At 39.2% G+C, this 48003-nt stretch carries 35 protein-coding genes and 2 pseudogenes (1 of these 37 cut by a window edge); 30 read left to right on the top strand and 7 right to left on the bottom strand.

Going from position 1 to position 48003, the window contains the following annotated elements; translation table 11 throughout:
- Together H8S63_RS13085 and H8S63_RS13080 are read left to right on the top strand one after the other, a co-directional pair.
- A partial coding sequence (locus tag H8S63_RS13085; RefSeq protein ID WP_186927025.1) for an ISAs1 family transposase occupies positions 1-504 on the top strand: 504 nt, incomplete at its 5' end.
- Positions 505-857: 353 nt separating this feature from the next.
- On the top strand, positions 858-3320 hold the full coding sequence (locus H8S63_RS13080; protein WP_186927024.1) for a glycoside hydrolase N-terminal domain-containing protein: 2463 nt from the start codon (positions 858-860) through the stop codon (positions 3318-3320).
- An 87-nt stretch (positions 3321-3407) separates the two neighbouring features.
- Here H8S63_RS13080 and H8S63_RS13075 read toward each other — a convergent pair.
- Positions 3408-4313: pseudogene (locus H8S63_RS13075) on the bottom strand (IS982 family transposase).
- A 339-nt stretch (positions 4314-4652) separates the two neighbouring features.
- Here H8S63_RS13075 and H8S63_RS13070 point away from each other — a divergent pair.
- Positions 4653-4892 carry a hypothetical protein gene (locus H8S63_RS13070; protein ID WP_229102233.1) on the top strand — a complete coding sequence of 80 codons (240 nt, stop codon included), beginning with the start codon at positions 4653-4655 and terminating at the stop codon, positions 4890-4892.
- A gap of 13 nt (positions 4893-4905) precedes the next feature.
- A complete protein-coding gene (locus tag H8S63_RS13065) occupies positions 4906-5316 on the top strand; it encodes a hypothetical protein (protein ID WP_186927023.1) in 411 nt (136 codons plus the stop codon).
- A gap of 254 nt (positions 5317-5570) precedes the next feature.
- On the opposite strand, the gene H8S63_RS20155 is transcribed toward H8S63_RS13065, so the two are convergent.
- Positions 5571-5849: a hypothetical protein gene (locus H8S63_RS20155; RefSeq protein ID WP_255467658.1), complete on the bottom strand. Its 279-nt coding sequence runs from the start codon at positions 5847-5849 to the stop codon at positions 5571-5573.
- 58 nt (positions 5850-5907) lie between these two features.
- The gene (locus H8S63_RS20150; RefSeq protein WP_229102231.1) at positions 5908-6273 is read right to left on the bottom strand and encodes a hypothetical protein; all 366 of its coding nucleotides are present in this window, start codon (positions 6271-6273) and stop codon (positions 5908-5910) included.
- 366 nt (positions 6274-6639) lie between these two features.
- Between H8S63_RS20150 and H8S63_RS13055 the strand changes: the two genes are divergently transcribed.
- From H8S63_RS13055 to H8S63_RS12990, 14 genes and pseudogenes are all read left to right on the top strand, one after another.
- Complete coding sequence (locus tag H8S63_RS13055) at positions 6640-7278, top strand: porin family protein (RefSeq protein ID WP_186927022.1); 639 nt, start codon at positions 6640-6642, stop codon at positions 7276-7278.
- Positions 7279-7389: 111 nt separating this feature from the next.
- Positions 7390-7911, top strand: coding sequence for an outer membrane beta-barrel protein (locus tag H8S63_RS13050; RefSeq protein ID WP_186927021.1), 522 nt, complete (start codon positions 7390-7392; stop codon positions 7909-7911).
- A 478-nt stretch (positions 7912-8389) separates the two neighbouring features.
- Positions 8390-11470: a TonB-dependent receptor gene (locus H8S63_RS13045; protein WP_186927020.1), complete on the top strand. Its 3081-nt coding sequence runs from the start codon at positions 8390-8392 to the stop codon at positions 11468-11470.
- Between the two features lie 7 nt (positions 11471-11477).
- A complete protein-coding gene (locus tag H8S63_RS13040; RefSeq protein ID WP_186927019.1) occupies positions 11478-13091 on the top strand; it encodes a SusD/RagB family nutrient-binding outer membrane lipoprotein in 1614 nt (537 codons plus the stop codon).
- Positions 13092-13111: 20 nt separating this feature from the next.
- Entirely contained in the window at positions 13112-14254 is a 1143-nt protein-coding gene (locus H8S63_RS13035; RefSeq protein WP_186927018.1) for a glycoside hydrolase family 18, read from the top strand.
- Positions 14255-14287: 33 nt separating this feature from the next.
- Positions 14288-15430: a DUF1735 and LamG domain-containing protein gene (locus H8S63_RS13030; RefSeq protein ID WP_186927017.1), complete on the top strand. Its 1143-nt coding sequence runs from the start codon at positions 14288-14290 to the stop codon at positions 15428-15430.
- A 127-nt stretch (positions 15431-15557) separates the two neighbouring features.
- Positions 15558-16091, top strand: coding sequence for an RNA polymerase sigma-70 factor (locus tag H8S63_RS13025; protein WP_186927016.1), 534 nt, complete (start codon positions 15558-15560; stop codon positions 16089-16091).
- A gap of 636 nt (positions 16092-16727) precedes the next feature.
- A pseudogene (locus H8S63_RS13020) lies at positions 16728-17009 on the top strand (sialidase); the annotation flags it as partial.
- 279 nt (positions 17010-17288) lie between these two features.
- On the top strand, positions 17289-17618 hold the full coding sequence (locus tag H8S63_RS13015; protein WP_186927015.1) for a hypothetical protein: 330 nt from the start codon (positions 17289-17291) through the stop codon (positions 17616-17618).
- Positions 17619-17741: 123 nt separating this feature from the next.
- Positions 17742-17912: a hypothetical protein gene (locus H8S63_RS13010; protein WP_186927014.1), complete on the top strand. Its 171-nt coding sequence runs from the start codon at positions 17742-17744 to the stop codon at positions 17910-17912.
- Positions 17913-18083: 171 nt separating this feature from the next.
- Complete coding sequence (locus tag H8S63_RS13005) at positions 18084-18293, top strand: G/U mismatch DNA glycosylase (RefSeq protein ID WP_022274772.1); 210 nt, start codon at positions 18084-18086, stop codon at positions 18291-18293.
- 651 nt (positions 18294-18944) lie between these two features.
- The gene (gene leuS / locus H8S63_RS13000) at positions 18945-21779 is read left to right on the top strand and encodes a leucine--tRNA ligase (RefSeq protein ID WP_186927013.1); all 2835 of its coding nucleotides are present in this window, start codon (positions 18945-18947) and stop codon (positions 21777-21779) included.
- A gap of 103 nt (positions 21780-21882) precedes the next feature.
- Positions 21883-22794: a YitT family protein gene (locus H8S63_RS12995; protein WP_007756864.1), complete on the top strand. Its 912-nt coding sequence runs from the start codon at positions 21883-21885 to the stop codon at positions 22792-22794.
- A 45-nt stretch (positions 22795-22839) separates the two neighbouring features.
- Positions 22840-23421 (top strand): non-canonical purine NTP diphosphatase, encoded by a 582-nt coding sequence (locus H8S63_RS12990; RefSeq protein ID WP_186927029.1) that lies wholly within the window; start codon positions 22840-22842, stop codon positions 23419-23421.
- 176 nt (positions 23422-23597) lie between these two features.
- On the opposite strand, the gene H8S63_RS12985 is transcribed toward H8S63_RS12990, so the two are convergent.
- Positions 23598-25754, bottom strand: coding sequence for an alpha-galactosidase (locus H8S63_RS12985; protein WP_186927012.1), 2157 nt, complete (start codon positions 25752-25754; stop codon positions 23598-23600).
- Positions 25755-25775: 21 nt separating this feature from the next.
- Positions 25776-26714 (bottom strand): quinolinate synthase NadA, encoded by a 939-nt coding sequence (gene nadA / locus H8S63_RS12980; RefSeq protein WP_186927011.1) that lies wholly within the window; start codon positions 26712-26714, stop codon positions 25776-25778.
- Positions 26715-27237: 523 nt separating this feature from the next.
- Between nadA and H8S63_RS12975 the strand changes: the two genes are divergently transcribed.
- On the top strand, positions 27238-27765 hold the full coding sequence (locus H8S63_RS12975; protein WP_007762613.1) for an RNA methyltransferase: 528 nt from the start codon (positions 27238-27240) through the stop codon (positions 27763-27765).
- Between the two features lie 222 nt (positions 27766-27987).
- Here the strand turns inward: H8S63_RS12975 and H8S63_RS12970 are convergent, their stop codons facing one another.
- Entirely contained in the window at positions 27988-28566 is a 579-nt protein-coding gene (locus H8S63_RS12970; protein ID WP_186927010.1) for a DUF4294 domain-containing protein, read from the bottom strand.
- A 145-nt stretch (positions 28567-28711) separates the two neighbouring features.
- Here H8S63_RS12970 and H8S63_RS12965 point away from each other — a divergent pair, with 145 nt between their 5' ends.
- From H8S63_RS12965 to H8S63_RS12920, 10 genes are all read left to right on the top strand, one after another.
- A complete protein-coding gene (locus tag H8S63_RS12965) occupies positions 28712-30760 on the top strand; it encodes a helix-hairpin-helix domain-containing protein (protein WP_186927009.1) in 2049 nt (682 codons plus the stop codon).
- Positions 30761-30803: 43 nt separating this feature from the next.
- On the top strand, positions 30804-31313 hold the full coding sequence (locus H8S63_RS12960) for a sigma-70 family RNA polymerase sigma factor (protein ID WP_004298736.1): 510 nt from the start codon (positions 30804-30806) through the stop codon (positions 31311-31313).
- A 31-nt stretch (positions 31314-31344) separates the two neighbouring features.
- Positions 31345-32523, top strand: coding sequence for a FecR family protein (locus H8S63_RS12955; RefSeq protein ID WP_186927008.1), 1179 nt, complete (start codon positions 31345-31347; stop codon positions 32521-32523).
- A 132-nt stretch (positions 32524-32655) separates the two neighbouring features.
- Positions 32656-36009, top strand: coding sequence for a SusC/RagA family TonB-linked outer membrane protein (locus tag H8S63_RS12950; protein ID WP_186927007.1), 3354 nt, complete (start codon positions 32656-32658; stop codon positions 36007-36009).
- Positions 36010-36025: 16 nt separating this feature from the next.
- The gene (locus H8S63_RS12945) at positions 36026-37552 is read left to right on the top strand and encodes a RagB/SusD family nutrient uptake outer membrane protein (RefSeq protein ID WP_149958842.1); all 1527 of its coding nucleotides are present in this window, start codon (positions 36026-36028) and stop codon (positions 37550-37552) included.
- Positions 37553-37561: 9 nt separating this feature from the next.
- Positions 37562-38245 carry a DUF4843 domain-containing protein gene (locus H8S63_RS12940; protein ID WP_004316104.1) on the top strand — a complete coding sequence of 228 codons (684 nt, stop codon included), beginning with the start codon at positions 37562-37564 and terminating at the stop codon, positions 38243-38245.
- 17 nt (positions 38246-38262) lie between these two features.
- Positions 38263-39936 carry a PKD-like family lipoprotein gene (locus H8S63_RS12935; RefSeq protein WP_004316105.1) on the top strand — a complete coding sequence of 558 codons (1674 nt, stop codon included), beginning with the start codon at positions 38263-38265 and terminating at the stop codon, positions 39934-39936.
- A 15-nt stretch (positions 39937-39951) separates the two neighbouring features.
- Entirely contained in the window at positions 39952-42300 is a 2349-nt protein-coding gene (locus tag H8S63_RS12930; RefSeq protein WP_149958843.1) for a zinc-dependent metalloprotease, read from the top strand.
- Between the two features lie 25 nt (positions 42301-42325).
- A complete protein-coding gene (locus H8S63_RS12925; RefSeq protein ID WP_186927006.1) occupies positions 42326-44437 on the top strand; it encodes a DUF5117 domain-containing protein in 2112 nt (703 codons plus the stop codon).
- 115 nt (positions 44438-44552) lie between these two features.
- Complete coding sequence (locus H8S63_RS12920; RefSeq protein ID WP_186927005.1) at positions 44553-45326, top strand: radical SAM protein; 774 nt, start codon at positions 44553-44555, stop codon at positions 45324-45326.
- A 158-nt stretch (positions 45327-45484) separates the two neighbouring features.
- Here H8S63_RS12920 and H8S63_RS12915 read toward each other — a convergent pair whose 3' ends face one another.
- Complete coding sequence (locus tag H8S63_RS12915) at positions 45485-46990, bottom strand: hypothetical protein (RefSeq protein WP_186927004.1); 1506 nt, start codon at positions 46988-46990, stop codon at positions 45485-45487.
- A 277-nt stretch (positions 46991-47267) separates the two neighbouring features.
- On the opposite strand from H8S63_RS12915, the gene H8S63_RS12910 reads away from it, so the two are divergent.
- Positions 47268-48003, top strand: the start of a protein-coding gene (locus tag H8S63_RS12910; RefSeq protein WP_186927003.1) for a glycoside hydrolase N-terminal domain-containing protein. Its footprint extends 1850 nt past the window's final position; the window shows 736 of its 2586 coding nt (coding positions 1-736); it begins with the start codon at positions 47268-47270; the stop codon falls past the right edge of the window.

Genomic DNA, 48003 nt, shown 5'->3' with positions numbered 1-48003 from the left:
TATCAGGATAAAGATGAAATAATCAATAGAGTCACCAGGCATGTGTCGGAAAACACCGGACATGGAAGGATTGAGACAAGAACATGCACTGTAGTCAGTTATGGATCTATTATGGAGAAAATGTTTAAGAAGAAACTTGTGGGGTTGAAGTCTATTGTAGGGATAAAGTCGGAGAGGACAATAGTAGCAACAGGAGAATATACTCAAGAGGTCAGATACTATGTAACTTCACTTGATAATACCAAACCGGAGGAGATTGCATCTGCCATCAGGCAGCATTGGTCTATTGAGAATAATCTTCATTGGCAACTGGATGTTACCTTTCGGGAAGACTACAGTAAAAAGGTGAAAAATGCAGCCAGAAACTTTTCGGTGGCAACAAAGATGGCGCTTACCATACTAAAGAATGAGAAAACAACAAAAGGAAGCATGAATCTGAAAAGACTAAAAGCCGGATGGGATGAAAAATATTTATCACAACTTTTACAGGAAAATAATTTTTAATGCGTCTGCCCTGTTATTCAATCATACGGATATACACTTGAATTACAATATGTTATACATCAATTTACATATAAACAACTGTTCATTATCGGACAAAAACGTCAATTCATTGTTTCGACAGGGTTTCCTGTCATATTCCATCCATAAGAATATTCTTTTTACGATCCTATCATACACAAATCATATTTGGGCTTTCTTTCTTGCAGAATCAATACTTTTGTTATATATTGCTGCCCTGTTTCCATCAAATCTGTCTGATACATCTTTATTACAAGCTTGACCATTTCAAATAAAGCTGCCATAATTGGACAAAGACAGAAATTTTATCAAGTTTTCATTTAAAACAGGCTCTTATGAAAAAATGCTATTTTATTATTCTTTTTATATTTCTCTCAGTTTCCGTATCATCATCCCAAACGATTGATTATACACAGGGACTTTCCATATGGTTTGATACTCCTAATGGCTTGGACAATCGGGCCATTTGGCTACGCGCTTCCGGATTGGGGAATAATCCTGACAAAGCATGGGAGAACAGTTCCCTACCAATTGGCAACGGTAGTCTGGGAGCAAATATACTGGGATCTATATCCGCAGAACGAATTACACTGAATGAGAAAACACTCTGGAAAGGAGGACCGAATACCGCCAAAGGAGCAGGATATTACTGGAACGTAAACAAACAGTCGGCAAATATATTAAAGGATATCCGACAAGCCTTTTTAGATGGAGACAAAGAAAAGGCGGCCCGCCTTACTCAGGAAAATTTCAACGGCCTGGCCGAATATGAAGAAAGGGATGAGACTCCGTTCCGCTTCGGTTCCTTTACCACGATGGGAGAACTTTACATAGAAACAGGACTTAGCGAGATTAATATGAAGAACTACCGCCGTATTCTTTCATTGGATTCAGCTATGGCTGTGGTACAGTTCGACAAAGACGGAACAGAATATCAACGGAAATATTTTATTTCATACCCTGACAGTGTCATGGTCATGAAATTCACTGCCAATAAAAAAGGAAAACAAAATCTAGTACTCAGTTATTGTCCCAACAGTGAAGCAGAAAGTTATCTTTCAGCAGATGGAAACAACGGCTTGGTCTATACCGGAGTGCTCGATAACAACAAAATGAAATTCGCTTTCCGAATCAAAGCTCTTCATAAGGGAGGAATATTGAAAACCGAAAACGACCGGATTATTGTGAAAGATGCGGATGAGGTGGTATTTCTGCTTACAGCAGATACGGATTATAAGATGAACTCTAATCCGGATTTCAATGACCCGCAGACTTATGTCGGCAAGGACCCGGAGCAAACAACCCTAGCTATAATGAACAATGCTCTGGAAAAAGGATACGACGAACTTCTAAGGAACCACAAAACGGATTATACAGCTTTATTTAACCGGGTACAGTTACAAATCAATCCGGAGGCTGGTACTCCCGATTTGCCGACCTACAAGCGTCTGGATAATTATAGAAAAGGCGTGCCGGATTATCAACTGGAACAGTTGTACTATCAATTCGGACGTTATCTGCTCATCGCCAGTTCACGTCCAGGCAATATGCCTGCCAACCTGCAAGGATTGTGGCACAACAATCTGGATGGTCCGTGGCGGGTGGACTATCACAACAATATCAACATTCAAATGAATTATTGGCCTGCGTGTTCCACCAACCTTTCAGAATGCACATGGCCGTTAATAGATTTTATACGCAGCCTGGTAAAACCGGGTGAGAAGACGGCACAAGCCTATTTCAATGCCCGTGGATGGACAGCGTCCATTTCAGCCAATATTTTCGGATTCACCGCACCTCTATCCAGTAAATCCATGGAGTGGAACCTCAATCCTATCGCCGGTCCATGGCTCGCCACACATATTTGGGAATATTACGATTATACTCGTGACAAGAAATTTCTGAAAGAAATCGGTTATGAGCTGATCAAAAGCAGTGCACAATTTACTGTAGACCATTTGTGGCATAAACCCGACGGTACTTATACCGCCGCTCCCTCTACCTCCCCCGAACACGGACCGGTGGATGAAGGAGTCACTTTCGCACATGCCGTAGTACGCGAAATCTTATTAGATGCCATAGAAGCAAGCAAAGTGCTCGGAGTAGACAGGAAAGAACGCAGACAATGGAAAAATATACTGGCAAAACTGGTTCCGTACCGTATAGGAAGATACGGTCAATTATTGGAATGGTCGACAGACATAGACGATCCGAAAGATGAACACCGCCATGTCAACCATTTATTCGGTTTACATCCGGGACATACTATTTCTCCACTGACCACCCCCGAACTTGCAAAAGCTGCCAAAGTAGTACTGGAACATCGCGGAGACGGTGGTACAGGCTGGAGCATGGGTTGGAAACTTAATCAATGGGCACGGCTGCAAGACGGAAATCATGCATATAAACTTTACAACAATTTATTAAGCAACAGTACACTAGACAACCTATGGGATAGCCATGCGCCTTTCCAAATTGACGGAAATTTCGGCGGCACGGCAGGTATTACCGAAATGCTGTTACAAAGCCATACCGGAACCATCCAATTGCTCCCTGCTTTACCGGATGCATGGACAAATGGTTCGATAAGCGGAATATGTGCCAAAGGAAACTACGAGATTTCAATTTCATGGAAAAAGGGAAGACTGGAAAAAGCTTGCATTCTTTCTAAGTCCGGAGGACCTTGTACTTTAAGGTATAAAGACAGTACGCTCACACTCAAAACTGTAAAAGGAAGAAAATATGAGATTGCACTAGATGGAAATCAACTCACGTTGATTAGTACATTAATCATATAAAATAAACCCTAAAAGTTAGACAAGAAACTTTTAGGGTTTACTTCATCGTATTCTGACTTACTTATTTAATGTGGGTTCGAAATAAAATCAAAAAATAGCAAGTTGTCCGTCATTGACAAAATTTACGTCAATGGCGGGCTTCTTTTCAAAAAAAACAGTATGCCGCGATAGCCGACAAGGAGTTGGCTATAAAGTTATTGAATGAACGATGTCTGGAGTGTTCTATCTGCGCAATGTTCTTCAATTCGTCATTGACTGTTTCAATCAGGGCTCTTTTTCTGAGCAAAATCTTGTCGGCAATACTCATCAGTGAATTCTTCATATTGTTTTTAACTTTAGTGACAAGCTGTATGCCATTAAGAAAAAGGTTCTCAAACAGAGCCTGACCAATATATTCTTTGTCTGCGCATAGTTTTCCTTTGATGTTTTCCAGAAACTTACCTTGCTTCAACGGTTCCCGGTCATCCACGTTTCCAGGCGTGAACATGAAATTGAGAATCTCACCCTTGTCATTGATTATCAGATGCAACTTGAATCCGAAGAACCATCCCATTGCACACTTCCACGCTCGGCAAGTCCCTCAAATGTCTTATGAATAAGGATTCTTTGGTTACGGCAAACACGTAAGGGAGCGGAGTCGACAAAACTGATGCCGGTACAGGTTCCCAGCAGGACTTTTTTGATGAAGATGGTCATGGGAAGCAATACTTCCTTCTCCAGTTCCACAAAACGGTTATGAGAAACCTGACGCGGAAAAAGGTGTTTCAGATGTTTACAGACATATTCCTTATAGTAATGCTTGAAACAGCGGAAACCACCGGAGTGAAATAGGATTAGAATAACCATAATCTCAGCATCACTCATACGGTTGGGGGTGTTACGATGATTGGTCTTCTTATACTCAATCACATATTTTTCCTGTTGAAATGTAAATTCCTTGCAAAAATCATCGGCCATACAATAAATCTCTGTAACTTTAGACTCTGGAAACATAATGGTAATCGTTTAAATGTTATAATTGGACACTATAAATTTAATGATTTTATCGCTATGTTTCTAATTGTCAGAAAAATATATTTATTCTTATTTCGAATTCACGTTATTTATTCAATAAGTTTCCTATTTTTATAAGTAATCCCTCATAATGAGCTTTGTCATCCCTGTGTGCCGAACCGATACGGTTTTTCATCAGAGACTGTGCTTTTTTCAAAAAGTACGACTGATAATTAGCAACCTCACTAATATCAGAAACAGCAATTATCCCCTGATAAGGATAAGCATCTTCACCAAATAAAGAAACAGTGTTATATTGATGGCTGCAATTATATTGAGATGTCTTTGGATTTGAATCCACAGGCTTATAAGAATGCAGGATGGGCGTTTCTGGTAACATGTGAACTGGATGATGACATAGAGAAGAAGGATGTCAGTGTGTTATTCTGCGGTGTCGGTTATCATATAGCCCCCTGTTTCGAATGGTTGACAAACAATGATATGAACTGGAATTTTGAGGTAATCAGTCTAAATGAGGATGTTCCATATATTGCGGATCTCAAATTCTTACGCAGATGAACAGGTTGTGCATATGTCTGGTTCTCTCTACAGTTTTTTTCTGACCGGGTGTGTTGAAAAGAACGGATATTATACGGAAGGGGAGAATAACGTCATCTCTTTGGTTTGTGACGTGACATGGTCCACTGAAAATACCATTCATGATGCAGGAGAAACATCCCGGGAAATCTATCAGTTCAAAAGGGACGGCACTTGTACACGTACCATCATTTGGACCAACAAGAATGAGGAGGAATCCAGAACAGAAATTTATTACCGGTGGGCTTTTTATAATCAGGGTTCCAATACGATTTATTTCGGTGAGAGCCATTATTGGGATATTGAAGAACTTACTTCCACGAAGTTCGCAGTTTATAACAGGTTTGGAGAGTATGGAAGTCTGGATATGTCCCGGGAATACATGGAACTGTCCCCTTTGAAATGACATATATTATGTTGAAGGTCATTTGAAAAGATTCACGGTGTCTTGGAACGTGTTCGGTGTCCTTTCTTCAGCGTTTTTCTTTCTATATGAAAAACATGACTTTTCCCTCTTCATATATTTATTTCTCCTTGTTCATCAAAAAACAGACTTTTCGCTGCCATCTATATACGGCAAATCTTTCGTCATCAGAGTTGTCAGTTTTTTCCACGAATGTCTTTATACTTGGAGCGGAAGTATATTTGGTCTGAATAATATCATCTACCAGGCAGCTGTACAATCCCCTGATTTCTTTGAAAAGAAAACTTAGGAACATAAGGTTGATGGTTGTATATATGTGTTTTATATGCCAGATATGATTTTGACTTCATATAGTCTGAAGCTCCGCTGCTGAAATTGGGCTTGCGAAGTTCTTCCTGCAATGCCTTTTCCAACTGTTTATATTCAGTGGAATCCGTTATGCTGTACCAATAGTGCTCCTCGGACTTAGTAGCCAGGTCTATCCATGCAGTGACTTCCCAATAATCGGTCGCCATTCTTTCTTATGGAGTCTCTGCATTCCGGGGACATGGTACAGTAAAGGGAATCCTTTTCCTAGTCCTTGAAAAGAACTTCAATGGAATCAATTTTTTCCTGTTTCAGTTCTTTGTATATGTCCGGCAATTTTTTATCAGAAATGGAGGTAATTTGGAAAACTCCATTTTCAATTCTGCAATTAACCCGTGGCCTGGCTATGATAGAGTCATTGAATACAAAAGCAATTTGCCTGCCTGTTGCTCTTTCTGTTTCTTTCACCCATTTATTCATTTTGTATTTACTGATTTGCCCGTTAATTGTATATTTCCCCGAATAGTCTGTCTCCAGTCTAAGGAAAATGAAATCTTTAGTTGTCACGATAGGTTTTCTGGAGATACTGTCTGTTTGTCCGGATAAATGTGGTACCAACCGTTTTCCCGACATCTATTCCGGCTGGTTAGGGAGTATGGCAAGAAAGAAAAACAGACCAGTATTCCCAAATATTTTTTTGCTTTATTCATAGTAACAACTTTGTAGAATCCGACTTATCACATTTTTATTCTTTTAGAAAAGGTATAAAATGAATACAAATATAAATCTTTCCTTTCTACCCCAAAAAGTATATTTGCTGTTTATTATTTCTGTAAAAGAGATCATAAATTCCTTTTATCCGTTTTTGAGGTATGAAAAGTTGCCGTTTTATAGAAGATGATATATACTTTTGCGGAAATTTCATGATAAATAAAGTAACAGTGTTTTTATGTACTGTTTGCAGGACATTAATCAAATATTTTAAAATTTACAAATGTGATGAAAAAAGTTTTTTTTACTGTTTTTTTAGCGTTGTGTTGCACGATGGGCTTTGCACAACTGTCTTTTAATGTAAAGGCCGGTCTTAATCTTAGCAGTTACATTGGCGACAATTCTGACCATTCCAAATTCAAACCGGGGGCACGTGTCGGAGTGGGAATGGAATATCAGTTTACCGATCTGGTTTCCTTGCAGCCTTCGCTGTTCTTTTCGCAAAAAGGTGCGAAATATTCAGAAGGATATGACGGAAGCATCATAGATGCCGATGCTGATGTAAAAATCAACCAGCTCTACCTGGAATTGCCCATCAATGTACAGTTCCGTTTTAATATTGCGGATAACACTAATCTTGTCATAGCGACAGGTCCGTATCTGGCTTGCGGAGTGGGTGGAAAAACTAAGGTTGATGGCGGGGCGTCCGTTGGCAGTATCAATATCACCGGTGATGATAAGATTGACACATTCGGTAATGACGGATTGGACTATAATCGGTTTGATGCAGGATGGAATATCGGACTTGGTGTGGAATTCGGACGCATTCTGGTAGGTCTTGATACCCAACTTGGTTTTTGCAAGGTGATGGACGGAAATGCTCCCCATAATGCTAATATTGGTATTACTTTAGGATATAAATTCTAGTCTGTTCAAATCGGGCAGTTGATAGCCAGCATGTTTCTTTCTGTTTTTTCTATCTTGGAATTGGAACATTGATTTATATTCTATATTATAACTTCCAAATAATCATTTAGTATGAAAAAAATATTCGTTTTATTTATCGTTTTCTTTCTGACGTTAAGCTGCTCATATGCCCAGAAAGGGAAGCAGGCTATAGGTTTCGGACTCAGCTATGGGACAGAGATTGAAAGTATAGGATTGGGGATCAAATATCAGTATAATATAACTAATCCTATTCGTATAGAACCATCTTTGAACTATTTCTTTGAGAATGACAACGTAAGCATGTTGGATGTGAATGTGAATTTTCATTATCTGTTTGCGGTGTCCGGGAGCGTTAAACTTTATCCTTTATTTGGTTTGACTTTATCTAACTGGATGTTTGATGGGTATGATTTGGACCTTGATTGGGATGGCGACCATCTTCATTTTGATGATGGAGGGAACCATAATGAGTGTCGGTTTGGTGTAAATTTGGGTGCAGGAGCTGAACTTACTTTACCTCGTAACTGGGCCATGAATTTTGAATTTAGATATCAGCTGGTAAGTGATTTTGATCAAGGGGTCATAAACATTGGAGCAGCATACAGATTTTAAGGAACAGTTCGAAAATTGGACTCATTATTGACGAAAGAGGGGGTAAGCATGATGATTTATGTCTGCCCGCTCTTTTTTTATGCATTTATGATAACCGTATATCAAAAAGAGTAATCAATTTCTATTCTTGACTATCCTTAGGGCAGTTATAATCATATTTCACTTATTTATAAATAGTTTAAATCTACTGTATTTATATATTAATATAATATGTAAATTAATAATTGCATGTTTCCGAAAATATTAGCGAACCTAAAATTTAACATATATTGTATTGTTTGTTTTTATATAATATGTATATTTGTGCCGTTAAACCTAAAAATTAATACATAACATGAAAAAACGAGTATCTAATAGCCCAGCTGTTAATATGTTGAAAATCTGCAAACTTCCTTTTGGAACCTCTTTGTAATAACGTCTGTAAATATAACTATCCGTTATTTGTCTAAAACTTTTTTAATTTTAAATTTATTATTTAATGAAAACAAATCTGAATCGCAAGGGCTTCTGCCTGCTTTTTAGCTTGTTCTTGTTGGCTGGTGGTGGGGGCTTGTATGCATCTGACTATCATTCTATGAGCCAAGTGCAAGACAATGTAATCAGTGTTTCCGGTATCGTAAAGGATACCAAAGGAGAACCGCTGATTGGTGTAAGTGTGTTGGTAAAGGGTACTACCAACGGTACTGTGACTGACCTGGATGGGAAATTCACATTAAAAGTTTCCGCTGGGGATATTCTTGAGTTTTCTTATATCGGCTATGCTTCACAGTCGGTGACGGTAACTAATGCTAATTCCCTGAATATCACATTGAGTGAAGATACTCAGGCTTTGGATGAGGTGGTTGTCACTGCATTGGGTATTAAAAGAGCAGAAAAGGCTTTAAGTTACAACGTGCAGCAGGTAAAATCAGAAGAACTGGTACGTACTAAAGATGCCAACTTTGTCAATTCTCTTAATGGTAAGATTGCCGGTGTTACTATTAATAAAAGTGCCGGTGGTGCCGGCGGTTCTACGCGTGTAGTAATGCGTGGCGCCAAATCGATCGAAGGTGATAACAGTGCATTGTATGTAGTAGACGGTATACCTTTGTTCAATACGACTTTGGGTACTGGCAATGATGTATTGGGTGAGGGTAGAGCTACTACCGAAGGCATCGCTGACTTTAACCCGGAAGATATAGAGAGTATTTCTGTACTGAGTGGTCCATCAGCTGCTGCATTGTATGGTAGTAGTGCAGCGAATGGAGTTATCCTGATTACTACCAAAAAAGGTAAAGAAGGAAAACTTTCAATCTCTTTCTCCTCTTCTTCCGAGTTCAGCAAAGCTTATATGACCCCCGAGTTCCAGACAACTTATCGGAACAAGAGCGGAATATATGAAAGTTGGGGTGATCTGATGACTACACCTACTTCGTATGATCCTAAGGATGATTTCTTCAATACTGGTACCAATTTTATAAATTCATTGACTTTGACTACCGGTAACAAGAACAATCAGACTTTTGCTTCTATTTCTTCTACGAATTCAAAAGGCATTGTGCCAAACAATGAATATGACAGATTAAACTTCACTATTCGCAATACATCTACATTCCTCAATGATAAATTACAGTTGGATTTAGGTGCATCTTACGTGAAGCAGACAGACCAAAATATGGTTTCACAAGGACAATATTGGAATCCTGTTATGGCAGCCTATTTGTTCCCGCGTGGGGAAAGTTGGGATGCTATCAGAATTTTTGAACGTGAAAATTCGGCACGTAACATTTCAGAGCAATATTGGCCTATAAGTGAAGGTACTTATGCTTCGCAGAATCCATATTGGACAGCCTACCGTAATGTTGCTCCCAGCGAAAAAAGCCGTTATATGTTCAATGTAGGTCTGACTTATAAAATTTTCGATTGGTTGAATGTTGCTGCCCGTTATCGTATGGATGATTCATACATTGATTTTGAGCGGAAAATATATGCCTCTTCTTATGATGTATTCACTGAAGGTTCCAAAAAAGGCCTTTATGAATACAACCATTATAAAGACCGCCAGGAATATGCGGATTTCATGGTGAATATCAACAAACAAATCAAAGATTTCAGCCTTTCTGCCAATTTAGGTTACAGTTATTCCAATTACTGGGCAGAATTGAGCGGTTATAGAGGTCCGTTGGCATTGATCCCCAACAAATTTACAGCAGGAAACATCAATGCCAGCAAAGCGCGTGTCATTGAAGGTGAAGGTGACAGCCGTGTCCGCAATAATGCGCTTTTCGCCAACTTGGAACTTGGTTACAAGAGTATGTTGTATTTGACTTTGACTGGACGTAATGACTGGAATTCCCGTTTGGTGAATACAGATGAAGAATCATTCTTCTATCCTTCAGTCGGCCTTTCTGCCATTGTTACCGAAATGTTTGATTTACCCGATTTCATTTCATATTTGAAAGTTCGCGGTTCTTATACAGAGGTAGGTTCACCGGTCTCCAGATCAGGTCTGACTCCGGGTACTGTAACCGTGCCCATTGAAGGAGGAGCGCTTAAAGAAGATATGATTTATCCTTTTACAGATTTCAAGGCAGAACGTACCCGTTCTTACGAATTTGGTTTAAGTCTTCGTTTATGGAATAAGTTGAGTGCGGAAGTTACTTATTATAAGTCTAACACTTACAATCAGACTTTCTTGGGTGATCTGCCCGAGTCTACCGGTTACAAACAGATTTATCTGCAAGCAGGTAATGTTCAGAACCGTGGTTGGGAAGCCTCTTTGGGGTATAATGACAAATTCGGTGATTTCAGTCTTTCTTCCAGTCTGACTTTCTCGCGTAATATTAATGAAATCAAAGAAATGGTCGAAAACTTCCATACAGACATTACTTCAGAGCCAATCAACATACCGGAAGTAAGAAAAGATAATGGACGTACTTTATTAAAAGTAGGTGGCAGTATACACGACATTTATGCAGATCGATTCTTTAAGAAAGACAGTCAGGGGTTTGTTGAAATCAAGGAAGACGGTTCTTATGGAATGGAAAATACGGACCCTGTTTATTTAGGTCAGGTTGCACCCAAATTCAATATGGGATGGAACAACTCATTTTCTTACAAAGGTTTCGGATTGAGTTTTCTGATCAACGGACGTTTCGGAGGTGTAGTAACTTCTTCTACAGAGGCTATTCTTGACCGCTTCGGTGTTTCTAAAGCTTCTGGTGAAGCTCGTGATTTAGGTGGTGCTTTATTGCCTGGACAAGGACGTGTAGATGCAGAGAAGTATTACAAAATGATTGGAACCGGAGATTATCATACTTCAGGTTATTATGTGTACAGTGCAACCAATATTCGTCTGCAGGAACTGACGTTGAGCTATACATTCCCCAACTCATGGTTTAAGAATGTGTTGAAAGATGTAACAGTTTCATTCACTGCAAACAATCCGTGGATGCTTTATTGCGAAGCTCCTTTCGATCCGGAGTTGACTCCGTCTATAGGAACTTATGGTCAAGGTAACGATTACTTTATGCAACCAAGTGTCAGAAGTTTCGGCTTTGGTATTAAATTAAAATTATAATGCAACAATGAAAAAGATAAATCAATATAAGCTTTTGGTAGCTTTTTGCATATTGCCTTGTTGGGCATCTTGCGATTATGAGGAGGTTAACACCAATCCCTATGAAGTGACTGATGAGGAGGCGAACCGGGATGGTGTGGCTGTAGGTGGTTCTATTATGAGCCTTGCCAGACAAGTTTTTCCGGTGGGTACCCCTGCAAATAAAACAGATATCATTAATGAATATCAGACATCATTTAATCTTTCCGCAGATGTCTGGAGCGGATATTTTGGTCAAAATAACAATTGGTTTAGCGGAAGTAACCATCTGACCTATTATTTGCAGGATGCTTGGACATCGTCTACCTATACCAGTACTTATACCAAGGCATATGCTTCCTGGAAAAAAATAAAAGAAAATGCAGAAGAAACGGGAAATATGGCAAATTATGCTTTAGCACAGATTTTGAAAATTTCCTGCTGGCACAAGGCGCTTGAGACATTCGGTCCGATCCCTTATACACATGCAGGCGAAGGCTTGCTTGTTGTGCCGTATGACACTGAACAGGAAGTGTATACCGCCATGTTCAATGATTTGAAAAGCGCTATAACAGAGTTGACTTCACTGGCAAATTCAGGTGCCAAAGTGATGGAAGATTTTGACCTGGTGTACGCAGGAGATCCGGTTAAGTGGGTAAAGTATGCCAATTCACTGATGTTGCGTCTGGCTATGCGTTTGAAATATTGTGCTCCCGATATGGCTAAACAATGGGCGCATGAAGCCTTGAATCATAGCGTAGGAGTGATGACCGCGAAAGATGATGAGGCCAAGATCAGTCCGAATGCCAATTATGCGTTTGACAATAACATTGCTTATTTGGCAAGCAACTATCAGGAGTGCCGTATGGGTACAAGTATGTATGCTTATCTGCAAGGCTATAAAGATCCGCGCATGAGCAAATATTTTACAAGTATCAAACAGGAGAATTCACTGCTGGGATTTGATGGCAATTGGTATGCCCCTGTGCCTCCCGGACATACTATGGGTAAGGGAGAATACACCGATTGCTCTCAGCCTAATATGACGGGAAGTACACCGACTTATTGGATGCGTGCATCGGAAATGTATTTCTTACGCGCTGAAGCCGCTTTGGAATGGCCGGAGTTTGGTGATGCCGAAGCACTGTATAAACAAGGCATTCAGATGTCGTTTGACGAAAACGGAGTCTCTACAAGTGTAGATTCTTATATAACAGGAGCAGGCGCACCTGTATTTGTACGGGTTCAATCTCCTAAGAATAGTTATTGGGCTTCAGAACCTACTACAGCCACTCCAGCTTTTGAAGGAAGCCAGGAAGAAAAACTGGAAAAGATCATGATTCAAAAATGGATTGCACTTTATCCCAACGGGCAGGAAGCATGGACTGAGTGGAGAAGGACAGGATATCCTAAGTTGCATCAAGTGCAGGAGAACAGAGGTTCTGCAAATGGTATAACCAAAGATAAAGGCATTCGCCGTATGGTTTATCCGATAAGTTTCTCCCAATCTGCAGAAGATAGAGCCAACTATGAAGATGCTATAAGTAAATTGAAAGATAAAACAGATAAGGCAACCTCCAGATTGTGGTGGGATTGCAGATAAATAATTTAAAAATGTGTATTATGAAAGTACTGAAAAAACTATTATATGCGATTCCCATAGCGGGAATAATATTTGCATCTTGTACGGATGTAGAGAAAATGGAAATTGAACATATTGGCGGTTTCAATACAATGGACAATGAAGAGAGTGAAGCTTATTATGCCGAACTCCGGGCGTATAAGGAAACAGCCAGAAACTATGGCCGTCCTGTGGCTTTCGGATGGTTTTCCAACTGGGCACCATCCGGTGTGATAAGGAAGGGGTATCTGACTTCTGTTCCCGACAGTATGGATATCATATCCATGTGGAGTGGTGCTCCGGGAAGATATGAAATTACGGAAGCACAGAAAAAGGATAAAGAGTTTGTTCAGAAAGTAAAAGGCATTAAATTGCTGGAAGTAAGTCTGCTTTCTCATCTGGGTAAAGGAAGGACTCCCGACTGGGTCTATGAAGAAGTGGAGAAGCAGGCCGAAGAAGAAGGGTGGAATGACAGTAAACTGAACGAAGAAAGAAAAAAAGCACGTTGGAAGTTTTGGGGGTATACCTCCGGAAATCCTGAAGGTGCCGACATGAAAGAGGCATTGGCCAAATACGCTAAAGCGCTTTGTGATTCTTTGTTTGTAAGTGAATGGGACGGTTTTGATATTGATTGGGAACCGACCGGCGGATTTAATGATGCAGATAATACATTGACGTATAGAGGTTATAATGGGTATTCTAACATGGAGTTTCTAATAAAAGAAATGGGTAATTACATCGGTCCGAAAAGCGACCCGGAGGGAAAGGGACATAAATTATTGGTTATTGATGGATATATCAATCATTTTGGTCCTGAGCTTGATGAATATATAGATTATTGGATTACACAGTCATATGGAAATTCCAGCCCAAATTATAGGCCACAGAGTGGTAATTTGAAAAAGTTGATTATTACAGAAAACTTTGAGTCTAGCGCAACAAGTGGTGGGCAGTTGTTGAACCAAGCCCGGTGGATGCCTGAAAACGGCACCACTTACAAAGGTGGGGTAGGAGCCTATCGTTTTGACAATGATTATGGTAATACTCCGGATTATAAGTGGATGCGTCAGGCAATACAAATTAACCAGCAGGTATTCAATGAGTGGAAAGCCGCTCAGAACGGGGAAAATACAGAAGGAGAATAACCACTGAAGTAAAAAATTAGATTAAAGATTATCATGAATAAGATTCGATTAAAATACATAGCAGGTTTTGCCATTGGAGCATTGCTTTTCGGTTGCAATGACAGTGAAAGTGACTTGCTGGAAACCAAAGTATACTTTGAAGAAAACAGTGTTACTATTAAAGCCTCGGGTGATGATGTCATTACCCATGATCTGCAGGCGAGACTTTCTTTCAAAAGTTCCTCGCCGACAGAGGTAACTTATGAAATAGGAGGAGCAAGTGCGGTAGAAGCTTTCAATGCCGCACATGGTACAACTTATGAACTGCTCGACCCTTCTCAGGCAAGTCTGGAAGTTACATCGACCACTATTGAAGCCGGAAAGATATACGCTCCGCAAACCACTGTAAAACTCAGTGGTATGGCAGATATTGCTGAAGGAAAAACTTATCTGTTGCCTGTATGTGTGCGGTCATCTTCTTTGCCTGTCATCGAAGGTTCGGATTTCACTTATCTCGTCATCAGCAAACCGGTAGAAATACGGACTGTAGGTCAGTTCTCCAGCAATTATATCAAGATACCGGTAAGTCCGCTTAGTCCGTTCACATCGGTTACTTATGAAGCTTTGATCTATTTAAATCGTTTTAATTCTAATAACACGATTATGGGAACGGAAGGTATTCTGATCCTCCGTATAGGTGACGAAGCTTTGCCAGGCGGACACAATGACTGGATGCAGATTGCCGGAAATAAGCAATTCCATTCTGAACAGGAATTTAAAACCGGTCAATGGTATCATGTTGCATTTACTTATGATCAGCCTTCGGGAAAGGCTATACTCTATATTAATGGAGAAAAAGCCTCTGAAAGCAGTTGGGATACTCCAAGTTTCGATTTGTCAAACGGTGGATGTTTTGTCGGAAAAGTAAAAGACTTTATGTGGGGAGAACGTCCTTTCAATGGATATATGAGTGAAGTCAGATTATGGAGTGTGGCTCGTACGGAAAATCAGATTAAACAAAATATGCTTTCTGTAGATCCCGCATCAGACGGTTTATTCGCTTATTACAAACTGAATGGAAGAGATTTGACCCAAGAAGATGGTGTTCCTTACATTAAAGATGCTTCCGGCAATGGAAAGAATGGAGAAACTAATGTCCGTTTCAAAGAATTGGATGAACCGGTTGCTATTAATTGACATCGTAATTCTCTTTGAATATTTTAAGTAATAACACTGTACATTGAGTGTAACTAAGAAAATACGGGATTCAAAAGGAGAGTTCCGTATTTTTTTAATATTTTTATTTCTTAAATTTTGTATTGTAATGATAGCTGACAATGAAGAAGTGGAGACTGTTGATCATTTTTCCAGGTTATTCAAAAACAATTATTCCAGAGTAAAATATTTTGCTTATGTCTTGCTGAAATCCGAACCTGATGCAGAGGATGTCGCCCAGGAGGTTTTTGCCAGACTTTGGGAAAGACAGAATATTTGGTTGGACAATGAAAGGGAGTTTGACTCATATCTTTTGATTATGACAAGGAATATCGCGTTGAACATATACAAGCATGAGCAGGTCAGACAGGAATACATGGAATATCATATGGTGAAATCAGTTTCCTCACAAATAGACTATGATTTTTTCGAAAGATTTCATTATCGGGAGATGCTTGGGATTATCTATTCTGCATTAGCTGCAATTCCCGATCGCAGAAGAAGAGTATTTGAACTCAGTCGTTTTCATGGAAAAAGCCATAAGGAGATAGCTGTCATAATGGGAATCTCTGTTCATACCGTAGAGAGACAAATATATTTAACGCTAACCGAATTAAGAAAGACTATAACGGCATTTGCTTGATTGGAAACAACTATAATATAATACGTATATGATTGCATTGAATCTGAACTGCAATCAGCGATCTATAACATACTTCAGTTAAGGCATTCGGCATACATGTTAAAGCCTTAAAAACTAATTGGGCGTCATCTCGTTTTAGTTGTTTGGAAGTAATTGTAAAAACAGTCCTGTATTCTCCAACTCCATTTTCCACCCACTGAATCTTTTATTTGTTGATATCATAAAAAGGATCGGAAAGTTGTTTATGGTTGATAAGACCCTGATGAATTGTACTCTTGAAACCTAATGCTAGTAACCACAACTCCGTTCCTGTCTGAAAATTTCCAACCTATATTTTTGTGCATGTTATTTGAGCATTTTTTTCGATTAAATTAATTATCATAGTGGAGGACATCAGGTATTAACGGTTTCAAAGATCTTACTTTTAACAATCTCTTACCATCTCTGCTGCTTGTTGCAATGTTTAGTTTTCTTGTTTTCAATCATATATTTTTCCTGTTGCAATATAAATTCCTTGTGTTATACAATAAATTTTTGTAACTTTAGTTTCTGAGAATATAGTGGAAATCGCTTAAATGTTATAATTACCTACTATAAATTTAATATTTTTATTGCTATGTTTCTATTTACCAATAGAACATACTAAATAAAGATCTCTTGCTGTTTTCAAATCCAGATACGACTAAAGGACGTAACCATATAACAATAAAAGCAAGTCTGGATAAAGATCTTACCTGGTTGCCCGAACATCAAATCATACTCAACGAAGCAGAAGGATGGGGATATAGTTGTCTGACAATGATTGATAAAGAAACAATCGGGATTCTATATGAGAGTAGTGTGGCACACATGACTTTTCAGGCGGTGAAATTAACGGATCTGTTAGAAGTAAAACTATCTGATATAATAAAAGATTGAAGCTATAGATGTGTCGTAGTGTGCAGAACGATATGCTTTGTTGATTTGTAATTTATTTTTTTTAATATAAAATCTTATCCCACCTTTTTATCATTCCTTCATCGGGAATATAAGGAACTTACTCCTTTGAAATAGTAAAAAAAATAAAGGAAGGTGGCTTTTTACACTATCTTTTTTTTAATATCATAATGCCCCATTTAGAATACGGTTTGTATACATTTATTTTATTATTAACACAATTGTTTTTATATTACGGTCCTGTTATAAAAAAGAAGTGATATGGATAAAATTGATATCTTTATAGAAGAACTAGCTCAGGCTGAGTCAAACTCTACTTTAACTAATATATATGCAGGTTCTTCATTACAAAATGAAATATGTAGGTATAATTTGTCACTATATTTTCATTATATGTTAAAAAATAATAGTCACGTCATTTTAGTGAGAGAGGCTCCTAGTTATAGAGGGTGTAGATTATTCGGTATTCCATTTACTTGTGAAGATATATTTACCCAAGAGTGGCTTCCTGACTTGATGGGAATAAATTTAGGTTATAGAATATTTTCAAAAGATAAGCCTGAGCGTGAATTGTCTGCTCTAACGGTGTGACCTAAGCTAAAAGAATGGTATAATCAATATGGAACAGTACCGTTATTATGGAATATTTGTCCTTTTCATCCTCATAAAGAAAATAATGATAAAAGTAACAGAACACCTTATGTACAGGAAATAATGGCGGGTAAAGAATTTCTAATAAAATTACTGGATTTATTTGAAATTAAACATATTGGTTCAATTGGGAGAAAAGCAGAAAAAGCAATAAAAGGAATGAAGCATGAGACTTTTTATTTGAGGCATCCGGCTCATAACGGCAGTAATGTTTTTGGAAAGAACATAAAATAGTTTATGTATCTTGTGAATGATAAATAGAACAACTATATTGATAAACTATGGAAAAATATATTCTATGCCAGCTATAGAAAATAGCGAAAGTGAGATTTTAATTTTAGGCACCATACCTGGAGGTGAGTCTTTAAAATATCAGCAATATTATCAGAATAAAGATAATTTATCATGTTTAGAATTTGTAATCCTAATTGGCCTTTTTTTGAAGAAGTTTATGCTATTCCTTATGAAAAGAGAAAACAGTTATTGTTAGATAATAAAATCTCTTTATGGGATATTCTTGAATCTTGTGAACGTGATGGAAATAGTGATAGGACTATTAAGAATGAGCAATTGAATGATTTAGAAACATATCTGAAGTTACCACCCCAAGATTAGAAAAATTTGCTTTAATGGGCAAAAGGCATATAGCCATTATAAGAAAATGGTATATAATTTACCACAGAAAATCCATCCAATAGAATTGTATTCTATTAGCCCAAGTAGTTCTGTTAATTCTTTTTCTATATTAAAACAATGGAGAAATGCAATAAAAGAGATATAGTGAGAAAAGAGAATAAAGGAAGGTAGCTTTTGAAATCGCTTGTAACATGAAATCCGCCAATATCCCCATCGAGTCCATCATGCAGTTTACCAAACTCTCCAGAGAGGAATTTGAAAAATTGTAATGCCTGGATAGACTTTTACTCCAGTCGACAATTTAGCTTGCTTCTGATTTATGCGTACTATCAAATAAATGTTAATTGGCCTCTTACTTTTAGGTTGGCATAGATTAAAACTAGCTTTTACAATTTCATTAATGAATACCTGTCCTGCCATAGCCTTGTTCTTTGAATCGGTTCTTTAATTTGGTTCTTAAATTCCGTTCTTTGAGGACTGAATATGAGACAATATGTACTCTACAAACAAACTGACAAGCCTCTTAGGAATACCCAAACAAATATTAGGTAGTTTGGGACAAATCACGTAAATTTGTGCCTCGAATTAGAAATAACAGTATAAATCACTATAAATAAAAACTTTATCACTATGGAGTACAATTTCAGAGAAATTGAAAAGAAGTGGCAGAAAAGGTGGGTGGAAGAGAAAACCTACCAAGTTACGGAAGATGATTCGAAACAAAAATTTTATGTACTAAATATGTTTCCTTATCCATCAGGAGCCGGACTACACGTAGGACATCCGTTGGGATACATTGCTTCGGATATTTATGCCCGTTACAAACGACTGCAAGGCTTCAATGTACTCAACCCGATGGGATATGACGCATACGGTCTACCCGCAGAACAATATGCCATCCAGACCGGACAACACCCCGCTATCACTACTGTCAACAATATCAATCGCTACCGCGAACAGTTGGACAAGATCGGTTTCTCTTTTGACTGGAGCCGTGAAATCCGTACCTGCGATCCGGAATATTATCATTGGACACAATGGGCTTTCCAAAAAATGTTTAATAGCTACTATTGCAACGATGAACAAAAAGCACGTCCAATCGAAGAACTGGAGAAAGCTTTTGCAAGTCAAGGAACTGCAGGATTGAACGCTGCTTGCAGCGAAGAACTTAGCTTTACCGCTGAAGAATGGAATGCCAAGAGTGAAAAGGAACAGCAGGAAATCCTGATGAACTATCGCATTGCTTATTTGGGTGAAACGATGGTAAACTGGTGTGCCGAGCTAGGAACCGTATTGGCTAACGATGAAGTAGTGGACGGGGTCAGCGAACGTGGCGGTTATCCTGTCATTCAGAAAAAGATGCGCCAATGGTGTCTGCGTGTATCCGCATACGCACAACGCCTGCTGGACGGGTTGGACACTATCGACTGGACTGATTCACTGAAAGAAACTCAAAAGAACTGGATAGGCCGTTCGGAAGGCGCTGAAATACAATTCAAAGTAAAAGACAGCGATCTTGAATTTACTATCTTTACTACCCGTGCAGATACGATGTTCGGCGTTACCTTTATGGTATTGGCTCCGGAAAGCGAACTGGTAGCACAAGTCACTACTCCCGAACAGAAAGCGGAAGTAGATGCCTACCTCGACCGCACCAAGAAACGTACGGAGCGCGAACGTATCGCCGACCGTAGCGTTACCGGTGTATTCAGTGGAGCATATGCCATCAATCCGTTTACCGGTGAAGCAGTACCTATTTGGATCAGTGATTACGTATTGGCAGGATATGGAACAGGAGCCATCATGGCTGTACCTGCTCACGATAGCCGCGACTATGCTTTTGCCAAACATTTCGGATTGGAAATCCGTCCGTTGGTAGAAGGTTGTGACGTTAGCGAAGAAAGTTTCGATGCAAAAGAAGGTATCGTTTGCAACTCTCCGCGTCCGGACGTAACCCCTTACTGTGACCTTTCTTTGAACGGATTGACTATCAAGGAAGCCATTGCAACAACCAAGAAATATGTGAAAGACCATAACTTGGGACGTGTGAAAGTGAACTATCGTTTGCGTGACGCTATCTTCTCACGCCAGCGTTATTGGGGAGAACCGTTCCCTGTCTATTATAAAGACGGAATGCCCTATATGATTGACGAAAGCTGTCTGCCATTGGAGCTTCCGGAAGTAGCTAAATTCCTGCCTACCGAAACAGGCGAACCTCCATTGGGGCACGCTACCAAATGGGCGTGGGATACTGTAAACAAATGTATCACAGAAAATGAGAAGATCGACAATGTTACCATTTTTCCGTTAGAATTGAATACAATGCCCGGATTTGCAGGTTCTTCCGCTTACTATCTCCGCTATATGGATCCACGTAACCACAAAGCATTGGTTGACCCGAAAATAGACCAGTACTGGAAGAACGTAGACCTTTACGTAGGTGGTACCGAACATGCTACCGGACACTTGATTTACTCTCGTTTCTGGAATAAATTCCTGCATGATATAAACATTTCCGCTGTAGAAGAACCGTTCCTGAAATTAGTAAATCAAGGCATGATTCAAGGACGAAGCAACTTTGTATACCGTATCAAAGACACCAATACATTTGTTTCTCTGAATCTGAAAGATCAATATGACGTCACTCCGATCCATGTCGATGTAAATATCGTATCCAACGACATTCTCGATCTGGATGCATTCAAGGCATGGCGTCCTGAATATGCAACGGCAGAGTTTATTTTGGAAGACGGAAAATACATTTGCGGATGGGCAGTTGAAAAGATGAGCAAATCCATGTTCAACGTAGTGAATCCGGATATGATTGTAGACAAATACGGTGCGGATACACTTCGTATGTATGAAATGTTCTTAGGTCCGGTGGAACAATCCAAACCTTGGGATACCAACGGAATAGACGGGGTACATCGCTTTATCCGTAAATTCTGGTCATTGTTCTACAGTCGTACAGACGAATATCTGGTAAAGGATGAACCTGCAACGAAAGAGGAACTGAAGAGTTTGCACAAACTGATTAAGAAAGTAACGGGAGACATTGAACAGTTCTCTTACAATACTTCTATCAGTGCATTCATGATTTGTGTAAATGAACTTTTCAATCTGAAATGCAGCAAGAAAGAAATATTAGAACAGCTTGTTGTCGTTCTTGCTCCTTTTGCTCCCCACGTTTGCGAGGAATTGTGGGATGTACTCGGACACAAAACTTCCGTATGTGATGCCGAATGGCCTACATACAACGAAGAATATCTGAAAGAGGACACAATCAACTATACCATCTCTTTCAACGGAAAGGCACGTTTCAATATGGAATTTGCAGCAGATGAAACATCGGACGCTATTCAGGCGGCTGTATTGGCTGACGAACGTTCGCAAAAATGGATCGAAGGCAAGACACCGAAAAAGATTATCGTTGTTCCGAAGAAGATTGTAAACGTCGTACTTTAATTTGTCTCACCACAGATTACACAAATTTACACAGATGAATTACGAATAAATCTGTGATAATCTGCGGTAATCTGTGGTGAAACTATCATATAAATCTACTTTTATGTATAAACTGGAAAAGGCGGAATTAATGAGGGAAGTGAAAGATTATATCTACATTACTCTCGGATTGATAAGTTATTCTTTGGGATGGGCGGCATTCTTACTACCCTACCAGATAACGACCGGTGGAACTACCGGTATCGGAGCTATTATTTATTATGCGACCGGATTTCCGATCCAATGGTCATATTTTATTATCAATGCAGTTTTGATGACATTTGCCATCCGTATGCTAGGTCCCCGATTCAGTATAAAAACTACGTACGCCATCTTTATGCTGACATTCCTGCTTTGGCTTTTCCAATTAATAGTCAACAATTATATAGTGGCACCGGATATGACACCGGACGGCAAACCGTTATTGCTTGGACCCGGACAAGATTTCATGGCTTGTATTATCGGAGCAGCCATGTGCGGTGTGGGCTTGGGCATCACTTTCAATTATAACGGAAGTACCGGTGGAACGGATATCATTGCAGCCATCGTCAACAAATACAAAGATGTATCACTCGGAAGAATGATCATGATCTGTGACGTAGTTATCATCAGTTCCTGCTACTTTATATTCCATGACTGGCGTCGTGTTATCTTTGGTTTTGTCACACTGTTCATTATTGGTGTCGTATTAGACTGGATTATCAACAGTGCCCGTCAATCGGTTCAATTTCTTATCTTCTCAAAGAAATACGATGAAATAGCCGACCATATCATAAAAGATACCAATCGTGGAGTAACAGTGCTCGACGGTACCGGATGGTATAGCAAAGGCAATGTAAAAGTATTGGTGGTACTCGCCAAAAAACGCCAGTCATTAGACATCTTCCGCATGGTGAAACGTATCGACCCGAATGCATTTATCTCACAAAGTTCCGTTATCGGAGTATACGGAGAAGGATTCGACAAGTTGAAATAATCAGTTGATTGTTATTGAATTACTCTATTGAAATAAAAAAGAATGATGAAACGCAAACTTGTATTTGCCACTAACAATGCCCATAAACTGGAAGAAGTAGCCGCTATTTTGGGAGACCAAATAGAATTGTTAAGCCTGAATGATATCGATTGCCACACAGATATTTCCGAAACAGCCGATACATTGGAAGGAAATGCGTTGCTGAAATCTTCCTTTATCTACAACAACTACGGTTTGAACTGCTTTGCGGACGACACCGGTCTGGAAGTGGAAGCATTGGATGGAGCTCCCGGAGTCTATTCCGCACGTTATGCAGGCGGAAAAGGACATGACGCGCAAGCCAATATGCTTAAACTGCTCCACGAGTTAGAAGGAAAGGAAAATCGCAAAGCACAGTTCCGTACTGCTATCTCGTTGATATTGGACGGTAAGAATTATCTTTTCGAAGGAATAATAAAAGGCAAGATAATCAAAGAGAAACGGGGTGAATCAGGCTTTGGCTATGATCCTGTCTTTCAACCGGAAGGTTATGACAAGACTTTTGCCGAACTAGGAAATGATATAAAAAACAAAATCAGTCACCGTGCATTAGCCATACAAAAGCTCTGTGAGTTCTTACAACGCTAATAATCCATATTCCAACAGTATATAAAGCACAATAATTCACTCTGCTTGCTCATTAGTTATATACTTCATACATCACGAAAAAGAAGTTTATAAATGCGGAATTGGTAGTACAGCCAGTAAAGATAAAATAACCTGCAAAGACTATTTTATCTTTACTTTAAATATTCTCCTATATTTTATTCTGCTTTAATTTCAATAACACGGCTATTCAACTGTCGTGTAGTGAAAACGTTCAAACCGACATTCATCAGATATTCACCGGAGAAAAGCTGACCATTATCTTTCAAAGAAGAACTACTACCGGACATCATGTTAATTTCCTTCACACGATACATCTGATCTGAATTCAATCCTTGTAAACGGACAGGTAATGTTTTTTCTCCATAACGAGGATGAATATCAAAAGCAAAAACCACGGCTGTTTTCCTATCTTTCCCCACATACATGGAAGAAGTATGGTTGCTGCCATAAGGAGAAACAAGACGATACAAATCACCATCAAGAATAACAGGCTTCAAGCGATTATAGTTCTTGACTGCCTGAACACAATACAAGTGATCGCTCTGACTCATATCATCCAACTTAATATCAAATCCCAATTTACACATCATAGCAACATCCGTACGGAACTTAATGCTGGTTCCACGATTCCAAGTGGTAACATGAGCACACAGTGTTTTACTGGGAAATACCTGCGAAAATCCCCATTGGATAAAAAGACGTTCGATAGGATCAGTATTGTCGCTTGGCCAAAACTCTGTAAAATATTTCAAGGCTTCATAATCAGAACGTCCGCCACCACCGGAACACAACATCATAGGAAGATCAGGGTACTTCGCCTTGATTCTGTCCAACACTTTATAGAGTCCACGCACATAATCAATATACAAATGAGACTGTTTTTCTTTCAGATACATTGAGTAAATGTTTGTAATAGGGCTATTGCAGTCCCATTTGAAGAAAGCAATACTCGGATACTTGGTCATCAACTTATCTACCACGCCGAATACATGATCCTGCACTTTCGGATTACTAAGATCAAGCACCATTTGGTTGCGGAAATAATATTCATCGCGGTTAGGCAGATGAATCACCCAATCTTTATGGTTTTCATAAAGCTCGCTCTTGGGATTCACCATCTCCGGCTCTATCCACAAACCGAATTTAATGCCTTTCTTTTGTGATTCTTCGACAAGACGTCCGATTCCGTTCGGAAGTTTGTCTGCCGTTTCTTCCCAGTCACCCAATCCCTGACGGTCACTGCTACGAGGATACTTATTAGCAAACCAGCCGTCATCCAACAGAAACATATCCACTCCCAATTTGGTAGCCTCATCTATCAGACCGATCAGTTTATTTTCATCGAAAGTAAAATAAGTTGCTTCCCAATTATTTAATAAAGTCATGCGTGTTTCACCACCCTTCTTTACCTGATGATTGCGTGCCCAATCATGAAAACTACGGCTGGCCTCACCCTTACCCTGACAACTATAAGTGAAATAGAAATCCGGAGTACGGAAAACTTCGTTGGCGGGAAGTTTATATTCAGAAGCATACGGGTTAATACCACTGATGATGCGCAACTCGTTCTTATTGTCCACCTCGAAAATAAAACGGAAATTGCCTGTCCATCCCAAAGTACCTACAAGCACTTCACCTGCATTCTCCTGTGAAGGATTACCTAAAGACAGTTGGAAAAAAGGAGAAACAAACAAATTGGCACGTGTACCCAATTTTGTATCCACCACTTTCTTACCAAAATCCAGTTCCCTTTCGGTTATATTGGCTTCATGTGCCCAGTCGCCGGAAAATTCAGTCAGAAAATATCTGCTACTATTCAGGTGCAGCATGGAAGAAGCGTATTTACTAAGGGTAACAGGTTTCTTCTCCTGATGGCTGATTTCACTGAAAGTACGGATGATATTCTCTTTGCCGTAAGCTATATAATGAAGCTTCACCGTAACGGGGTATTTATCATCTTTGAGTGTAATCACCGTCTCGTTGACTCCGTCACCTTTCGGTTCGTTCGAATGCTCCACATACTTAAGCAGCAATGAAGAGTTGTTATCATTATGCCGCATGTGGATAGCCGGTTCAAAGTAATCTTCCATACCATGAGTCAGATAAGCTTCGGTTCCCTGCGGAAGAAATTGTATATCAGAGTCATGGTTCAGTCTTTTACCAAGATACTTCTGATACAAACGCCCGTTATCCCCCACCTGATAGATCAGGCTGGTCCGTTCTGTTTCTATCTTAATTAGAGGCCTATCGGAAGCCTGTAAAATAGAAACAGAACCCAATAACAAAAAAAATAAGAATGATTTTAGTTTCATAGTATATTAGATTCTATAATTTTATAATCCCAACTTAGCCGAAATCTCCAACATCCGTTGAATCGGCTTCACAGCTTTCTTCGCTACCTCCGGATCTACCGTAATTTCCGGCGACTCATTCTTCAAACATTCATAGAGCTTCTCTAACGTATTCAATCGCATGAAGCTACACTCGTTACATCCGCACGTACTATCGTTCGGTGGAGCAGGGATAAACGTCGTCTGCGGACACTTCTTCTGCATCTCATGCAAGATACCCGATTCGGTAGCCACAATATAGGTGTTTTCCGGATGATTCACTGCATACTTCAACAATGCTGCCGTAGATCCTACCACATCCGCCAGTTTCAAAACCGTACTCTTACATTCGGGATGTGCCAGCACCAATGCTTCGGGATGCTGCGTCTTCAATTCCACAATCTTTTCAACAGAGAACTGTTCATGCACATGACAGGCACCGTCCCAAAGCAACATATTCCGGTTTGTAACTGAGTTGATATAATTTCCCAGATTCCGATCCGGACCAAAGATTATTTTCTCATCTTTTGGGAAGCTTTCCACAATCTGCTTCGCATTGGTGGAAGTCACCACCACATCCGTTACCGCTTTCACCGCAGCCGTCGTATTGACGTAAGAAATAACGGTGTATCCCGAGTGCTCTTTGACAAACTGTGCAAACTGATCCGCCGGACAACTGTCCGCCAACGAACAACCTGCCGCCATGTCGGGCACCAGCACTTTCTTGTCCGGACAAAGCACCTTTGCCGTTTCCCCCATAAAGTGAACGCCACACATCACAATAATGTCCGCTTCCGTTTTGGCTGCCCATTGAGCCAATGCCAAACTGTCGCCAACATAATCGGCGATGTCTTGTATTTCCCCCTTCTGGTAGTAGTGTCCCAGAATGATTGCATTCTTTTCTTTCTTTAGCTCGTTAATAGCCTTTATGAGTTCATTCATAATAATATTCTTATTTCTTTCCTTTTAAAAAAAAACTTTGTTAGTGATGATAGCCTGTTAATAATGTTAGCAAATAAATACGATTTTTCTTGCCGGATAAGTTATTAGTCCATACTTCTGCTTTATGAGTGGGTTATGAACTGATATAAAGGACAAGATATTCTATCCTACTTGCTTCATTATCAATGAAAGCATCGTTAAATGCCGTCAAATGGAAGTTTGCTATTAACTCCCTGTTGATAAAGTGCAAAGTTAAAAACTTTATGGATATAAACAGGCAGATAAGTGCTGAAAAATATGTTTATGTCTGTGTAGAAAGTTTTGGGTTAGTTTTTTGGAATGTTCATAACGAAGGCCTCTTATACCTTCTTTTGAATAATGCAAGAATTATTTTTCAAAATCTTTGCCGATAGTTTTGACAGGTTTTAAACCGTTATCAACATCTCTGTTAACAGAAAAGAGTTACCTTTGCGACAAGAACGCAATATAAAGGAAACAAGAACATCATATAAAGAAAAGACGTATGCGTAAACTGAAAATAACAGAGTTGAACCGTATTAGTGCCGAAGAGTTCAAACAAGCCGAAAAACTGCCTTTGGTAGTGGTGCTGGACGATATTCGTAGTCTGCATAATATAGGTTCTGTATTTCGTACATCGGATGCATTCCGTATTGAATGTATCTACCTTTGTGGCATAACGGCCACTCCTCCACACCCCGAAATGCATAAGACGGCTTTGGGTGCTGAGTTTACTGTCGATTGGAAGTATGTTAATAACGCTGTTGATGCGGTTGATAACCTCCGGAAAGAGGGGTATGTTGTCTATTCCGTAGAACAGGCGGAAGGAAGCATTATGTTGGATAAGCTCGAATTGGATAAGACCAAAAAATACGCCATTGTGATGGGAAATGAAGTGAAAGGAGTGCAGCAGGAAGTTATCAACCACTCGGATGGCTGTATAGAAATTCCCCAATACGGAACCAAGCACTCCTTGAATGTTTCGGTAACCACCGGAATTGTCATTTGGGATTTGTTCAAAAAACTACGTTGAGAACACACTTCCGTGTTGGTTAATAAATGGTTGATAACCGGTTTATTATTTAGTTAATTCTCTGATTATTAAAGGTTCTTATTTTGTTAATAACTATCCGGTAACTTTAATGTAAATAGCTGTCAGAGCAGTTATTAATAAGGCACTTGTCAGTTGTTAATAGCTGACAATTCGGTTATCAACAGTTGAGTTAATAGCTTCTGTGAATTAGTGGATAATGTATTAGATTTGTCCGTTCTCCACCATCAACACCACACGTTCTGTTAGCTTGTCCTCTCCTTGTGGATCATATTCCTTTTTCAGGCTAGCACCGAACAGTGCGGCAAATGCCTGATAGAATCCTGCTTTGAAAGGTCCCATAAATGCTTTCACCAGTTCATAACTGGTTTGGTTACTTTGGCGGTCTACTAGCTTTATCAACAATTTCCCTTGTGCGAAAGAGAGTTTTTTCATTCGGGCGGTATATTGTTCTTTCAACCCTTTTTCTACCCGTTTGATGTGTTTTTGGCGTGCTTTTTCATTAGGTAGAGTTTGGAGATATTCGTAAGTTTCGATGATAGCCTGGTTGATTTCTTTAGAGATAGGATATACCTTTTTCACATTGCGTATGAGGCGATAGTACTCTCTGCGTTCTTTTTCATTCTTGAATTTCAGCGGACGGAAGATATATACAGTTCTTAACTGGACACATGGAATTGTATCTCCATTGTAGATACACATGGGAACCAAGTATCCATTGATGCTTTGCTTTTCTTGTGCCTGCGTTTTCAGCGAACAGCAAACGATAGCGAACAGTGTCATTACTACTATGTTAAGCCTTCTTTTCACGGTACAAAAATAGAACTAAAATTTTATTATTTAGTCTTTTCACAAAGATGTTAACCTATTTAAAGTATCTTTGCGCCCTTGTCTGTAAAGAAAGCAAGGAATAAAATACTTTTTATTGATGAAAACTACTCAACTAATCCGGTTGATAAGTATTATAAACAGCCTGTTCATAATTCCTGCTTGTAGTGCTCAAAACCCCGCTGAAAGTCTTTTAGAGGATATTCTCGAAGATTTATCTGTTAATAATGATATTGATAACTCTGTGAATACCTTGAATTGGGAAAATGAGTTGGAAGAACTTTCCGGCCGTTTGAAAGAACCGGTTAATTTGAATATCGCCACTCGTGAACAACTTGAACAATTTCCTTTTCTGAGCGATATTCAGATCGAACATCTGTTGGCATATATCTATATTCACGGACAGATGAAAACTATTTATGAACTTCAGTTGGTAGAGGATATAGACAGGCAGACTATCCAGTATCTATTGCCTTTTGTTTGTGTAGAAGCTATTAACAATGAGCCTGTTTTTCAGTGGAAAACTATGTTGAAAAGTGCAGCTAAATATGGTAAGCATGAAGTGTTAACTCGCATGGATATACCGTTTTATAAGCGGAAAGGTTATGAACATACCTATCTGGGACCTTCTGTTTATAACTCTGTGAAATATGGTTTTCGATATAGTGATCAGCTTTATGCGGGAGTGGTTGCCGAGAAAGATGCGGGAGAACCTTTCGGAGCTTTGCATAATCGGTACGGCTATGATTATTATTCTTTTTATCTGCTGTTGAAAAACTGTGGTCGGTTGAAAACATTAGCTGTTGGTAACTATCGGTTAAGTTTCGGTCAAGGGCTAGTGGTTAGTACGGATTATCTGATGGGGAAAACGATCTATGCTTCTTCTTTCAATAATCGTAGCGGTGGAATAAAGAAACACTCTTCTACGGACGAATACAATTACTTTCGGGGAGTGGCGGCTACGGTGAGTGTAGATAATCATTGGGATGTTTCCGCATTTTATTCACATCGGAAAAAGGATGGAGTGCTAACCGACGGAGAGATTACATCTATTTATAAAACCGGGCTGCACCGGAGCCGGAAAGAAGCGGGTAAGCGGAACTTGTTCACATTACAGTCGGCAGGTGGAAATATAACTTATCAACAGAACCATATCAAGTTGGGTATCACCGGTATTTATTATGTTTTCAACCGATCGTATGAACCGGAATTAACAGGCTATTCCAAATACAATCTTCATGGGAATAACTTTTATAACTTGGGAGTAGATTATGCTTATCGCTGGCATCGTTTTTCTTTTCAGGGAGAGACGGCGATGGGAAAACAAGGTTGGGCTTCCTTGAACCGTTTGCAATATTCACCGGTTCAGAACACGAGACTTATGTTGATACACCGGTTCTATTCCTATAATTATTGGGCAATGTTCGCTCATTCTTTCGGGGAAGGAAGTACGACCCAGAATGAGCAGGGATATTATCTCGGGTTGGAAACCTCTCCTTTTGCCCGTTGGAGGTTTTTTGCTTCATTCGACTTGTTTTCCTTTCCGTGGAAAAAATACAGAGTCAATAAAGCTTCTCGTGGAGCGGATGTATTGATTCAATCTACTTTTACTCCGCAAAATAATATTTCGATGGATTTGAAGTACCGCTATAAACGCAAAGAACGGGATTGGACAGGTAGTAAAGGATCACTAACACTTCCTATTTTTCACCATCAACTTCGCTACCGTTTGAACTATTCTTTAGGAGATGTGTTAAGCAGTCGTACAACTTTAGATTATAATCATTTTCATTCTCAGGACAGAGCTGCTAATATAGGATATCAGGTTACACAAATGATATCCTTCCAACTGCCTTGGGCCAGGCTGTTTGCTGACGTTCAGGGCAGTTACTTTTTTACAGACGATTATGATTCGCGTGTATATGCTTCGGAAAGCGGATTGCTTTATACGTTTTACACACCGTCCTTCCAAGGTCGTGGATTTCGCTGCTCCGTTCGTTTCAGATATGAACTGAATAAGCACTGGTTGTTCATAACCAAGTTTGGAGAAACAGTCTATTTAGACCGGAATGAGATCGGTTCGGGCAATGATTTGATCTGTGGAAATAAAAAAGCAGATGTACAAATGCAACTGCGTATTAAGTTTTAATGTATATTTGTCTGCCAGAAATAACAGAAGAATACGATATTAAATGGATGACAGGGCTACTTTTGACAAAATGTTTAATGAATGGTATGCACAGTTTGTATATTTTGCATATTATTTTATAAATGACGCTGAGGTATGCAGAGATATCGTAAGTGATGCTTTTGAGTATTTGTGGCGTAATTATGAAAAGATAGAAGAAGCGACGGCTAAAACTTATCTTTATACAATCATTCGTACACGTTGCATTGACTATCTTCGCAAGCAAAATATTCATGAAGAATATGTAGAGTTTACTTCGCAATTAACTGATAAAATGATAGAAGTCGATTCACAACATTCTGATTCTCGTGTTTTGCGTATTCGTAAAGCTATGGAAAAGTTGACTCCTTATAATTATCATATATTGGAAGCATGCTATATTCATAATAAGAAATATAAAGAAGTGGCCGAAGAATTGAATGTAAGTGTTGCGGCTATTCATAAGAATATAGTAAAGGCTTTGCGTATTCTTCGCGAAGAATTGGGGCAAGAGGGTAACCGGAATAGACTTTAAAACGTAAATATATATATTGAATACATTATTTATGGATGAAAAGAATATAAATATAAGCAAGTCGGAAGAAGAATTCCTGGAAATTATGGAGAATCGTTCTCATATAACTGCTGATCAATTGCATAATTTGAAAGAAGATGAGGAGTGCTTGCAAGCATGTTCTGATTTGGCAGAAATTGTGATAGAGATGCAGAAAAAACAAAATATGCTGGCAATTGATGTCCGGAATGAACTGGCAGATTTTCATAATAAACATTCTAAAGACGATCGAAGAAAAAATACACGCATGCTGTTGTGGGCCAGTATCACAGGTGTAGCGGCAACTGTTGTCATAATTTTAGTTTTGCGTGCAATGATGATTTCGTCGCAACCGGAAATCATTCAAGTGTTTCAAGCCAATCATGTTGCCCAACAAGTCACTTTACAAGTGAATGATGAGAAGGAAGTAAAGCCACTGAAAGAAGTAGTAGAATCTTTTTCGTCTTCTTCCGCTGCACAGTTGTCTTCTAAAGAAATAGATTATAGTCGCGCTCTTCTTCAGACAGAAACCAAGGAAGTGGGAAAGCAGAGAATACAGATACATAGATTAAGTATTCCCAGGGGAGAGACATTCAAAGTTGTTTTATCCGAAGGAACCGAAGTCTTCTTGAATTCAGACAGCCGATTAGCTTACCCTACGATTTTTAAAGGAAAAGAAAGAGTCGTCTCTTTGGAAGGTGAAGCTTATTTTAAAGTTACTAAAGATGCAGAACATCCTTTTATTGTGAAAAGTGGAAATATACAGGTTCGCGTATTAGGAACGGAATTTAATGTGCGTAGCTACTCTCCTACTGACGTTCGTGTTACGCTCATTACAGGAAAAGTGGCTGTTAGCGATACTTGTGGAGTTCATAGTGTTGAAATGATGCCGGGACAAAGTGCACAACTTTCTTCTAACGGAACATTTGCTGTGAAAGAGGTGGATATTGAATCATTTTTATATTGGAAGGAAGGATTTTTCTATTTTGACGATGTTGCTCTGGTTGACATGATGAAAGAAATAGGGCGTTGGTATAATATAGATATTGAGTTCCGCAATAGCAAAATCATGGATCTTCGTATGCATTTCTTTGCAAATCGTCATCAAGATATCTTTCATTTGATTGAATTATTGAATCGAATGGAGAGAATACATGCTTATTTTGAAGCAGGAAAACTAATTATTGAATAAAAAGCAAGCAAAAAGATATAAATCTGAATAGAAAAATATATTTCTGAAAAAAAACTCTTTTAAGGGTAACCATTCTTTTTTAAACTTCGTATACAATTAAAAGAATGAAATATTATTTAACTATTCAGGCTTATGAAAAAGAATCAAGCACAAAAGTTCATTGTTTTATTCTTGTTTTTCCTTTTTGCTTATTCATGGCGTGTTGAAGCACAAACAGGTAAGGAAAAGCAACTAACAATGGAGTTTAAAAATGAAGGGTTGCCCTCTATTTTTAAACGTTTTGAAAAGGTATCGGGATATAAAGTGCTTTTTATCTACGATGAAATCAGTTCTTATACTTCTACAGGAAAAGTAGAAAAAGCTACAGTTGATGAAGCATTGAAAGTGATTATTGGAAAAAATCCGTTAAAATACCACATTGACGGACAATTCATAAATATCACAAAAAAAGATTCTAAGAAGTTTTTCTCACAAGTAAAGGGAAAAGTTTTTTCCGAGGAAGACGGACTTCCGGTTATTGGTGCCACTATTATAGTGGAAGGTCCTAGTAATATCCGTACTATTACAGATAATAATGGTAATTTTCAGCTCTCTGATGTTCCGAAAGATAGCCGAGTCAGAATATCGTATGTAGGTTTGGAAACCCAGTTCTTGAATCCTTCATCCTATATGTCGGTAGTGATGAAGTCTGATACAAAGGCGCTGGATGAGGTAGTGGTGACAGGTATGTTCAATAGGAAGAAAGAGGGATTCACTGGTTCTGCTGTTACTATCAAGGGGGAAGACCTGAAAAAATATAGTACGAATAATGTGGCTAAAGCGATAGCTGCTGTCGCTCCCGGGCTTCGCATCATGGATAATATCAATATGGGGTCTAATCCGAATAATCTGCCTGATATGCGTATGCGTGGCGGTGCAAATATGGATATGGCTACACAGTCTGCGGTAGATTTTAATTCTACCAGTAATGACGTATTAGCAGTTCAGGGCGAATATGAGACCTATGCCAATCAACCGCTGCTTATCATGGACGGATTTGAAATCACCATACAGACACTTGCCGATATGGATCCCGACCGTGTTGCTTCTATCGTTGTGTTGAAAGATGCGGCAGCTACAGCTATTTACGGCTCGCGTGCGGCAAATGGAGTAATTGTTATCGAAAGCAAGACTCCCAAACCGGGACGGATTTGGGTGACTTATGGTGGGGAACTTCGTATTGAAGCTCCGGATATGACCGGATATAATTTAATGAATGCAAGAGAGAAGATAGACGCAGAGTTGCAAAGCGGGCTTTATACATACGGTGGCGAGACAGTTGAAAAATGGCAGCTCTATCAATCTAAATTGCGTGAAGTGCTGGCAGGAGTAAATACTTATTGGCTGGACAAGCCTTTGCAAACAGCTTTCCAACAACGACATACGGTTACGTTGGAAGGTGGTGACGAAGCCTTGCGTTATCGGATGTATGTCGGATATAATAGTTCTCCGGGTGTGATGAAAGACAGTAAGCGTGATGTATTGACCGGTTCACTTGATTTTCAGTATCGCCTGAAAAAAGTGTTGTTAAAGAATAGCATTACGTTGGATAATTCGGTGGCTAATGAGTCTCCGTGGGGAAGTTTTAGTGAATATACCCGTTTGAATCCTTATCTGCGTCCGTATGGAGAGAACGGAGAAATACAGAAACGGCTTGATAATTTCGAAGGAGTGGGTGGTGAGTCGAGCTACCTGAATCCGATGTATAATACGACATTCAACAGTAAAGACCAAAGTAAAAACTTTACAGTACGTGAACTTTTCAAAGTGGAATATAATCCTACTAATGAATTACGGTTTGAAGGAGCTTTTAATCTGTCCAAGAGCGTAGGACATCGTGATATTTTTCGTCCTGCACAACATACGCTTTTTGATAATGTGATCGATCCTACCTTAAGAGGTGATTACCGCAGAAGTCAGAGCGAAGCTGTCAATTGGGGCATAGATTTAACAGGAAGCTGGAATAAGCAACTGGAAGATCACTACCTGACTGCTAATGCACGTATGAGTGTATTGGAGAATAATTCGGAGACTTATGGAAACTATGTGACTGGTTTCCCGAATGATAATATGGATAACTTGTTGTTTGGTAAGAAATATAATGAGAAGGTGACAGGAGATGAGAGGACAACGCGCTCCATTGGTTGGGTAGCTGCTGGAGGCTATTCTTATAAATATAAGTATTCGTTCGACTTTAATATACGCTTGGACGGTTCATCACAGTTTGGAAAAAATAACCGTTGGGCTCCTTTCTGGTCAACCGGATTACGTTGGGATTTGAAAAAAGAGAACTTTTTGAAAGATGTATCTTTTATTTCCGATTTTATTTTGAGGGGTACATACGGTACGACCGGTTCCCAAGGTTTTGATCCTTATCAGGCACATGGTTATTATACATATTCCAATTTACTGCTTCCTTATTACTCGTCGGATGCAACAGGTTCGGAAATCTTGGCTATGCATAATGAAAGTTTAAAATGGCAGACTACAAAAAGTACTAATCTTGCCTTGGAACTCGGTTTTTTCGATCAGCGTTTTACTGCACGTGTGGAATATTATCGGAAAATAACAGATAATATGGTTGCCAATATAAGTCTTGCTCCTTCTCTTGGTTTCAGCAGTTATCCGGAAAATCTGGGAAAGATAGAGAATAAGGGTTGGGAAATTTCTCTCTCGGCTATTCCTTATAAAAACACTGCTAAACAAGCTTATTGGACAATTACAGTAAACGGTTCTCATAATACTGACAAACTATTGAAAATATCGGAAGCGATGAAATACAGAAATGATAAAAGTGCATCAGATTTAAAAGATACGCCGTTGCCACGTTATGAAGAAGGTGAATCTCTTTCCCGTATCTGGGTAGTACGTTCATTAGGTATTGATCCGGCTTCCGGAGATGAAATATTATTGAAACGTAACGGGGAGATGACGAGTGCCGTTAACTGGAGTGCGAATGATGTAGTACCTATTGGTAATACAGAACCTAAATGGCAAGGATATATTAATTCTTCCTTTACATACAGAGGTTGGGGAGCAGATGTCAGCTTCAGGTATCAGTTTGGCGGTCAGGTATATAATCAGACCTTGCTTGACAAGGTGGAAAATGCTAATTTGAAATATAATGTAGATCGACGGGTAACTCAGCTACGTTGGGCGAAACCGGGTGATAAGGCACAGTTCCGTATTCTTAATCCTAACGGTTTGGAAACGAAAGCCACTTCCCGGTTTATAATGGATGAAAATATATTCCAGGGAAGTTCGTTGTCTGTTTACTATCGTATGGATCGTACTAATACAAAATTTATTAGTCATTGGGGATTGAGTTCCGCTAAAGTGACGTTTAATATGGAAGACTTTTTCTATTGGTCTACAGTGAAACGCGAAAGAGGTTTGTACTATCCGTATTCCCGTCAGTTTACATTTGCTCTGAATGTTGCTTTCTAATTAAAAACCTATTTGTATGAAACAGATAATATATATACTATTAACAACAACAACAATGCTGGGACTTATGTCTTGCAGCGACTGGTTGGATGTATCTCCGAAGACTTCTATTCCTACCGACAAGCAATTTGAGTCGGAATCAGGATTTAAGGATGCGCTTACAGGTATTTATTTGAAGTTGGGAACCACGACATTATATGCCGGAGACTTGACTTATGCTTATTTGGATGAGTTGGCAGGATTATATTCCGATTATCCGGGGTATAATACAAATGCTGTTTTCGACCAAAGTATCGTGTTCGATTATGAGAACATGTTTTTGAGTAAGAAGAATGGGATTTACTCAACGATGTATAACATCATAGCCAATATTAATAACTTCTTGGAGTACGTAGACAAAAATAAAGATGTTTTAGTTACCGAACGCTATTATGAAACTATGAAGGGAGAGGCACTCGGGCTTCGCGCTTTTCTTCACTTTGATTTGTTGCGTATGTTCGGTCCTGTTTATAAAGAACATCCTGCATCCAAAGCTATACCCTACCGTATTGCTTTTGATAAGGATGCCACTCCTGTTTTACCAGCCAGCGAAGTGGTTGACGCTATTCTCAAAGATTTGAATGACGCTGAAAAATTACTGAAAGAGAGTGATCCTCTTGATTTCTTTACCGATCAGACGGATGAAGATTTTATAGATAAAAATCATTTTCTTGTCAATCGTGAGTTTCGTATGAATCTATATGCGGTTAAAGCTATGCTGGCTCGTGTATATTGTTACAAAGGTGATGCGGAAAGTAAAGGATTGGCCACAGAGTACGCTAAACAAGTGATTGCTGCCTCTAAGTATTTTACATTGTATAAATCGCAGACTGCTTCCAATTACAATTCCATACGCTACGCAGAGCAAATCTTTGGAATAACAGTCAATGAATTCTCCAATTTGCTTATTGGAAATTATATGGATATGGAGAATACCAATACTCAGCAACATTTCTATCTGGATGGAGATAAATTTAAATTCTTCTATGAAACTGCCGATGCAGGGAATACTGACTGGAGAAAAAATACGGAAATGTTTGAGGTTATTAATGGGGCAAGTCGGACAGATGTTTTTTGTAGAAAATATAATCAGAAACCTTTGAATGGCGGATATGCTTATTCCGGTGCTGACGCTATCCCTTTGATACGCTTACCCGAAATGTATTATATTGTAGCAGAATGTGTTCCTTCTGCATCGGAAAGTGCTGACGCGTTAAATACCGTACGTTTTGCACGTGGTATCTCTTATAGTGATGAAATACCGACTACCGGATATGATGACCTTGATAATACTTCGGAAGAAGACAAAAACCAGACTAAACGTATTAATGAGATAATGAAAGAATATAGAAAAGAATATTTCGCGGAAGGTCAACTTTTCTATTTCTTGAAAGCGCATAATTATAGCACTTATTATGGTTGTGGGATTGAAACGATGACTGAAGCCCATTATCAGATGACGTTGCCGGATGACGAGTATATTTTTGGAAACAACTCTAAATGATGAAGCATTATGAAACGTATTATATATTTTGTTTTAGCTATTCTTGTTTGCGGCATTTATGTAGGATGCAGTGAAAACGAGATAGACTTATATGACCAGACACCTCGTATCAATTTCTATGGTAGCACTACGCATGTCCGTACTTTGGTTGATACGGATTATGTGAAGAAAGAACCTTATGCTGTAGACAGTTTCGAGGTAAGAATACAAGGAGATTTTTTGAAAGAGAATCGTGATTTCTGTGTGAAAGTAACTCCGAATAATGATTATCAGAATTCAGTGGATGTATTATTGGAAAGCAAGTATACATATACTGACCTTGATACAGTTTGCCAGATATTCTATTATAAAATAAATCGTCCGAAAGTAGAGGCAGGTAGAAATGTTTATGGTTGTTATCTGGAGTTTGATTTGAATAACCCTCTTCATCAGTTTGATAAAGGTCTGGTAGAAAAGAATCAAATCGTTTTAAATGTCAGATGGGAGTTGAAACCGACCGAATGGAGTGATTATGTGGGATTTGGCAGTTATAGCGATGCTAAATATATGTTTATTATGGATGTATGTCAACGTGTATGGGATGATTTGGAAGATGAAGATATTGATGTAATCAAGCAAGCTTATAGAGAATATAAGGAGGAGGGAAATCCACCGATTTTAGGTGAAGAGGGTGATGAAATAGAATATGAATAAGATTAAAAAGAAACGTTATGAGGAAATATATCATCTGTATAGTAAGTTTTATCGGAGCGGCTTTATTGCAAACAGGCTGTTACGATGACAAGGGAGATTACGATTATCATGATGTAAATACGATGGATATCGTAATACCTGAAACGAAGGTACGTATGCCTAAAGAGGAAGCAGTCGAAGTTTCAATTATACCCGAGATTTCTCAGACTTTGGAGCAAAATGAGAAAAACCTTGTATTTCAATGGAAGAAAACAATCGAAGGAAAGAAAGCGGGGTCGGACAGACTTAGTGATTATAAAGATTATTCCGTAGGCAAAGAATGTAAAGTAACAGTCGAGCCTTATGAATCCGAAAATATAGGTTTGATGTTGGTCATTACGGATAAAAAGAATGGAACAACCTGGTATCAGATAGGTGAAGTTGCAATTATTCGTCCTTTAAATCCTTGCTGGTTTGTATTGCAGGAAAAAGAAGGAAAGGGAGTATTAGGAGCGATAGAGGGTACTCCGGAAGGATATTATGTTTATCCGGATGTCTTTAAATCAGAACTGAATCAGTCATTTCCGTTAGAAGGAAAACCTTTGGCGGTAAGTGCAAGAAAAAACTATGGGGATTCGTTTTTAAGTAGTATGCTGGGTTTTTTTGGTTTTAAAGTAAGTCCGGCGTTAATGGTGGTAACCGATCGGGACTTGGCCTTGTTGACTCCAAGTACTTTAATAACGAGATATCCATCGAATAAAATACTTTTTGAACCGACTGGAAAAGGGGAACCGTTGAATATCGAGCTCTATAAGATGAGTACTCATGGTGAATTGTTTGTGAATAGTGGAAAAGCATATTGTGCTCCTATGGATGGATTTTGTGTACCATTCTCAGTAAAAAAGGAAAGTGAGTTTCCCGCCATTTCCGCTTATGGTTCGTATGGAGGAGGCTATTTGTTTTTTGATTCTGAAAATCATCGTTTTCTTGCTTCCTCTATTCTGGGTTTTAGCGATTATATGGTACCGAATTCGGCTACTCAAGATATACGTAATTATGGAACTAAATGGACTGATCAGAAACCTGTCAGGACATATTTAATGTCGTCTGATGAATCAAATGTCTTTGATCCAAATAAGATTGATCCGTCTTTAGAAGTGCATGACATTGTTACGGGAGGAAACGGGGGAAATTTTGCTTATGCAATTGCTGCTCCCCATAACGGAAAAGAGCTGACTGTGTTTAAATTCAGTGCGCAAGATGAAGATCCGATTTGTGCTGCCCGGTATACGATTGCTTTACCGTCCGAAGTAAATGTAGAAACAGCAAAATTTGCAGCTTCTTACGCGTATACGGCAAACCTTATATTTATGACATCGGGTAATAAATTATATCGCATTGATCTTGGTCGCGGAAGGGCAATTGAACTTTATACTTATGAAACTGATCCGTCAGCACAGATAGTTAGTTTTAAATTTAAGGACCCTGAAAGTGTGAGAGAGGAAGATGACGATGAGGAAATAGGCGAATATAAGGAGAAACTAGGTATGTCTCTCGGGTTGGGTATCAATACTGCTGACAAAGGTGTAGTTGTCGAATTGCAATTGACAGTGGCGGGCGATGTAGCTCGTGAAGAAAACAGCATTTGTGTTTACGAAGATCCCGATCAGCCTATTGGGAAGATTGTTGATATTAGCTATAATTATGAATAGTATAAACCGGTCTTTATGCTAAAAGGAATTATCGGTGCAGTATTTCTTGCTGTTGTCTGTACTTGTCTGTACGGGCAACAGCAAAGTATTACAACTTTTATTAAAGAAGAAGCACCAGTGGAAGTTATTCCCGGTATGTTTACTACCTACCGAAGTGATAAACATATCTATTGGGAAATCCCGGATTCATTGATTGGACGTGAGTTTGCCGTAACGACAACTATCCTGACAGCTCCTGCCCGTCCGGACCGGGATATGGAAAAGAAATTCGGATATGCGGGTGACATGATAGGTCCGGTATTTTTCAGTTTCCGTAAACAGGGTGACGAGTTGTGGATGATGGATCCACAATATGAAAGGGTGATAGAAAATCCTGAAGGAACGTATGCAAAAATCGCCGCCCAACGTGGGAATGAAAGGCTTTATAAGATATTACCGATTAAAGCTAGGAATCAGGGAAGCAGCTTGATAGAGATTGGTGAAGTATTAAAAGATTTTCCTTTGTTTACTCTTGATATTGTATCTTTTGATTTATTGATAGGTACGCGTTTAAGAGAGAAAGATTATATCAAGGAAATTAAAGGATATGACAACCGCTTGTTGATACACGCATCACGAGTTTATCGAAGTTCGTCAATGAAAATACCAGGTAAGCCTGTTGCACCTCCTTATATTGGAGACTGGGATACAGGTATCTGCATAAAATTACTGTCAAAAAGACCGTTGGAGGCAGTTGCTGCAAATACCGGAGCTTATTTTTCTATCAGCAAGGAGTGTTTTCAAGGGAATCAGCCTGCTATTCGGAAATCTGTTGTCAAACGATGGCGGCTGGAAATAAGGGCGGAAGATGAAGAAAGATACATGAGGGGGGAACTGGTAGAACCCATACAACCTATTATTTTTTATATAGATCGTAATACACCGGAAAAGTACATCGACTGTATCATTGAAGCGGTGCGTGACTGGCGTCCGGCTTTCGAGAAAGCTGGATTTAAGAACGCCATTGATGCGCGGCTGGCTCCTACCGTTGAGGAAAATCCTGATTTTAGTATTTATGACAGTACTTATCCGTTCATCTCATGGAAGATATCAGGACAAAATAACGCTTATGGACCGACTCCATGCGAACCCCGGTCCGGTGAGATTATTGCTTGCCACATCGGTATTTTTTGCAGTGTCTTGAATTTGGAACAGAAATGGTATTTTGCTCAATGTGGAGCGAATGATCCGCAGGCATGGAATATAGAGCTGCCGGACTCTTTGCAATACGAACAGATAAAACAAGTGCTGACACATGAAGTGGGTCATACATTAGGATTGGAACATAACTTTCTGGGTAGTTCTCATTACTCCATCGATCAATTACGTGATAATGACTTTTTAAGTCAATATAGTATTGGTAGTTCCATAATGGATTATGTGCGGTGTAATTATGCTTTGCGTCCTCAAGATAAAGTTGATTTGAGAAACAGGAGGGTACGTGTCGGTGAATATGATAAGTGGGCTATTGAATGGGGCTATCGTATATTTCCGGGTAAAGATGCTTCTGAAAGAGAAAAGAACAGGAGCCTTTGGAATCAGGAAAAACAGAAAGATCCCTCATTACATTTTTCGGGCAGAATGGATGTAAGGGCTCAGGCAGAAGATTTGGGTAATGACCATGTTATGGTTAATACACAGGGAATAGAGAACTTGAAATATTTGTGTGAACATCCGGATGTCTGGAATGTGACGGATAAAACGTCTTTGCGTGTATTACAGGGGCGTTATGAAGCGGTATTGGAGCATTATAAACAGTGGGTACAGCACGTTTTGTCTCATTTGGGCGGGAAACGTCTTGCTGAGCCGGATGATGAGAATATTTACATACCCGAAAAAGCCGATTACAATAAGAAGGTTATGAGCTTTATACAGGCTTATATATTACAACCGCCTGTGTGGATGTTTGATGAAAAACTTACCGCTAAATTAGAAATAAACGGTAGTCGGGAGTTCGATCGCTTTTATGAAGAGCTGATGTCGGAAATGATTCGTTCCCTCCGGGAAGTGGAAAGAACGGAGAATGTTTGTGAGGATATGTTGTCTGTAGATGAGTTTTTGGAAAGCATACATAAAGAATTATTTGCCGAATGGGCTGACAATATTCCTGTAAGTGACGCTAAGTATAAAGTGCAGCTGCTTTATGTGAGTAAACTTGTTAAATTGTTGGATAGATCAGAAAAGATAACTTCGTCGAGATTATTGGTTTCCATCATGCAGGCTTTGAATAGAATAAAGGAGGAAAGTCTTGATTATAGCCATAAGATTACGGATCCGGTTGCCAAAAAACGGGCAATGTTTCTTGTAGATAGTATTTTGTTTTAATGATGAAAAGTAAATAAAGAAATTCATGAAGAGAAGAAGATATGTGATTGGTATATTGTTGTGTGTCACAGCTTTGCTTCAGGCACAGGATTCCGTCAAGTCATTTGACGAGTTTTTTGTTGCCGGGATGGATAAGATCGACGGTGTGTTTCCTGTGTATGTAGCGGAAAAAGAAATCTATTTGGAAATACCCGAAAAATATATCGGGCGGGAAATTGAAGTCAGTGGACAGATAGACCGAGGGTTTGATTTGTTGAATCGTCCGGTTGACGGACTGGGAGTAGTGCGTATTATATCTCCGGATAAAGCTACAATTTGCTTTCAAAAACCGTTTTATACAGAGCGTATTTTAGATGAAAAAAGCACATATCAGCAATCTTTCTCGTTGTCAAATATGCAACCTGCCGGTAAAAGTTATCCAGTGGTGGCCTATTCAAAAGAGCAGGGAGCTATTATTCGGATAACAGAGTATCTGATGACTGGCGATGACTGGTTCAGCTATAATGATAGTTTTATTCGTTCCTTGGTTCCGGAACTGTCGGAAATAATGAAAATACATCCTTTTAAGGAAGGTGTGTCGTTTACGGTCAGGCGCTATCATGGAGTTGAAGCAGAAAGATATATGCTGTCCAGTTCTGCCGTTCTATTGCCTGAAGGTAGTATGCCTTTGGAAGTCACTTGTGCAGTACGCTTGCTACCTCTGAAAAAAGATCAGATCCGCTTGGCAGATTACAGAATACCTTACCGGACATTGAGTTTCAAAGATTACTCGCAAAATCCTTATTGTATGGTAGAAGATTCATTGATTCTTCGTTGGGATATGTCACAACCGCTTACTTTCTATGTAGATACCCTTTTTCCGAAGGAATATTTCCAGGCAGTAAAGGAAGGAGTGGAAGCATGGAATACCGCCTTCCATAAAGCAGGTATTCATGATGCTTTACAAGTAAGGTATGCAGACCGAAAGATAATTCCGGCGGAACAACGTGCTTTTATATCTTATGATTTGAGAATACCGGGGATTAAAAGTGACTTTATCTGTCATCCTCGTACCGGAGAAATACTTTCATGTCGTCTGAATATCGGACATGGATTCCTAAAAGGAAAATTAGACGACTATCTGTTAAGTTGCGGTGCCTCGGATTCGCGTATTCTGGCTGACCGTTATTCTAAAGAAGTGGAAAAAGAATTGTTGCAAAATGAAATAACGGAAGAAATTGGATATCTTTTAGGTTTGCGCAGAAGTTTATCGAAAAGTTCGTGTGGAAAGACTTTAAAAGTTGGAGATGATGATTGCCGGACTATTTATTTTGGTTATCATCCTTTCAAAGGAGACCAAAATTGTTATGATGAACGGGAGAAGCTCCGGCAATGGATAGAGCATAATTTACCAGATCACATTCGTTTATTCCAACCATCAGGGAAGGAGAATTCTAATTCTTCATTTCCAGAAGATTATACGGTCAAAATATCGGATTTACAGACTGTAGTGAGTCGGTTGGACAAGATTGTGTATAAGGGGAAGAAATACGATAAAGGGAGTTCGCTCACTGATATATACAGAAAGGCTATTCGTCTGTATGGGAGTTATCTGATGGAAATGGCAAAGGTGGTGGGTAGTTCTCAACCGGCAGATGCACAGCGTCAGGCAATGCTTGATTTGGACAACTATTTATTTCATTCTGTTAAAAAGATAGAATGTACCTATGTAAAAGAGAATTTGTTGGAAACAAGAAACAATCTTCTGTATCCGGAACTGACGAGGTTGTTCAAACAATTGTTGAGTGTAAAGACAATTTCAGCTCTTCGATTGCAGGCGTTGCAGAGTGACCGGAAGGGGTATGACGATATTGATTTTTTCCGGGATCTTTATAAGGGGTTGTTTAATGGTTTTGATCCGCAGTCAGCCGTTAGTTATGAACAGATGGATATTCAGCTGATATGTTTGGAAGCATGGCTGGATATTATGCAGGAAGCTACTGAACATAATAGTATAAAGAAACGTTTAACGAACGAATTGCATAGTCTGCACGATAGACTGGAGGAGCTTAGCACGACACATTCCCAAAGGGAAGTACGTGATATGTATATTCTGCTTTTGAGAAGAATGGAGCAATATTTCCGTGTGGTTTCTTGAGTGGCGTTAGAGTAATAATTTGTTTGGGATGATGAAAAAATGGTCGTACAGATAGAATAACCTATAAGTTTTGGGTTATCTTTGCTATGATTTATGAATAAATAATTAGAATAAGATGACTATTATTTTTCCTTCACCCATCTTCGGTCCTATTCATTCCCGCCGTTTGGGCGTTTCATTGGGAATCAATTTATTGCCGGATGACGGTAAGGTTTGTTCATTCGACTGCATTTATTGTGAGTGTGGTTTCAATGCTGAACATCGTACGAAGAAACTTCTTCCTACCCGTGAAGAAGTCCGTACGGCTCTTGAAGAGAAACTAAAAGACATGCAGGCAAACGGCCCCGCTCCCGATGTATTGACATTTGCCGGAAACGGTGAACCGACTGCACATCCCCATTTCCCGGAAATCATAGAAGATACACTTGCGCTTCGCGACAGGTATTTCCCAAAAGCGAAAGTAAGCGTATTGAGTAACTCTACATTTATTGATCGCCTTGCCGTATTCGAAGCACTGAACAAGATAGATAATAATATCCTGAAACTGGATACGGTGGATGAAGAATACATTCATCTGTTGGATCGTCCTAACGGAAAATATTCTGTTAAGAAGATCATCGAAAGAATGAAAGAGTTCAAAGGAAACTGTATCGTACAGACGATGTTTCTGAAAGGAGGTTATCAGGGAAAAGACATGGATAATACATCCGACAAGTATGTGCTCCCCTGGATAGAAGCAGTGAAAGAAATCGCTCCCCGTCAAGTGATGATTTATACGATTGACCGGGAGACTCCCGACCACGATTTGCAAAAGGCTACGCATGAAGAGTTAGACCGTATTGTGGCTTTATTGGAAAAAGAGGGTATCCCGGCAACAGCTTCTTATTAAGAAAATAATTATATTGTACGACATCTGGATGTTGGTATATTGACCCTCGGATGTCGTACAATATATTTTAGTATAAATGAGTATTCTCTAATATAGGCCGTGCAATTATTAATGATGTTAATTGAAGCAAAAAAGGATATTTGGCACCAATATCGACTTTATAAAATACGCAATTTATTCTTCCCGCTTGTCAGTTTATAATAGAAACCGATGCAGAAATTATATAAAGGGTAATTTTGGTTATAAATTATATTACCAGAATCATCTTTCGGTTCATAATCTGGCCGTAGACGGGATTCAAATTTTTCACGCGGATAGATGTAAGCGCCATCGGCATTTTTACCATCCAGGTCGATATATTTGTAGAATCCTTTAGAAGAATCACTGTCACGTAGATTACCGTGTCCTTGCAAATGGTTTAGTCCCTGAGGTTGGTTCTCGATGCATGAACCGGAACCGGCGTACATGATGAGTACATCACCTTCCAGCGGTTTATCACAGGTTAATACCACTTTATCTTTTCCATTCAATTCTACTTTTGTAATGTTTATCCGATTGCCGGAGCGTGCTTTGTCCTGGTATACTTCAAAACCGTAATCGCGGATTTTGGGCAGGGTATTCACATCAAGAGCCAATGGCGGTACAGGTACATGAAATCGGATCTGAATCTGTCCCGTTGCACGGTCTAGCAGAATTTCTTTAGGTTGTAAGGGTTTGAAGTTCTTTCCTTTTATTTGTGTTTGATAGTAAACTTTTCCTAGCATTTCGCCGAACCAACGGTAGCCATTGGCATCAAGATGTCCTCCTCTGTCTGTCATCGGATAGATAGGGCCTGCGCAGATGATATCCTTATATTCGTTAGAAGCTTCGAGTTGGGCCATCGAAATGGCAAGTGTATCGCGCATATATTGTGCTCCTGTCTGGTAAGTGATCCATACCGGTTTTTGCTTTTGGCCATATTTCTCTACGACTTCGTTCTGCATATTGTTTTTCAGATTGATCATCAGCTTCTTATACTCCTGTCTGTCAAGTGTGTTGGGTTCATTCTTTTTTAGTCCTTTCTCCGGATTGGCAGTGCCGTAGTTGAACTCTCCCTGCATCCAGAAAATGACCGGACACTGTACGAAGTCTCCCTGTATTTCGGTAATCTGAGAGGCTAAAGAGACGGCTGTCTCAAAATCCTTGTAATGTGTACGTGTTTCCGATTCCTTTGACAGTTCTTCCACGCTGGCGCCACTGAATCCTACTGAAGTAGCGATGATTTTATCCATTTTCGTTTTTTTGAGCCGAACATAATTCACTGCTCCTACAAGCGGTGATTCTGCAAATGTTCCCGCTGATCTGCTCATCACATCCTTACCTTGGCGGAAAGGGATTGCAATATTGCCCACTAATGGATTAAGTTGCTTACGGTGCAAATTTCCGTAGTTAATCCACACTTGGTTGCTGATCATATAGTTTCCAGGTACATTTTCGGTAGACAGTGTCGGATAAGACTGATGGCCTGTGGAGAGACTCTGCCCATCCATGATGAAGTGCATATACATCTCCGGTTTCTTCTTGTTTCCATCTTTTTCTAAAGAGTGATTGTCTGCCATGGCTTCGCTTGTGCAGAAGCCGAGCAGAACGAGGCAAATTCCGGAGAACAGTTTAAATTTTTTCATTGTTTCTTTTTTTGTTAGAAGTTGATAAATTGTTTAATGCGAAAATAGAAGTGGATACTTAAAAAAGTAATCTTCCTGCTATTAATAAGTAATTAAAATACGGTTAATAAGTTTTATCTCGACATTCTGAACCGAAAATATCCGGAATGCAATTTATTAATTGTTTATTAATTGTTTGTTAATGTCCTATTTCGATAAAAATTAAGTCGGGAATCTTATTTTTGAGCAATCAATATATCGGAAAGCAAATATAATTGTATAACATAAAACTAATATCATGAGAAAAGTGAACTATATTTTAATAATTGCGATTTGTGTGATTCTTAATTTTTTGTCCGTGGTAAATGCCAAAACAACAGACCGTAATTTTCCACCCCCTTTGAGAGCTACTTATGATACTCCTGCTAAAATATGGGAAAGTGAGGCGCTTCCCATTGGCAATGGATACATGGGTGCCATGATTTTCGGTGGTGTTTATATTGATGTTATTCAAACGAATGAGCATACATTGTGGTCAGGAGGACCGAGTGAAAATCCTGGTTATAACGGAGGGCACTTGAGGACTCCTGAAATAAACAAGGATAATCTTCAGAAAGCAAGAAACTTGTTGCAACAGAAGATGATAGATTTTATGGCCGACAAAGCCGCACATTTTGATGCCAACGGTAAACTCATTACGTATGATTATGAAGGTGACGGCGAAGGAACGGATTTACGCAGATATATAGATAATATTGCCGGTACGAAAGAACATTTCGGTTCATATCAGACCTTGAGTAATATTGTCATTACTTCGAACAATACCAAGTGTCCGGATTGTGCTTACTCTGATTATAATCGTACACTCGATATAGATAATTCTATCCATACAGTCAGTTATAAGGAGAGTGGCATAACTTATAAGCGTGAATATTTCATGAGTTATCCGGACAACGTAATGGTAATCCGGTTGACATCAGATAGTAAAGACGGTATTTCACGTACTATTGCACTTGAATCACTGCACAAGACTA

The organism is Bacteroides sp. NSJ-39, from assembly GCF_014287315.1.
In the GTDB taxonomy this organism is placed as follows: Bacteria; Bacteroidota; Bacteroidia; order Bacteroidales; family Bacteroidaceae; genus Bacteroides; species Bacteroides finegoldii.
Note: the sequence above shows the minus strand (reverse complement) of the source record. Positions and strands in the feature narration are given on the sequence as shown.

Bases quoted from the DNA above. Each gene is read 5' to 3' on its own strand.
- H8S63_RS12985 (WP_186927012.1), bottom strand. From the start codon at position 25,754: ATGAAACTAAAATCATTCTTATTTTTTTTGTTATTGGGTTCTGTTTCT.
- H8S63_RS13005 (WP_022274772.1), top strand. From the start codon at position 18,084: ATGTTTAGAATTTGTAATCCTAATTGGCCTTTTTTTGAAGAAGTTTAT.
- H8S63_RS13015 (WP_186927015.1), top strand. From the start codon at position 17,289: ATGGATAAAATTGATATCTTTATAGAAGAACTAGCTCAGGCTGAGTCA.
- H8S63_RS12925 (WP_186927006.1), top strand. From the start codon at position 42,326: ATGAAGAGAAGAAGATATGTGATTGGTATATTGTTGTGTGTCACAGCT.
- H8S63_RS12940 (WP_004316104.1), top strand. From the start codon at position 37,562: ATGAAACGTATTATATATTTTGTTTTAGCTATTCTTGTTTGCGGCATT.
- nadA (WP_186927011.1), bottom strand. From the start codon at position 26,714: ATGAATGAACTCATAAAGGCTATTAACGAGCTAAAGAAAGAAAAGAAT.
- H8S63_RS12960 (WP_004298736.1), top strand. From the start codon at position 30,804: ATGGATGACAGGGCTACTTTTGACAAAATGTTTAATGAATGGTATGCA.
- H8S63_RS12950 (WP_186927007.1), top strand. From the start codon at position 32,656: ATGAAAAAGAATCAAGCACAAAAGTTCATTGTTTTATTCTTGTTTTTC.
- H8S63_RS12970 (WP_186927010.1), bottom strand. From the start codon at position 28,566: ATGACACTGTTCGCTATCGTTTGCTGTTCGCTGAAAACGCAGGCACAA.
- H8S63_RS13035 (WP_186927018.1), top strand. From the start codon at position 13,112: ATGAAAGTACTGAAAAAACTATTATATGCGATTCCCATAGCGGGAATA.
- H8S63_RS12920 (WP_186927005.1), top strand. From the start codon at position 44,553: ATGACTATTATTTTTCCTTCACCCATCTTCGGTCCTATTCATTCCCGC.
- H8S63_RS12930 (WP_149958843.1), top strand. From the start codon at position 39,952: ATGCTAAAAGGAATTATCGGTGCAGTATTTCTTGCTGTTGTCTGTACT.
- H8S63_RS13025 (WP_186927016.1), top strand. From the start codon at position 15,558: ATGATAGCTGACAATGAAGAAGTGGAGACTGTTGATCATTTTTCCAGG.
- H8S63_RS12915 (WP_186927004.1), bottom strand. From the start codon at position 46,990: ATGAAAAAATTTAAACTGTTCTCCGGAATTTGCCTCGTTCTGCTCGGC.
- H8S63_RS13055 (WP_186927022.1), top strand. From the start codon at position 6,640: ATGAAAAAAGTTTTTTTTACTGTTTTTTTAGCGTTGTGTTGCACGATG.
- H8S63_RS13070 (WP_229102233.1), top strand. From the start codon at position 4,653: ATGTCTTTGGATTTGAATCCACAGGCTTATAAGAATGCAGGATGGGCG.
- H8S63_RS13065 (WP_186927023.1), top strand. From the start codon at position 4,906: ATGTCTGGTTCTCTCTACAGTTTTTTTCTGACCGGGTGTGTTGAAAAG.
- H8S63_RS13030 (WP_186927017.1), top strand. From the start codon at position 14,288: ATGAATAAGATTCGATTAAAATACATAGCAGGTTTTGCCATTGGAGCA.
- H8S63_RS12995 (WP_007756864.1), top strand. From the start codon at position 21,883: ATGTATAAACTGGAAAAGGCGGAATTAATGAGGGAAGTGAAAGATTAT.
- H8S63_RS13010 (WP_186927014.1), top strand. From the start codon at position 17,742: ATGGCGGGTAAAGAATTTCTAATAAAATTACTGGATTTATTTGAAATT.
- H8S63_RS13050 (WP_186927021.1), top strand. From the start codon at position 7,390: ATGAAAAAAATATTCGTTTTATTTATCGTTTTCTTTCTGACGTTAAGC.
- leuS (WP_186927013.1), top strand. From the start codon at position 18,945: ATGGAGTACAATTTCAGAGAAATTGAAAAGAAGTGGCAGAAAAGGTGG.
- H8S63_RS12955 (WP_186927008.1), top strand. From the start codon at position 31,345: ATGGATGAAAAGAATATAAATATAAGCAAGTCGGAAGAAGAATTCCTG.
- H8S63_RS12990 (WP_186927029.1), top strand. From the start codon at position 22,840: ATGAAACGCAAACTTGTATTTGCCACTAACAATGCCCATAAACTGGAA.
- H8S63_RS12945 (WP_149958842.1), top strand. From the start codon at position 36,026: ATGAAACAGATAATATATATACTATTAACAACAACAACAATGCTGGGA.
- H8S63_RS13045 (WP_186927020.1), top strand. From the start codon at position 8,390: ATGAAAACAAATCTGAATCGCAAGGGCTTCTGCCTGCTTTTTAGCTTG.
- H8S63_RS13040 (WP_186927019.1), top strand. From the start codon at position 11,478: ATGAAAAAGATAAATCAATATAAGCTTTTGGTAGCTTTTTGCATATTG.
- H8S63_RS13080 (WP_186927024.1), top strand. From the start codon at position 858: ATGAAAAAATGCTATTTTATTATTCTTTTTATATTTCTCTCAGTTTCC.
- H8S63_RS12965 (WP_186927009.1), top strand. From the start codon at position 28,712: ATGAAAACTACTCAACTAATCCGGTTGATAAGTATTATAAACAGCCTG.
- H8S63_RS12975 (WP_007762613.1), top strand. From the start codon at position 27,238: ATGCGTAAACTGAAAATAACAGAGTTGAACCGTATTAGTGCCGAAGAG.
- H8S63_RS20155 (WP_255467658.1), bottom strand. From the start codon at position 5,849: ATGGCGACCGATTATTGGGAAGTCACTGCATGGATAGACCTGGCTACT.
- H8S63_RS20150 (WP_229102231.1), bottom strand. From the start codon at position 6,273: ATGTCGGGAAAACGGTTGGTACCACATTTATCCGGACAAACAGACAGT.
- H8S63_RS12935 (WP_004316105.1), top strand. From the start codon at position 38,263: ATGAGGAAATATATCATCTGTATAGTAAGTTTTATCGGAGCGGCTTTA.